This window comes from Virgibacillus sp. W0181, assembly GCF_051846915.1.
In the GTDB taxonomy this organism is placed as follows: Bacteria; Bacillota; Bacilli; order Bacillales; family Amphibacillaceae; genus JBPYCR01.
Genome location: NZ_JBPYCR010000014.1, coordinates 1 through 57,671, shown reverse-complemented (window position 1 = coordinate 57,671; position 57,671 = coordinate 1). Strand labels below are relative to the sequence as shown.

Here is a 57,671-nt window from a genome sequence, read left to right as displayed (position 1 = left end):
TGAGTTATATCGTGACGGAAAGCTGGCTGAAAGATAAATTGAACGAAGAAAAAGCAGACATCGCTGTACTTGATGTTCGCTTTAATATGGGCGATCCTGAGGCAGGAAGACAAGCGTATTTAAAAAGCCATATTCCAGAAGCTTTTTTCCTTGATATCGATACCGATTTATCCGGAAAAGTTGAAAAGCATGGTGGAAATCATCCGTTGCCGAATATGGATACCTTGGCTGAAAAGTTAGGTTCGATCGGCATAGATAAAAATACTACAATTGTTATTTATGATGGCGGTAGTGATATGTTTGCTGCTCGTGCTTGGTGGATCCTCCATTATATGGGACATGAAGATGTTTATGTTTTGGAAGGCGGATGGAAAAGTTGGCTTGCAGCAGGAAATGAAGTGACCGATGTTCTTCCAGAACGTACCCAAAAAGTTTTTCACCCAAACGTCCGTAAAGAGTCCGCTGTTCATATGGAAGATGTGCGCGAGAAAATGAGAGAAAAAAGTGCTATTTTACTTGATTCCCGCTCCGCAGATCGATATGCAGGAAGAACAGAACCGTTGTACACAAAAGCTGGCCACATTCCCGGTGCAAAAAATTACTTTTGGAAGAATGTTTTACATTCCGAGGGAAATTGGAAAAGTAAAGAGCAGCTGGAGGACTACTTCTCCGACTTGCCAAAAGACGAAGAAATCATTGTCTCGTGCGGCTCCGGCATTTCCGCGTGTCCGAATATTCTTGGTTTGAAAATGGCCGGGTATACCAATGTAAAATTATATCCGGGAAGTTTCAGTGATTGGATATCCTATGATGAAAACGATTTAGAAACGAAAGAAGAATAGAAGATGGCTTTAAAAAACAGATGTGCATGGGTAACCGATGATACCATTTATATACAATATCATGATGAGGAATGGGGAATCGTGTCTTCATTATCTTTTAACGATTGTTATTTGTTTGAAATGCTTTCCTTGGAAGGTGCTCAAGCTGGTTTGAGTTGGATTACGATATTAAAGCGCAGGGAAGCATACCGTAATGCATTCGATCAATTTGATCCAGAAGTAGTCAGTAATTACCCAGCGGAAAAAGTGGAGCAACTATTGGAAAACGAAGAAATTATCCGGAATAAGCAAAAAATTTTGTCCGTTATTACGAATGCAAAAGCATTTTTGGGCATTCAACAAGAGTATGGTAGCTTTTCAGAATACATTTGGGCATTTGTTGATGGAGAACCGATCATTAATCATTGGGAAACTTTCAGTCAAGTGCCTGCTTCCACAAAACTATCGGAACAAATAAGTAAAGACCTTAAAAAGAAAGGATTTAAATTTGTTGGGCCCATTATTTGCTATTCTTTTATGCAAGCAATTGGTATGGTAAATGATCATACGAAGGACTGCTTCCTCTATCAGGAAAAGGATAAAGATTAACAGGAGAAAAAGCTGGGACAAACCTAAATCGTTCCACGCTAAAGACGAACGATTATAGAAAAGTAAATAATAAAAGTTACTTTACCAAAGGTTGGATCTCTATACGTAAATGATGTAAACTGTGACGTAAATTTGAATAGTGATTTCCTACCGCTCCGAAAATATATTTCGCTTTCCGCCTGAAGTGGAAATCAACTGAAATTACGTCGCAGTTTATGGACAATTAGATATAAAATTTGTGAAAGCAGTTTAGAAAATCTACCAAAAGGAAAAATCCGAACTGATATAAATTCTTCTTATTGAAGAATTTTGAATCATCGTTCGGATTTCTCTTTTAATATAATGTACTTGTCCCAGCTTGCTTCCGTGCTAACAACTTTATAATCGAAATACGCGAATTTCTTGATTTAATTGTTCTGCTAGTTTTGCCAATTCATTTGCGCTATTTGATACTTCATCCATAGAACTGGATGTTTGCTGAGACGAAGCAGCAGATTGTTCCACTCCGGCAGCAGCTTCTTCGGAAACAGAAGCAATCTCTTCAATAAGCCCATTCATTTCATTACTATTTTCGGAAATATCCTTTAAATTAGTTGAAATGATTCCAATTTTAGTTGCCATTTCTGAGATGGAGTTATTAATTGTTTCGAAGCTATGTCCGGTTTTTTCAATTTGGTTTGTCCCTTCTTTTACTTCTTTATATCCTTTACTCAAAGAATCAACAACATGGTTCGTTTCCGTCTGAATATTGGTGACGATTCCAGTAATTTCAGAAACGGAGGAAGCGACTTGTTCTGCAAGCTTTTTTACTTCATGCGCTACAACAGCGAACCCTTGACCATGTTCACCAGCTCTAGCTGCCTCAATGGCCGCGTTTAACGATAGCAAGTTTGTCTGGTCGGCAATATCTTTAATAACAGAGACGAGATTGGAAATCTCAGCTGATTGTTTATCAAGTCCTTGAACTTTGTTTACTGCATCTGAAACAATCGAATCAATACGATTCATTTGATTCACCGATTCTTTCATTAAATCCGTTCCTTCTGTTGTTAATTGCAGAACATTATCTGATGTCATGGCGACTTCTTGTCCATTTTTTTCAGAAGCAATAACACTTTGTACAAAGTCACTCATTTTTTCCGACAGTTCAGACGCACTGTTCGCCTGTGTTTCCGAGCCTGAAGACAGTTCTTCCATTGTTGTCGCAATTTGTTCACTGCCTTCCTTAACCTCGTTTGCTGATTGATTTAATCCTTCACTTCTTGACGAAACAGATTCCGAAGCGTCTGTTACTTTCAGCAAAATGTTGCGGATATTGTTTTTCATATGGTTTACGGCTTGGGCAAGTTGTCCGATTTCGTCTTTCCCTTCGTAGTTCATGGATGGGACCGATAAATTTCCATCTGCTACTTCCGTAGTTACGTGAACGACTTTTTTTAAATTGGAGGATACGCCTCTACTAATAAGCAGCATCACGATAATTCCTAAAATAATGGCACTCGCATTAGCAATTACTAAAACAATAACACTATTGTCAATGCTTGAATTTGCACTTTCGACGGATGTGCCTTGCTCTTGATTTACCACATCAATTAATTCATTTACTACTGATACACTCGTTGTTTTCAATGCGCTAATTTTTATTTGGCTAAGCAGAAGCTCTGAATTGTCTTCTTCGTTAATCGAGTGCACAATTTTATTTAAAAAGATATTGTTTATTTCTTCATTGTTATCTGTGATTCGTGAGAAAAGTGTTTTATTTCTGCTGTCAGTAAAAATAGGTTTAAGCTTGATTAGTAAATCACTAAGTTCGGCGCTGCTTCCTTTAAAACGTTCGATATGCTGCTTATCTTCTGTAAGTAAAAAGTTGGCAACCTCTGCATCTTTTGTTTGAATAAGAAGCGCTACTTGTGCCATATCAATTGTTTGTGTGCTTTTTTCGTCGATAAAAGCAATATCCTCTTCAGCCACAGACAATTGAAAAAATACTACAACTCCGGCTGCTAAGAACAAAAAGGCTGTGATAAGAAAGGATAGTAAGTATTTCCGGCCAATCGTAATGTTTTTCCAATTAAACAATCGGAATTTTGACTTACGATTTCCTGCTTTTCCGGTATTCTGTTTGTAGTTTTTAGAATTGAACTTTTTTTTCTTTTTCTTCATATGTATTCCCCACCTTACTATTTTGTAGCGCAGTCGTTATGAAACTGCTGAAACTTTGCTGAAAAGAACAGATGAAATAGCCGTCTGGATATACTGGCTGCTAGCAGCAGACAGACAGACGAAGACTTTTAATTATAGTGCTTGTTCTAATAAGAAGGATATAAGCACGCCAGATCAACGTAATTTTTATCGGGCTTTTTAAACGATTTTTATATGCTGAAATTATACTCTACTCTTTTACTATATCGGCCATATGATAAAAGTATTAAGTCTTTTGGATGAATATTTTGCGGAAAGCAACAAATGATGCGAATGTTTGAATGCACAAAAAAAGCTATTTACGTTTGGTATAAATAGCTGTTTTTTCAGTAGGGGTAGTTCCGAAAATAATAAAAAGTAATAAATAAGAAGTGATATGTTATACGCTTTTCATAGTTTGAATACTGTAATTTCCATATTTAGTTGTTCTGCCAATTTTGAAAGCTCATTAGCACCATTAGATACTTCATCCATTGAACTAGATGTCTGTTGAATCGAAGCTGCTGCTTCCTCGACGCCAGCTGCTGCTTCTTCGGAAACAGAGGCCACGTCCTCGATTAAGTTATTCATGCCATTACTATTATCAGCAATTTCCTTAAGGTTTTTCGAGATAGCAACAATTTTCGTCACCATGTCTGAAACGGAGTTATTCACCATCTGAAAGGTTTTCCCAGTTGCTTCGATTTGGTTTGTTCCAGTTCGTACTGCCTTATAACCAGTGTTCAGTGACTCAACGACATCATCTGTTTCTGTTTGAATATTTGTGACAATCCTTGTAATTTCTGATACAGAATCAGTCACTTGCTCAGCCAACTTTTTCACTTCATTGGCTACAACTGCGAAACCTTTCCCATGCTCACCAGCTCTAGCGGCTTCGATTGCTGCGTTTAGGGAAAGTAAGTTAGTTTGATCAGCTATATCTTTAATAACGAGAACAAGTTTGGAAATTTCATCAGACTGCCGGTCAAGACCTTGCACTTTTTCAACCGATTCGGCAACAATCTGGTCAATGTAATTCATTTGATTGACAGACTGTGTCATTAATGTACTTCCCTCTGACGTGAGTTTAAGCACATTATCGGAAGATGCTACAATCTTTTGGCCACTTCTTTCCGAATCATTTACTTTTGCGGCAAAGGCACTCATGTTTTCTGAAAGTTCGGTTGCCCGGTTTGCCTGGGTTTCTGCACCGGTCGATAGTTCTTCCATAGTTGTGGAAATTTGAATGCCGCCTTGGTTTACTTCATGAGCAGATTGCGTTAAATCTTCACTGCGGTCGGAAACCGTTTGGGAAGCGGCTTTCACTTTAAGTAAAATACCTCGTATGTTTGCTTTCATTGTATTGACTGCTTCTGCCAGTTGGCCTATTTCGTCTTGGCCAGAATAATCCATTGGTTCGACAGCGACGTTTCCGTTTGCGACTTCACTTGTGATCGATACAACTTTCTTTAAATTAGCTGCGATACTGCGGCTTACAAGGACCATTAATAGTACGCCAAGACCGATTGCGACAAGATTAGCAATAATTAATATTACTATACTGTTGTATAGGCTGCTTTTAGCACTTGTGACAGCATTTTCTTGTTCCTTTTCAACAATGCTAATTAACTTGTCTGTCAATTGTACTGTTGATTCTCGTAATGAACTGGATACATTCCGGATCGCATTGGCTTTATATGCTCGATTGGTAAAAATAGCATCGATAATTTCATCGTGGAACATTGTATCAATTCTTTTATTATTTTCTTTAATTTCCTTAAATATTTCTTTCTGTTTAGTCGTACGCATATAGCTGTCAACGTTACTTTCCAATTCGGAAAATGTTTCACTGAGTTCATCATATGCTGTAATATATTTCCGCTCTCCAGTAATGATAAAATCGGCAACTTGCATGTCTTTTGATTGTACGATCTTCGCTAGATTTGTAATTTCCTCCGACCGCAAACTTTCTGATTCAATAGTTTTCAAATCTCGTTCAGCTACACTTAATTGAAAAAATACAATCACCCCTGCTGTAAAAAATAGCATCGCAGCAAGGATAAATACAGTTAAATATTTACGGGATATCTTTATGTTATTCCATGATAACTTTCCCATGAACTTTCCCAATGAATAGCCCCCTTTAATAAACTGAATCATTATATCTATATTTAAATTATTATCGCATGAATATTATGTAAATTCAATCTTATCAAACTTATATACCGTTACAAAAGAACTATTAAAATGAAAGTTAATGAAAATTCAACTTATTAAAGAAGGGAAATTTAACTAATAGAAGGAAAATAAACAATTATAGCGAATGAATAATGTTATATATAGTGGTTCTTTTTTCCTTTTTAATGGTTTGTGTGCTTTCTATTACTGTGATAGATTGAAATATAGATATACTATGTCAGAATAATTAAACACTTTATCAATTGATTTTTTTACATGTCTTATTATTGTTAAAAGGTTATGTGAGGTACATGTTGCCTATACTTCTTATATAAATTCATTTACATAGAATTAAATAATTGTTACGAATAAGCATTACGCTGACAGGGGGAAGAAGATGCAGTACATGGAACGAGGATCTGCTTCAATTCATTACGAATGGATGGAAACAGATTCAGGTTATGCAGCAGATACTATTGTTTTTGTACACGGATTGGGATTGGATATGCATTCCTGGGAATTTGTACTCCCCTATTTCCGGGAAAAATACGATATCATCCGTTATGACTTAAGAGGACACGGAAAGAGTGATTCGGGACAAGAAAATTTAACGGTTGAATTATTAAGTGATGACTTGCACTTTTTACTTTCTGAATTGGAAATTGATTCTTTTCATATTGTTGCACAAGGGTTTGGGGGATTTATCGCTGTCCAGCTTGCCGGCAAGAAGGTGAACGCCTTGAAAACAGTTACGTTAATGACAGTGCCCTTATACTATCCGAATGACCTTGGAGAGCAGATCGTTAATCAGCGGAAATCACTCGTTTCTAATGACGATACGATGATCAAGCTAGCAAGTGAAGTAGAAAAAAGTGCTTGCTTTATACCTTCTACAAAGAAGCTAAATACACTGTACAATGCCTATCATCAAGTTTCACCTAATGTATATTTTCAACTATTTCACCCACAGTTTGGAAAAGATACCATTCCATTACTAAGAGAAGTAAGCGTCCCTTTTTTGCTGTTATCCGGAGCAGAAGATAATGTTTATCCGTCAGAATTATCCAATATGAGTTTAAATTTCATACCAAATGGCAGGCATTATACGGTACCGCGTGCTTCCTTTCTCATTCAATTTGATCAACCGAAAATGATGACAGACTTAATTACACAGTTCATTACAAATAGTAAGGAAGATGCTTTTTCTGCTCAATCAACAACACAATACAAAAATCAACTGACAACACAAATGTATAAGGAATACTTTTTCCAAGAAAAGACAGAAAATGAACAGTCGGATCTAATTACTGTAAATATTATGAATGGATTCCACGTTGAAATAAATAATGAAAAGATTATTCAAGGCTGGGGGAAAAGAAAAGCAAAGCAATTGCTTGTTTACCTTGTGATAGCAAAAACGACTACTCGAGAGGAAATTTGTGATATCTTCTGGCCAGATACACATCTTGAAAGTGCAAAAAACAGACTCCGGGTTTCATTACATTATTTAAGGACTTTACTGCAACCAAGTCATGAGACAGACATTATTTTTGCAGATCGAGAGCATGTTAGTTTACGAACAAACGTGCAATGTGATTTTGTTGAACATAGGCATAAAATAATAGAAGCTCAGAATGTCGAAAACTCGACGATAAAAGCTGAATTATACATCAATTTATTGAAAGAAATGGTGAGAAATCCGTTGCCTGGATTATTTGAAGAATGGTTTCTTGACTTACGCCATCGCGTTGAAAAAGAGTGGGCAGATATGGCTTTGTTTCTCGCAGATTTTTTTGAAGAAAAGAAAGAGTATAAAAAAATGCTTCATTACTTGCGACTGGCCTTAAATCATTATATGGATGATCCTGTATTAACAAAAAGGTATGAAAAGTATGTAAGCACAGTCATATTTAGTGAAGAATAAGCTGCCATCCGGTGGCTTTTTATTTTTTGTTATACCTTTTGGTGAGTCACGTTTTTAAACAGCAGATTTGCTTAATGAATATTTTAACTATTTTTTACTTTGTGTAATGATCCTGTAACGATAAAGAACGTAAGCTATTACTAGCCTTTATAGTGTGTATTGTTGTAAACAAAGTATCGTTTTAAGGAATGAAAGAGGTGTGGTAGCGTGGCAAATAAAACGCAAACAATGCTTGATCAGGAATGGGTTGCACTTCTATTACAAGCAAAGCTAGAAGGAATCAGCATAGAGGAGGTGAAAGACTTTCTGCGTAACGAACAGTCAGATTTTGAAAAAAGTAGTTAATAATGCTGCTTCCACGACTTAATGAAAAGTCTTTGGGATTACATAAACATAAATGGATGAAAAGCATTGGAATGTAAATATCGGATTACTCTGATTTTTACAGCATCGTTCTTTTTGGTGATTTGCAAAATAATCATCTTCACTTGTTAAAAGATTTATAAAATCTATAGTCGTTTACTTAGATTATATCTAAATTAATTTAATGGAATTTTAACATACTGTTTAACATAACCAATTCAGGTTTAAAAGTCTTATTAATGATGTGTTGCTATTACAGATAACAATCTATAGAAGGGGATTGGGTCTGGAGTTTGACGGAGTTGTAGATCTGTGTGGAGGAGAAGGTTTGGGCAGAAAGCGACCGGGAAATGGGGAGTGTCTTCCAACTATCACTTCCTGTCTACGAGGCATGAAGGAGAAGATCTTTTGACAGTTCCCTCACATTATTCCTTCTCAGCAAAACGATACCCTGTACCGCGGACGGTTAAAATGTATTGCGGGTTTGTTAGATCTTCTTCAATTTTTTTCCTTAAGCTGCTAATATGAACCATAACAGTCCGTGTATCGCCTAAGCTGGATTCCTCCCAAACCCTTTCATACAGTTCTTCTACCGTGAATACACGCCCTGGATGTTTGGCCATATAAGCTAATAAACGAAACTCTTTGGATGAGAGCTTTACTTCGTTTTGATCGATTAGAACTTTATGTCGGTAAAAGTCAATTTCCAGGTTATTAAAGTGCATGGCTTCTTCCGGGGCTTGTTCTACCTCAGTATAGTAACGTTTTCTCCGTAAATGGGATCGAACACGTGCAACTAACTCTCTTGGGCTGAACGGTTTTGTCACATAGTCATCAGCGCCAATCGTCAAGCCAATTACTTTATCCATCTCTTCCGCTTTGTTGCTAATAAAAATAATGGGAGTAATTGACGTTTTACGAATTTCCCTGCACACTTCAATACCATCTAATTCAGGTAGTAAAACATCGAGCAGAACGAGGTCGGGTGCCTCTTTGTGAAATTGCTTAATACCTTCCGTACCTGATCGGGCCTCAATGATATGATACCCATCGTTTTTCAAGTAAAGTTTGATGAAATCCCGAATATCCGGATCGTCTTCCACAACAAGTATTTTATTGTTCATATTCCCCCGCCTTTTCTGTAATGGCATCCTGACAAGCTCTATTATATTAAAGTATACCTTATTTGACGGAATTATCATACACCTTCATCTCGCGTGTTGAAAGAGATTCGGTATATGAAAGAAGTCAGTTTTGGATATGGGGGTATTATGAAATAAAGTTAAGGAGCTTCATGATCTAATGTGCGATATCAATTAATTTTTCCCTTTTCCATCTCCAAATAATGATCATTATTACGAGTACTATAAGTAGTCCATAAACCAATGGTGCAAAATAAATCGGATGGCTAATATTCGTTACATTAGAAATTAAATAAGGAAGCAAAAACCAAAATAGTAAAATGGCAGCAGGAATTTGTACTCCGGCCAACGCTAAATAATTCGGTGAAATCCGTGATAGTATAGCCGTTAATATGGCTACGGTAATCCCCAATACATAAACCAATAATACAGTGAGAATTATGTATTGAATAAATGTTAAATCAAACCAAAATACACTTGGGTGAAATACCGAATTGATATTTAATCCGAAAAACATACCAACGTCGTTTTGTGAATATAAAACAAAGAAGGCCGTTAAAATGAAAGTAATCATAAAAAAAGATGCGATAAGCCCGGCATACAATTTTCGCACAAATACATGTCGTCCTGTTTTTGACGTATATTGTAAATAAATGAGATTGTTTTTTCGATCTCGCAAATATAATGGAGATAGTATAATCATCGTGCTTAATAAAATAATAATTGTAACGTTTGTAATTAAGGTATTATAGTTCATAAACACTAAACTAGGAAATGGACTGACACTTTCGGACACTTCTTTTAGTCGTCTATTCTGCTTCTCGTTTGTTGGACCTCCATAGGTACGATCATTATGATAGCCACTATTTTCATACCTTTCCATTAGCCATTCTCTTGCCTGTATTTCCCAAAAAACATCCACTTCCTCTTTGAACATCACTTGACTGTTGAGATTAACTAATTTCTCACTTCCACTACCCATATCCATGTTTTGGAATTCTTCATAACTGGTAATTCCTGCTTCAGCAAATGCATCCTTTGATTTGAGGTATTGAGTTGCTGTCTCGATATCTTCTTCATACTGTTCTTTAAATAATTTATATTCACTTTTGTCCATGTCTTCACCAAACTGTTCAACCATCTTGACACTTATATTATATGTATCTGTTGCAGGTCTACCGTTTGGGAAATGCGTAAATTCAAATTCTAACAACATACTGTAAAGAATAAACCCTACTATCCCTAACAAAACTAATAATTTGAAGGTGAATATTTTTTTTAGTTCATAGCCTATCAATCTCATTACTTTTCCCTCCTAGCTAAGCGTGGATTTTTTGAAGTATTTCAAGCTGACAAGGCATAAAATGAACGATAGAACAATCCAAATCAGTACCGTATATAATTCCATATATTTAAAAGAAAAGACACTCCATCCTATGAACCACAGATGTGGGTTCAGGATAAGGTTGAACGGGGTCATTCCTGCAATAAATAAAAGATTGCTATTTGTAGGAACAAAACCTTGTATGACCACACCCAATCCTAGTAAAATACCGAATGCTAAGAAAACGACATAACTATTTTTCACCCATACAGAAATAATGAATGTGATCAGCGTAAAGATTAGCTGACAAATATAAACTAAAACAATTGCAGCGATCACGTATTGACCAAACGACATCTTCCACCAGGAGATGTATGGAAAGTCGTATTCGATATTGAAATAACTACTTATCGGCACATTCCATAAGCCAGCATAGTTAAATGTTACAAAAAATCCAATCAAGGTTAGCCCTAATATAATGGTCGTTATCATCATACTTGCTGTAATAGATGACCAAAGTTTATCTTTCGCAAGTTTTCTCCCGCGTTTTGCGGAATAAGCAGTGAGATGCGTTTTGTTTTCAAACTCGTAAACAGTTAAAAATCCAGTAATAAGTACACTTAAAATCATGGCTTCAAAAATAATAAACCGAAATATATTTTTAAATAATAGAGAATGCATTCCATGTGCTTTCCCATGGAAAAAAAGAGTTTTATGTTCCCCATTAAGGATTAATTGATTAAACCGGTCTTCAAGTTGAGCAAATTGATTTCTAACGGTAGTTGCTGCTTCTCCGGTAATTCCATACTTTTGTATTTCCTGCTCTGCAACAGCAGAGACGTCTATATTTTCATAGTATTCATCAATTTCCTGTGCATTGGAATAGTAGTTTTCAAGTACCAATACCTCGATCATTGATTCCATTTCTTTTTCTGTAAATAATTCTTCTCTATTAATAGAACCGTCCTCAAAAAAAGAAGCTGCACTATCGTATGTTTTCGACGTTTTTTCACTAACCGTTTCATTCATTTCTACGATGTGCGAATCATAATACGTTTGGAAATCACTCATCATATTACCGTGTATTTTGTACCCTAATTGATCAACAGTTTCTGTCAAAACGGCTAATTCGCTTTTAAAGTAGCTATTAGTATATAAATAAAAGAAGTTAAATCCGATAAATAAGATAAGTAGAGCATAAACGACTGGTGAAGTAAATGCCTTTTTTAGTTCAAGATTTCGGATGCTTATTTGTTCTTTCATATTTTATTCCGCCACTTCATCTTGATAGGTATAAAGGAAGACATCTTCAAGGCTAGGATTCACCTTTTCCCATTGCGGATCCGGCTTCCCATCCGCTATAAATCTGATTTTGAGTTTTCCTGCTTCTTGTTTTTCCGATAGAGAAAGATATCTTTTTCTGAATGAAATGGCTCCCTCATGGTTCATTTCTGTTTCGTACACGAGTCCTTTTAGGATATTGCATATATTTGTAATACTGTCTTTATAAAGGATTGTTTTATCCTTTATCATAATGATCTCATTTGCTATCGATTCAACGTCTGGTACGATATGGGTCGATAGTATAACGATCCGATCTCTGGCAAGGTCTGTTAGGATGTTCCGGAATCTCACTCTTTCTTTCGGATCAAGACCTGCAGTTGGTTCATCTAAAATAAGTATTTTCGGGTCATTCAATAAAGCTTGAGCAATTCCAACCCGTTGAATCATCCCTCCGGAAAATTTCTTCATTTTTTTGTTTGCGACATTTTCCAGTGCTACAATTTTCAATAGGTCATTGATTTTCGTTTTAACTGTAGACTTTTCTAAACCTTTTAGTGCAGCCATGTAATGTAAGTATTGTTTCGGACTGGAGTTTTTGTAATACCCGAATTCCTGTGGCAAATAGCCTAAGATATCACGGTAACTCTCATCGAGCTTGATAATTTCTCTACCGTTATATAGAATTTCCCCTTTGCTCGGAAAAATTAATGTTGTCAGCATTTTAATTAAGGTAGTTTTCCCAGCCCCATTCGGAGCCAGAAGCCCATAAACACCATTCGTAAATTCCAGATTAATATCCTTTAAAGCTTCAAATTTGCCAAAGTTCTTATTTACATTCGCTACAGTTAACATGTTAAACAACCCCTTCCGAATTCCTATAAGTAATTAGTTTTTTTAGATTTTTGATATAAAGCCAAACGAATACAGCAACAAAACCGATATAAATGTACATTGGTATATTTATAAGAATTGTTTTATAAACTTCCTTACTATAAAAAACAAATAAAAAATTAATTGCCAGCCAGCCGAAAATAAAGCTATATTTTGTAAAGTTGGATTGCATTTTTGTTAAAGCAAATAAGAATGCTGTAGAAAATAGAAATAGTGATACTGTTGAAAGGCTAAAAGCCTGTAAAAAATTAATCTTCTGATAAGAGACAGAAAGAACCCCAATAATGATTCCATTTATCCCAAGACAGATTAAACTAAAGACAAGCATGCGAAAGGCTGCCAGTTGAAATACATTATACTTACACGTCATCTCCACTTCATAGGTATTGTTTTGTTTTAATTTATACAGCGAAAGAACGGAAAGCGTTAAATAAATAATAGGCGAGAAGATAAAAATCCAAGCATGAATTTTCCCGTCGAGTTGATGTAAAAATTCCGCCTTAAAACTAAAATAAACAAATACAGCTACCAGTAACACGGTAATATAGAACAATTCCATTGCATCTCGAAAAATAAATTTAAGTCCTATCTGCTTATACATTTGTTTTAGATAAGAGAAGAAGGATATTTTTACAGGCATTCCAGTAGAAACAATGTAATTTATTTGTTCATGAATCGTTTGCTCATCGGGAAAGTCAATATAAAACTTATCTTTCTTCATTTTCCTCATCCTTTAGTTTCTTTTTTATCTTTTTTATCTTTTTTATCATAGAATAATACTTTGTTTTTACGGTGGACTGTGGGATTTCTAGTAAGTTGGCGATTTCTAAAAACGTATATTCACCGAAAAACTTCAGTCTGAAAATTTGCTGTGTTACGGTATCGAGCCTATTTACGATATGAACGATTTCCTCTATATCTTGTTTGTATTCTAATAAAACAGTAAAGTCTTTTTTGCTAACAATACCATCTGTATCCTCTATATAAATCGAAGTACTTTGTTTGTAATATTTTGAGCGATAGAAGTCCACGATACGATTGGTTGTAAGTTTATAAAGCCAAGTTCTAAAAGACGCTTTCTTTTCATCAAATGAATGGAGTGACTGGAGCATACTTATAAACACCTCTTGGGTAATATCCAAAGCCAATTCCTTATTTAACATTTGCTTGTAAATATATCCATAAATTTCCTTATAGTACTTAGAAATTAATTTGTTCGCAGCTGGTTCACTTTGTCGTGTTATTATTTGTTTTATATACTTGGTATCTTTTTGCATCAATCAACGCCCACTTCATTTAAATAAATCTATTCATTCTTGTATTCGTAATAAATTAGAAAATAGTTTGTTTTATGATGAATAATTTTACAAGAAATACATTATAAGTGCATTTAGATACATGAGCAGCGGAGAAACAAGCCAACGAAGTGATTCGCCGCTAATAATTTGGTGACTTTTTGAATAACCTCTATAAATAATTTTAAAGGAGTGCTTAAAATTGAGCCACATTCTATTAAAATACAAAAATCCCCTTTCAGTTTTGTCTGAAAGAGGATTTAACACTTTAATATTTAATTGTCCAACCGACTCATCATGAAGAATCCAATATAGAATGTTAATTAGTTAGTGCGGGGCTTACCCGACTCTCTGAACTCTGTTTGGTTGAATAATTCTTTTCAATGCTGCTTTTTCTTCTTGGTTCAACGGTACTAGTGGCAGACGAACACTGCCAACATGGACTCCGTTCATATTTAAAGCTTCTTTCACTGGTGTTGGGCTTGGTGCCGCAAAGAGTGCATTCATTATTGGCAGTAACTCACGGTGAAGTTTTGCTGCGTGTTGCACATTACCGTTTTTAAAGTTTGTTGTCATTTCTTGCATTTCATTCCCGATAACATGAGCTGCAACTGATACGATACCAACCCCGCCAATCGATAGAACTGGTAATGTTAAACCGTCATCACCACTGTAAAGAAGAAAATCCTCTGGTGTACGGCTAATAATTTCCGCCATTGCATCCAAGTCACCGCTCGCTTCTTTTACGGAAAAGATATTTTCAATAGAAGATAAGCGCACAATTGTATCGACACTCATGTTGACCGCACTTCTTCCTGGTATATTATACAACATGACCGGAAGGGAAGTAGCTTCTGCAATTGTTTTGAAATGCTGGTATAAACCCTCTTGAGAAGGCTTGTTGTAATAAGGTGTAACAAGCATAATGCCATCGACACCGATATCTTCTGCTTGTTTTGTTAAGCTAATCGACGCTCTCGTATTATTTGATCCTGTACCTGCAATAACAGGAATTCGACCGTTTACCGTTTTTACTACAAAACGAAATAAATCCAGTTTTTCTTCATGTGTCAATGTCGGACATTCTCCAGTTGTACCTGCCACAACGACTGCATCTGAACCATTTGCTATCAAATGATTTACTAAGTTTCTTGTTGCGTTAAAATCAACATCTCCATCACGATCGAATGGTGTAACCATTGCTGTAATTACTTGACCAAAATTATTCATTCCATAACACCCTTTTTTTAGTATTTTTAGAGGTGATCTGGGCTGATGTAATCGTAAGCACAAAAAAGCAGCAGTGAACGGCTTCACTGCTGCTTTAGAAACAAATTATGATTAATGTTTCCGTGCATAAGGTAGCCCTCCATATAGTTTCCTATATGACAGTCCTGCATTTGTTCAATAGCAGACCCAGCTTCAAGAACATGAGTATTCTCGTCGCTTCGGCAAATTCCCCTTTCCACAAATATCGTCGGATCCCAGTGTCCTCAACTTGTGTACTGATGGTTTTTGCTCCTCTATCCTCAATTTCAAAATAAAATTTGAAATAGGAATTTATTTAATTGATTCCTAGTATAGCAGACGATGAAAATGATTACAAGGATAAAAATAAAATTTATTTTGATAATAAACATATTAGGGTGAAATATTATAGGGGAACAAGCCGATTAATTGTTGCATTTGTCGATTTGCTTTCAATATACGAACAAAGCAAGTAAACTGTGAATAAAGTACTTTTTCTGGAAAACTGAGCGGAAAAACCAGTCTGAAAAGTGATCCATAAATTAAAAACAGCTTGCTTTAGACTAATTAATATAGAAGAAAAAGGATGTGCTCGTATGGGAACAGAGATTAATCAAAGAAAAACGGAACATATTCGCCTTTGTCTAACGGAGAATGTAGAGGGTGTGAATAAAACGACTGGTCTGGAAGGGATAGCGTTCATTCATAATGCGCTGCCTGAGATAAATTTTGCGGACATTGACATACATACGGAATTTTTAAATAAAGAGCTAAAAGCGCCTTTTTTAGTAAGCTCCATGACAGGCGGTTCAGAATTGGCGACAGAAATTAATATAAATTTGGCCAAGGCTGCAGAGGAAAAAGGCTGGGCAATTGCACTAGGATCTACACGTGCCCTGTTGGAAAGTGATGCACATAAAGATTCTTTTTTAATCCGAAAGCATGCTCCTACCGTACCGTTAATTGCGAATTTGGGTGCAGTACAATTGAATTACGGTTATGGAGCTGAAGAATGTCAGCGGATTGTTGATTTAACAGAGGCTGATTCACTCGTGCTTCATTTAAATAGTTTGCAGGAGGTCGTTCAAGACGGCGGAGATTTGAATTTCGATCAGTTGCTTTTCAAAATAGAAAAGGTATGCCAATCTGTTACTTTTCCTGTAGGGGCAAAAGAAGTCGGATTTGGAATCGATGGAACTGTTGCTGAAAAACTATTTACCGCAGGAGTTTCGTATATTGATGTTGCTGGTGCAGGAGGCACGTCATGGAGCCAAGTCGAAAAACTGCGCACGCAGGATCCTTTACGGGAGGCGGCAGCGGAGGCCTTTAATGCTTGGGGAATACCGACGAAAGATTGTATTGTTTCCGTGCGAAATCACTTGCCTAGCATTCCGGTTGTTGCAAGTGGTGGAATGAAAACAGGATTGGATGCAGCAAAAGCAATAACAATCGGGGCTAATGTGATTGGATTTGCCCGTCAGTTATTACAGGCAGCAACAGAATCACCGGAATCAGTAATGGAAACAATGGAGCAAATTGAGTTCGAATTAAAGATGGCGATGTTCGGAATTGGAGCAAAGTCGCTGGAACAATTAAAAAACACAAATCGTCTAACGATTATGGGGAAATCGTTATTGGATGAAAACAGCTAAGAGCATTAGTCTCTTAGCTGTTTTAAGTTCGTTTCTAATGGAATTTTTTCTTCGCAAAACGGATGATCAGATAAGGTATCCAGACAATTAAAATAAAAAAGATTGTGCTCGCCGTTAAACCTGCAAACATTTCATTAGTAATCGGGTCTTTATCCCCAAATATAACAGATACAATGAAAGTAGCGATAAAAGCCTCCACGCAAAACCGGATCATGTAATGCCAACGTAAATGCTTTCTGAACATCCAAAAATAAATAATGGAAAGAATAAATAAAAGGATAAAACCAGGAAGGGGACTTTCGGCGTTAACGAATTCCTTTTCAGCCAATATAACCGTTATATACAAACCGACTGCGTACAGTAAATATAAAACTGCCGCAATGCGAGCCCATTTGGAAAAAGGAAGCTTTTCCGGTGAAGCTTCATGTTTGTTTGCTTGTGACGTCTGGTCATTTTCCCCATCGACTTCTTCTGATTGATAAGGGACTACTTTTTCTTCTATCCACGTATTGTAAAGATCCAGCACTTGATTTTCCCATGCTCCGTTATAGTCATAAAAGATTAATAGATCTTCATTTTCAAATAAAGCTACTTTATCTTCAGAATGAACTCCTCTTATGTCATGTGCTGTATAATAAAAGGCGATTTTCGCTTCTTTAAACTTTTTCAGCCATGGATCAACCGTATGATTTTCATAAAATGGGATGGAAAGCACTTGTTTTTTATCATTCATTGTTAATACGACATAGATAATAGGTGGTCTCGTGTTTTTTGGTACTTCTTCCGTCACACCAGCTCGAGCATATGCATGATTATCCTGAAATGTATAGTTCGCCACAACGATATAGTCTATTTGATCAATAGAAATAGTGCCTTCTATGACATCTTTTGTTGTTTTATTCCACTCTTTAAATGAAAATACGTTATTTTTTAAAGAATAGGTGGAGTTATGCCGGTTTAACCAAATGTATTTTTTTATTACCCGAATCATTCCTCTTGTCATCCACCAGCCGAGAGGTATAAGGGGAATTAATAATAATAACCAATAACTTTTAAATATAAAGAATAATACGAAAGGGCCTATAATGCAGGCGATACCTAGTAAAAGCACAAACGTATAGGCTAAAAACATGTATACCCACCAAAAAGGATCCATTTTCCTTTCTGTTTGCTCCAGCCCAAGATTCAGCATAATACGTTCCCTCCAATGACAGTACATTACGTCTATAGAAAAATAGAAAACATCTTGTTACAATATATAATAACAAAAATGAAATAATTTTTGGGGGATTTATATGATACTATATCGAGAAATCTTTCTTTCTGTTTGGCATTTAATCGTAATTGGGCTAACGCTTTTTGCATTTGTTGTCATGATAATTGGCGGATATTCCAAAAAACAAGTAATTAAAACAACGATTCAGTCTGCTTTAGTTTTTTATTTGATTGTATCTTTTTTTATTGGGTATATTACATATGATGATGAGATGATGCGGCGGGATATGTTTGAAAGATTGGACGAAACATACGAAGCGCAAGGGGAAACTCAATTGCTCGTAGCTAATCTTGGCCAACAAATAAATGACAATGCTCATGCCACAATTAAAGTGTATGCAGGTAATTATCATGAATCAAAAACGTTTCAAGGGGTTTTACGTATAATAGTTTTATATGAAGATAATACGGAAGAAGAAAAAGAGTTTGATGTTTCAATCGAACCGGGCGAAAAATTGGAAGTAGACAATTATTTTTCAATAGAGCAATTTAAAAATTATAAATATCGTTTTGAACCGGAGTAGTAGATACATAAAACTGTTTAACCATAGATGTTTTTTTCCATTATTCATGGGGTAATGTTTATCAGGAGGTGAGAAACCTGACAGCGGAATATGTATAAACTATAGAAGGCTGCCAGGACTAACATATGCCTTGGACGATGAATGATTATCCATCTTCATTAAAAAACTTGGATAAAATAACAAAAATGAAAGCAATTGACATTGCGAATGCCATGGTGGATGAAGGTTATGATGAAGACAGTGCCATTCCAATCGCAACCGAGCAAGCAAAAGAGTGGGTTGAAAACGCAAGTGGTGAAGAATTAAAAAGGTTTAAAAACAATGCACAATTGACGAAGCGTTCTGAAGAAGGAAAACAATACGAAAACAATCCAGAACGCTTGGATGAAGCAGAGGAAGTTGTTGGTCATGAAAATGGCTGGGCTGTACAATCTTCAGGCGCAAAAAATGCGAGCCATGTATTTCGATTGAAAGGAGATGCTGTAGAGCAGGCGAAAGAAATTGCAAAAAATAAAGGAACAAGATTAATTGTTTACAAAAAAGATGGCTCGATTCAAGAAGAAAGAACTTTTGAGTGATACACCGAGCTCACTACGGGATAAAAAAGTAACTGTACCTTTCAGAAAGGTGCAGTTATTTTTGTTCATAAGGTCAGAAAGTATATAATTTTGTGCATAGCTGTCTAACTTAAGCGCCCAGAAACTAGGCGACTTCCCGCAGCGCCTTACAATAAGTCATCATCGATTCGCACAGCTCATCGTGATTCCTTTATCTCAGTTGCTTCGGTCCAGTCGCTACGTTTCTAAGCAGGGCGCTTGCGCTTTTCTTAAAGGAAAGAAAACGATATATGAATCATTCCCTGAAATGGTCGAATGATTCTTTGAAATGAACAAATACTAAAGAACAGAGGAGGGTTTTAAGTGGACCAAGAGTTTCAAGAGAGCAAAGATAAAAAATTCATACCGATGACGTCTATTACGAGCAGAACAGGAAAAGAAGCTGCAAACGATGTATATTATTATACGGATCAAATCGTTAATATTACGTTTATTGGGTATCCAGATCAAAAGGATTGGATACTTGTTGATGCCGGGTTACCGTATGCCACCAAGGAGATTATTGAAGTAGCGGAAAAACGCTTTGGAAATGGGAATCAGCCTTCTTGCATTTTATTAACACACGGTCATTTTGATCATACGGGTGGACTTGTCGATTTAATTAAAAAGTGGGAAGTACCCGTGTACAGTCATCCATTGGAGCATCCTTTTTTAACAGGGAAAGAAAGTTACCCTGAGCCTGATGCAACAGTGGAAGGTGGCTTACTTGCAAAGGTTTCACCGATGTACCCTGTTGAACCTGTTAATATAGAAGGAGTTATTAAACCTTTGTCGGAAATGAATCAACTGCCCGAACTGAAGGGGTGGAGATGGATTCATACACCAGGTCATTCTCCAGGTCATGTTTCTTTTTTTAGGGAGGAAGACGCTTTATTATTATCCGGGGACGCATTTATTACAGTAAGGCAAGACTCCTTATATAACGTAATGATGCAGACGCCGGAAATTAATGGACCACCTCGATATTTAACAACCGATTGGCAGCAAGCATGGGATTCGGTTAAAAAATTAGCAGATCTTCAGCCTGAGACTGTCGTTACCGGACATGGACCAATGATGCAGGGAGAGCCATTGAAGCGTGGATTAACCAAGCTTGCTGCAGACTTTGAAAGCTTGGCCATTCCCGATTATGGGAAATTTGTAGATCGGTCATTTGAAGGGAAGTACCATTAGAGAGTGTGTAATCACCGCTTACTCGGACATCTCTTAGCTAAGTTCTATCAAAATGGTACTATTTTTACTTTGCGTTCATGCTGTTCACAGCCACACAACAATGTTTTTAGATAAAATTCGAGTAAGCACAAAATTTCTGCCCCTTTTTCTACTGTGCTACAATAATGGTATGAAAATGGGAGTGGATATAATGAAAGCGGAAATTTGGATGGATTTTGTCTGCCCGTTTTGTTACATTGGCAAACGCAAATTTGAATCAGCATTGGAACAGTTCCCGTTTAAAGGAAATGTTCAAGTCGAATTTAAAAGTTATCAGCTCGACCCTTCTGCAAGCAATCATTCCAGTAAAAGCATGCACGAAGCGCTTGTTGAAAAATACAAGTTCTCCTTGGAAAAGGCGGAAGAAATGACTGCAAACATTTCAAGTCAAGCTAAGGAAGTAGGTCTTGACTTTAACTTTTCAACGATGAAGCGTACAAATTCGTTTGATGCGCACCGATTGATGAAGTATGCCCAACAACATGGAAAAGAATCAGAAATGATAGAGCGTTTATTCCATGCCTACTTCACAGAGTCGAAGCAAATCGGCAATCATGCTACATTAATTCAACTTGCAAAAGAGGTTGGACTTCAAGGGCAGGGAGTAAAAGGAGCCCTAGAGTCAAATGATTTTATAACGGCTGTCCGAAATGATCAAAAGCGCGCCAAACAAATAGGAGTTAATGGTGTACCATTTTTTGTATTCAATGAGAAGTATGCTGTATCAGGAGCTCAGCCAACTACAGCATTTACGGAAGTGTTGGAAAAAATATGGGATGAAGAACGGAAAGTTAAGGCTCAATTCAACAATATCACACCAGAAAATGCGAAAACTACTTTTTGTACAGATGGAACATGCAGTTTTGAGAATGATAAGAAATGACTGGGAGGAATTTTTATTTTCTTTCAGTCTTTTTTTGTGCAAAGAATATTCCGAAAGTTATAGACTGTTTACTGATTGATTTTATGGTTTTCACTCAAAAAATGTTTGAAAAAATTATTCACTTTCACACAGCTGCGTGAAGACTTCCCAAAGAAACTTATGGCTACACACAGCCCACCCAATGGAGTTTTGCCCCGTACAGAAAGTTTCTATTGCAACTCATTAATGTACTTCCCGCAAAAAAATAGACTTTTGTATGTTGCATCTGTTTTTCGCCTATGCTATATTAATCAATGAAACACAATTGATAATGAATCTCATTATTAATTAGAAAAAAACCAACATAATAATTATTACAAATGGAGAAGGACATAGCATGAAAATTCGTTATTTACTTATAGCATTGGCAACTTTATCTTTTTTTTCCATTTTCATCGGCGTCTCTGATCTTACTCCATTCGATTTGTTTGACCTGTCTGAGGAAAAGGCAAAAGTATTATTTGTCAGTCGACTACCTAGATTGTTCAGTATCATTATTGCGGGTGCAAGCATGAGTATTTGTGGTCTGATTATGCAACAGCTAAGCAGAAATAAATTTGTTTCCCCGACAACTGCCGGAACGTTGGATGCAGCCAGGCTTGGGGTACTCGTGTCGCTTATGATGTTTACTTCAGCTAGTCCACTTGAAAAAATACTCGTATCATTTGGATTTGCGCTTGCCGGAACATATGTATTTATGAAAATACTGGAAAGGATTAAATTCAAGGATGCTATTTTCATTCCATTGGTCGGTTTAATGTTTGGGAGTATTATTAACTCCATGTCTACTTTTTTTGCTTATAAAAATGACTTGATTCAAAACATGACCTCCTGGATGCAAGGCGATTTTTCGATGATTATGAGCGGGAACTATGAGCTGATGTTTATAAGCATTCCCACCTTGGTGATTGCTTACATCTATGCGAACAAATTTACCATTGCCGGGATGGGAGAGGATTTTTCCAAAAACTTAGGCCTGAAATATCGACAGGTTGTGAATCTTGGGCTGATCATTGCAGCATTGGTCACTGCATCCGTTGTATTGTCGGTCGGGATGATTCCGTTCCTTGGCTTGATCATTCCGAATATTGTAACGATTTATCAAGGCGATCATTTAAGGAAAAGTTTACTGCATACTGCTGTACTTGGGGCGGCCTTTGTACTTTTTTGTGACGTAATTGGCAGGATAATCATCTATCCGTATGAAATACCGATTAGCCTGACTGTTGGTGTAATCGGCAGCGGAATTTTTATTTACTTATTGTTTAGGAGAAAGAAATATGGATGATAAAAAAAAGCTCGTTATCCTTGCCGTTGTCACTGTTTTGCTTGCGATGCTCTATGTTTTTTATGACTTATCCGGAAACATTGGCTACATATTACCTAGAAGAATCATTAAAGTAGTCGCCATTATATTAACTGGTGGTTCAATCGCCTTTTCAACAACGATTTTCATGTCAATTACAAACAATCGGATTTTAACACCAAGTGTTATGGGGCTTGATTCGCTTTATTTACTTATTCAAACAGTGACAATTTTTGTTGTTGGTTCCAAGTCGCTTATTATGATGAATAGTAATATCAATTACTTATTGTCCATTTCCATTATGGCTTTGTTTTCGCTCTTGTTCTTTAAATTACTCTTTAAAGGGGAAGGCAATAACGTTTATTTCCTATTGTTAATTGGGATGATTCTCGGCACTTTTTTCAGCAGTTTAACTTCATTTATGCAAGTACTTATTGATCCAAATGAATTTATGATTGCACAGGATAAGATGTTTGCCAGCATTAATAACGTAAATACAAATCTTGTATATTTATCGATCCTTCTCGTAGCTCTCGTTGTCATATACTTTTTGCGTTATTACAAATACTTGGATGTTCTTTCTTTAGGAAAAGATCAGGCGACAAACCTCGGTGTTCCTTACAATAAAGTTGTTAAACGATTATTTATTATTGTGGCGATTCTCATTTCAATTGCAACTGCACTAATTGGCCCGATTACATTCCTTGGTTTGCTCGTCGTTAATGTGGCATATGAATTTTTAAAAACATACCGTCATTCCTATCTAATTACCGGATCTGTACTAATCAGTATCATTGCGCTTCTTGGCGGTCAATTCATTGTAGAAAAAATATTTACATTTCAAACGACGATCAGCGTTATTATTAATTTTGTCGGTGGTATTTATTTCATCTATCTTTTATTAAAGGAGAATAAATCATGGTAGATATTAAGCAAGTATTTAAATTGTACAATAAAAAGAAAGTGATTGACGATGTGTCGTTAACGATTGAAAAAGGCAAAATTACTTCTTTAATTGGACCGAATGGGGCCGGTAAAAGTACGTTAATCTCCATGATCAGCCGCCTGATTGTAAAAGATGAAGGGGAAATAACGATTGACGGGGAAGATGTTGCGAGTTCAAAAGACAAGGAGCTGGCCAAAAAAATATCGATCCTGAAACAATCCAATACGGTTAATGTAAAACTGACCGTCCGCGAACTTGTTTCATTCGGCCGATTCCCGCATTCCCAAGGGAGATTAACAGCATTTGATTGGCAGAAAATCGAGGAAGCCATTGATTATATGGAGATGGCCCCGATCCAAAATAAGTATTTGGATGAGTTAAGTGGAGGTCAACGCCAGCGTGCTTATGTTGCGATGGTACTGGCGCAGGATACAGAGTATATCTTGCTGGATGAGCCGTTGAATAATTTAGATATGCGCCATTCGGTACAAATTATGAAAACATTGCGCCGATTGGTTGATGAACTTGGAAAAACGATTGTCATTGTTATTCACGATATTAACTTTGCCTCCTGTTATTCAGATGAAATTGTTGCTTTAAAAGACGGGAAAGTTGTCAAACACGGGCGCACGTGTGATGTGATTGATGAATGTGTATTAAAAGATATTTATGATATGGATATTAATATTCAAAATATAAATGATCAGCGGATTTGTGTCTATTTTTAAATAAACGCTTATAGAGGTTGTTCAAAAAGTTCGGTAAAAATCGCTTTGATCTTCTGCGTTGGCTTGCTTTTTCGTTCCTCATGTATTTAAAAGCATACATTCCGGTACTCAAAGCTGCGCCGCCTTGAATATCTTTGCGCTTTTTATCCTCCTTTTTGAACATGCACTTATAAAGAAGGAGAAATGAAATTGAAAAAATTACTTATGTTCATGTTAATTACGATACTTACATTAATTGCTGCCGCTTGTGGAACAGCTGAAGAGGATGGGAAAGAAAATACTGAGGCATCCGATACAAACGAATCTACGGCAGAAGAAACAGAATCCGAGGTTGTGACGATTACCCATGAACTTGGGGAAACAGACGTAGAAAAGAATCCTGAAAAAGTAGTTGTTTTTGATTTCGGTTCCTTAGACACGTTAGATAAGCTTGGAATTGAAGTTGCTGGTGTACCACAAAAAATTATTCCGGAATATTTAGATAAATATGCTGGAGAAGAATACGAAAATGTCGGTAGCTTAAAAGAGCCTGACTTTGAAAAGATAGCAGAGATTGACCCGGATTTGATTATTATTTCCGGACGTCAGTCAGACCTTTACGATCAATTAACTGAATTGGGGCCAACGGTATATCTTGGTATTGATACAACCCGCTATATGGACTCATTTAAAGAAAACGCAACGAAAATTGGAAAGATTTTCGAAAAAGAAGCTGAAGTGGAAGAAGAACTGACAGCCATTGATGAGTCGATTGCAGCATTACAGGAAACAGCAGAAGAAAATGGTGAAAATGCACTAATTATTTTGGCCAATGATGATAAAATCAGTGCATACGGACCCAATTCTCGATTTGGGATAATCCATGATGTGTTCGGGATACCCGCCGTGGATGAGGGCATTGAAGTATCTACACATGGTATGAATGTTTCGTTTGAATATGTAACCGAAAACGACCCGGACTTGTTATATGTTATTGACCGTGGGGCGGCTATTGGCGGAGAATCTTCCGCAAAACAAATTGTAGAAAATAAGATGACAAATGATACAAAAGCATACAAAAATGATAATATTGTTTATTTGAATCCGGAATTCTGGTATCTTTCAGGTGGAGGTCTTGTCTCTGTATCTGGAATGCTCGATGAAGTAGAAAATAGTTTGCAATAGAAAAAGGCATGAAGGACAATTGAGTTACACACGCTCGATTGTCTTTTTGCTTTGTAAGAAAAAATTCTCGATATGGTAAATGTTTTTGGGGCAAAAGCGTTTGCATTATTATTAAAGTAAACGGTATGATTACTATCATATATTCATAATCTTTTAGCGAGATATAAATCAGCTATTAATGGGAATAGAATAATTTGAATTACTTTAGAGATTACTTGGAATAGGACGTGTGAACATGGACGAAAAAGTTCAGACAAATAGCAAATCGGTAATTTCTTTAACGCTTGGAATTCTTTCGATTGTACTACCTATCATCGGATTAATAATTGGTTTCATTGGACTCGTAATCTCTAGAAAAAGTTTGAAGGAAATAGAGAAAACAAATGAAAGAGGTAGAGGACTGGCAATTTCTGGATTCATATGCAGCATTGTTGGGGTAGTGATTCATTTTCTTTGGATCTTACTGGCTATTTTATTTTTCTATCTATACGCTAGCGTAGATTTCGAATTACAGTTTATTTCTTTCCCTTTTTTAGGTAACTCAATATAACCTTCACCTTAAAGACGTCAATATAGGCTGGATTAGTTGAAGGTTAGTGCGGATAACTAGAGTGAATGACATACAGCTCTGGCGGTAAGCCAAGATTTCGAAAGAAGCAGGGTGAAGAGCGATGCACGAAAGTAATATTAAAAAAGTGACAGAAGTTAGTAAGCTCACAAAAGACAAAAGCTATGAAACGATTGTAAAAGAATTGGCCGATATTAAATATGCGCTTGATCAATCCTCCATCGTCGCCATTACGGATCAAAGAGGAACGATTGTTTATGCGAATGATAAGTTATGCGAGATTTCAAAGTATAAAAGAGAAGAATTGATTGGTCAAAATCATCGCTTGTTAAATTCCCACTATCATCCGAGAAATTTTTTCAAAGAGATGTGGAAGACGATTGGAACCGGCAAAACGTGGCGGGGAGAAATTCGCAATAGAGCAAAAGACGGCTCCCATTATTGGGTGGATACGACGATTGTTCCTTTTCTAAATGAAAAGGGGAAGCCATATCAGTATGTATCGATACGTAACAACGTCACGGAGCGTAAAAGAGCTGAACAAAAAATCTATCATTTAGCTTATCATGATACACTGACCGATTTACCCAATCGCCGTCTTTTTATGAAAAAGTTAAGAGAAGCAGTTGATCAAGCGAGTCAACAGGAGACAACATTTTCCATTATGTTCATAGACCTGGATAAGTTTAAATTTGTTAATGATAGATGGGGCCATGAAACAGGGGATTTGGTTCTTGCGAAAGCAGCAGACCGTATCAAAAATGCGATTCATTCTACAGATACCATTGGCAGACTCGGTGGGGATGAATTTGCCGTTTTAGCTATGAATGGCAAAAGTAAAAAAGAAGCAGCGGATCTTGCAAAAAATATTGTCCGTCAGATGGAAGAGCCGATAGAGATTGTCGACAGGCGCTACTCGCTTTCATGCAGTATTGGCATCGCCTTCTACCCTTATGATAGTAAGACAGGGGATGAACTGCTTTCCAAAGCAGATACCGCTCTTTATGATATTAAAGATGACGTACGAACGAAGTATGCCTTTTTTACAGAAAGTATGGAGAAAAAATCTCTTGAACGAATAATGTTGGAGAATGAATTAAAAAAAGCGATTGAATTAAAGCAGTTTCATTTGGACTACCAGCCGAAATGGGATCTTGCCAAAAATGAGATTATTGGGATGGAAGCACTTGTGCGTTGGCACCATCCGGATCTGGGCGTTATTCCTCCAGATCAATTTATTCCGCTAGCAGAGGAAACAGGGTTGATTGTTCCGCTAGGAGAACAAGTGTTGAAAAAGGCTTGTCAACAAAATAAAGCATGGCAGAATAAAGGGTATGCACCGTTAAATATGGGTGTCAACATTTCAGCGTATCAATTGGACGATCCTCAATTTTTAAAAATGATCAAGCGAATTTTACAAGAGACAGGACTGGATCCAGAGTGGCTGGAGTTGGAAATGACAGAGAGTGTATTTATTAATTCAAAACGTGCAGAAAATTTGCTGGAATCCATTAAAGAAACAGGCGTACAAATTTCAATTGACGACTTTGGTACTGGTTATGGTTCCTTCAACTATATTAAGCAGTTGCCGGTGGATACATTGAAAATTGATATGTCTTTTATCCGTGATATTCATAAGAATGAAGAAAGTAAAGCGATAGTAAAAGCGATTCTAACACTTGCTCGATCACTCAACATTCAAGTGATTGCTGAAGGGATCGAAAGCGAAGAGCAGTTAGACATATTGAATCAGGCAGGGTGTGTTCAAGGACAGGGATTTTTATTTGGTAAGCCTGTATCCGGAAATGATTTTGAGCATATGTTTACAAAGCAATAAGTAAATGTGGCACAAATATAGAACGAAAAGGCATATCTGTTATAAAATTGTTATATATTCGATTAAGCCTTGTCCAATGGGTGATTGTACGATTTTTGTTAAACACATGTACTTGCTATTTGCATTAGAAATATGTTTGAATAATTATAGACTGTTATGAAATGAGGGAACAATGTAATGAAAAAATGGATCGTAATTGTTGCTGCAATGATACTTGCAGTTGGATTAGCTGCATGCGGTGACAAATCAGATGATACAAAGAATGATGCGAACGATGAAACAAAGGAAGAAAGTAAAGCATCCGAGAACGAAGACAATGCCGGAAAAGAAGGCCAAGCTGGACAAGAAATTGAAATATCAGAAGAAGAAAAAATGGATGCGGATCAAGTTGTCTTAAATATAAATGGAAATGATGTAAAAGGTGATCAATACAATAACATCTACCCACAAGTAAAGGCACAAGCTAATCAAACAGAGGAAGAAGTCGCACAGGATGAACTAAAGAAACGCACGATTGATTCATTGATAGAACGTGAGTTAATTATGCAAGGAGCGGAAAAAGAAGGGGTGGTTATTGAGGACGAAGAAGTATCCACCGAGCTCGAAACCATTAAATCAGCAAATGGAGAAGGTTTAACAACATTGATGGAGCAATTTCATTTAACTGAGGATGGTTTTAAAGATCAACTGAAGTTTGAATTAACGTTAGAAAAGTATTCAAAGGCGATATCTGATACAGAAGTTACAGATGAAGAAATCAATGAATACTATGATCGGTTAAAAGAACAAAACGAAGACTTACCAGAGCTTAAAGAATTAAAAGATAGTATTAAAGCCCAAATTCAACAACAACAATCCATGCAAGAAGTTCAAAAAGTGATTGAGGAAATGAAGGAAAAAGCTGACATTGAGCGGAAAGTATAAATAGAAGCAATTGATTTAAAATGCTATATTATTCCATGTCACATCGTTCTAACGAGGAACATCCCTTATTGTGCCGTTAAATTACTTAAATGATGGTTGAATGGGGAAAAATAGTAAAGTTAATAAGATAGTTGAAGTTGAACAATAATACTCTCCCCTAAAAGGTGTGCTGCATACACCTTTTAGGGGATCATTTTAATGAAAATAATCTAGATGTACTTAGCAGCTGCTTCATCAACAATAACATGGACGTTTGGATGGTATTGCAAGACAGATGCTGGAATGTCAATAGTGATTTTATCGTAAAGAGCTTTTTTTATAATGGTTCTTTTTTCTTTTCCGGAAACGAGCAATAATATTTCTTTACTATCCATAATTGTACCAATACCCATTGTAATTGCTTTCATCGGGACTTCGGAAATTGATTGGAAGTGTTTTGAATTTGTTTGACGTGTTACTTCATTTAGTTGAACGACATGTGTTCGAGTGTGAAACGAAGTTCCAGGCTCATTAAATCCGATATGTCCATTTACACCTAGACCAAGAATTTGCAAATCAATAGCTCCGAACTTCTTAATCATTTGTTCATAGCGCAAGCATTCTAAGTCGGGATCTTTGGTCAATCCATTTGGTAAAAAGGTATTTTTCGTGGAAATGTCTACGTGCGTAAATAAATGGTGTTTCATATAGTAATGGAAACTGTTTGGGTGACTTTTAGGCAAACCAACATATTCATCTAAATTAAAGGTTTTTGTATGATTAAAAGAAATATTGTTTTGTTTATAAGCTTCAACCATTTTTGCATATAATTTGATGGGAGTCGAGCCAGTAGCAAGTCCTAATACGGGTATGGTTAAATTGCTTACTCTCTTGAGAAGAAAGGAAATAGCCTTTTCAGCGAGTTCCTCTTTGTCCTTTACGATTATGATTTGCATGCTATTCACCCCTATAAACGATACTTCCGCGGCAAATGGTGTATTTCACACGGAAATCACGGTCTAGAAGCACAATATCAGCATCTTTACCTTCGTGAATGCTGCCTTTTTCATCAAAAATACTAAGTGTTTTGGCTGGGTTTACTGATGTCATTTTCACAATATCTTGTAACGTTACTCCATTAAGAGCTAATAAATTCTTGGCTGCTTCGTTCATTTTGAGCAGACTACCTGCTAATGTACCATCGGGCAGTGTTGCTTTATTGTTCAAAACGTTTACGGTTTGTCCGCCAAGTTCATATGTTCCGTTTTGCATCCCTTTAGCTTTCATCGCATCGGTTATTATTATAAGCCGGTCACTGCCTATATTGTTATAAATAATCTGCAACATCTCTTTCGACACATGAATGTTATCTGCAATAATTTCCGCATAAAGTTCTTGTAACAAAAATGCAGCTCCGATGGTACCGACTTCGCGATGATGCAGGCTTGGCATGGCATTACATAAATGGGTCACATGTCGAACGCCGTGCCGCACAGCCTTTTTAAGATCGCGATACGTTATCGACGAATGACCGACAGATATGTTCACACCATCCTTTGATAAGAGTGAGATGAAACTGCCATCCTTATCGTGCTCAGGTGCAAGCGTAATTTGCTTAACGCTATTGTTGGAAAGCTGTTGCCATCTCTTAAAAAGCTCAATATCGGGTTTAAGAATGTGTTGCTCGGGCTGTGCTCCTTTTTTACTTTGTTCAATAAAAGGTCCTTCTAAGTGAATACCTATCATTTCAGCAAAGTTTTCTTTCGCACGATAATTTGCGGCATTAATTAACGCTTTTTCGATTTGCGATTTGGATTGCGTTATCGTCGTTGCAAGAAAACTTGTTGTGCCTTCCTTTGGCAAGGCGCGGGCAATCGTATCTAATGCAAATTCAGTTGCATCCATAACGTCTGCTCCATAAGCACCGTGAATATGGGTGTCGATAAAACCGGGCAGGGCATAAAGGTTAGATCCGTCAATGATTTTGGCTGTTGATGGTCTGCACTCCGGATTAATCGCCTGAATTATTCCATCGGATAGCAGGAGGGAGCTGTTAGAGGTTAGTTCATTTTCAGTGCAGATGGTTACATTTTCAATTAGTATCGATTGTGAACGCGTCAAGGTTTCCTGTCCCCCTCTTTTCGATAGTGCACATAAATGAATGAGACCCTACAAATTTGCAGGGTCAGATTGATTATTTATCAACAATCATAGAAAGTTTTTTAAAAAATACTTCCATTTCTTCATCCGTGCCTATAGTAATACGCAAATAATTGTCGATCGGTTTTTTGCCAAAGTAGCGCACAAGCACATCCGCTGCTTTTAGGCTAGAGTATATTGTTTCAGCAGTAATTGTTTCATGACGTGCAAATATAAAATTTGTTTGCGATGGAAGAACATAAAATCCAAGCTGTTTCAATTTTTCGCTAACCCATTCCCGTGTCGTGATAATCTTTTTCGTTGTTTGCTGAAAATAAGAAGTATCTTCTATTGCCGCTTTGGCACCGGCCATAGCTAGACGGTCGACGGGGTAGGAGTTAAATGAATCCTTCATTCGGATGAGTGCTTCAATAAGGTGCTCATTCCCTAGTGCAAAACCAATTCTTAACCCGGCAAGTGATCTTGACTTGGACATCGTCTGAATGACTAGTAAGTTTTCATATTTTGATACAAGCGACACGGCGGATTCTTCGGCAAAGTCAACATAAGCTTCATCAAAAATGACAACTGTGTTTGGATTTTTTTTAACGATGCGTTCAACTTCGTCCAATGGCAAAAAAATACTTGTCGGAGCGTTAGGATTCGGAAAGATTACGCCGCCTTCAGAATAAAAGAAATCAGCTGCTTTAATGCTAAAATCCTCATTCAACTCAATTTCTTCTGCATCAATGTTAAAAAGTTTGGCATAGACTGGATAAAAACTGTAGGTGATTGCCGGATAGCGGATGGCCTTCCCAGGCTCAAAAAACGCCATAAAGGAAAAAGCCAATACTTCATCCGAGCCATTTCCAATAAATACGTTCTGTTTGTCCAAACCATATTCATGTGCGATCGACTCGCGTAGTTCATCCATGGTAGGGGACGGATAGAGGCGTAAATCCCGATTCGACTCCTTATTAATTGCCTCCAAAACGGAAGGGGAGGGAGGATACGGATTTTCATTCGTATTCAGCTTTAATATATTTCTGTTAAGCTGTTCCCCTGGAACGTATGGTACAGCACGCTTTGCCATTGTGCTCCAAAATTTACTCATTCGTTTCTTCCTTTTTTTGAATGTGCCTTTGATATAATTCTTCTTTAATGTCGGATATAGAGACATCCGTCATATTCATTAAAACGAGTGTGTGGTAGATTAGGTCGGAAATTTCCCACTTTATTTCATCTTTATCATTATTTTTTGCTCCGATAATGACTTCGCTCGTTTCTTCACCAACTTTTTTAAGTACTTTATCAATGCCTTCCCGGAAAAGATAAGTCGTATAGGAACCGTCCACCGGATTTTCTTTGCGCTCCTGAATAATACGGATAATGTCATGAACAACTTCACGGAAGTCATCTTTTGCTGTAAACATTGTATTAAAGAAACAGGAAAATTCGCCTGTGTGACATGCAGGTCCTGCTGGTTCAACAGAAACTAGTAATGCATCACTGTCGCAATCAGAGGATAAACTTTTTACCGTTTGTTTGTTTCCGGAAGTAGCTCCTTTGTTCCATAGCTCTTCTCGAGACCGGCTGTAAAACCACGTTTCTTTTGTATCCATTGTTTTTTGTAAGGCCTCTTCATTCATATACGCAAGCATAAGGACTTTACCAGTTGTGTCGTCTTGAACGATGGCGGGAATAAGGCCGTTCTCATCAAAAGCTAACTCTGAAATGTTTACTGACGCCATTAAATTTCACCTACCGGGATATCGAAGTTTAATAAATATTCTTTTAAGTCGGATATAATAATTTCCTCATAGTGAAATACAGAGGCTGCCAATGCTGCATCTGCATTTCCATCGGTTAATACTTCGCGAAAATGATCAAGCTCACCGGCACCACCGCTTGCGATGATCGGAATGTTTACTGCATCTGCCATCGCCTTGTTCAATGCAATGTCAAAACCTGACTTTTCACCATCTGCGTCAATGGAATTTACGAGAATTTCTGATACGCCGAACTTTTCACCTTGCATTGCCCATTCGATTGCATCTAAACCAGAGTCGTTACGTCCGCCTTTCGTAAAAGCGTTCCATTTGTTTTCACCGACTTTTTTAGCGTCAATTGCTAGGGCAATACGCTCACTTCCGTATTTTTCAACTGCCTTTTGCAGCAACTCCGGATCTTCAATAGCAGCACTTGTAATGGATATTTTATGGGCGCCAGCTTGCAAGACTTCATCGATATCTTCCAGTGAACGTATTCCGCCGCCAACTGTGAGTGGAATGGATATTTCATTTGCCACTTGTTTAACAAGATCAAGGAAAGTTGCTCGCTCTTCCCGGGTAATATCTAGCATAAATAATTCATCAGCAAAATCGAGATCATATTGTTTTGCAAGTGTTACCGGATCATCAACATCCTGCATGTTTTGGAATTTTTGTCCTTTAACTACTCGTCCTTTGTCTATGTCTAAGCAAGGTATAATTCGTTTTATTGTCATTCGTTATCCCTCCATAATCGATTCGAAATTTAATTTTCCGTCATACAGTGCTTTACCGATAATCGTCCCATACATATTTAAAGCTTGTAAATTATTAATATCATTTTTAGTAGTAACACCACCGGAAGCAATAACATTCATCGAAGTGGCTTCGTTTACCATCTGTTGTTCGTCTAAATTAGGACCTTGCAGCATCCCATCTTTTAAGATATCGGTATAAACAATAGTGTGAACACCTATGGTTTCCAGTTCTTTTATTAAATCAAGTGCCTTCACTGTACTTGTGTCTGTCCAGCCATCAGTCGCAACATAACCACCTCGTGCATCGATGGAAACAGCAATCTTTTCTTTATATTTTTCGACAGCTGCCTGGAGAAATGCCTTATTTTGAATTGCTGCTGTGCCAATAATGACACGATCGACCCCACTCGTTAAGTAATAGTCAATAATTTCCATTGAACGAATCCCGCCACCTACTTGAACGGGAATAGTTGTTGCATTGGCGATATCTTTTATAATCGATTTATTAATGGAGTCTCCAGTCTTAGCTCCATCTAGATCCACGATATGAATATAATTAGCGCCTTTTTCTTCCCACGTTTTCGCAGTATCAACAGGGGAGTCATTGTACACCTTTTCTTGGTTATAATCGCCCTGAATAAGACGAACACATTTTCCATTTCGAATATCGATTGCCGGAAAAATAATCATCATTGTCAACTCCGTAAAAAATATTTTGTAAAAAATTGTTGCTAGATTGCTTAATAGAAATTTCTTCTTAAACGATCAGCCCCGCTCGTCATGAGGAAGGGAACGCTCGTGAAAGCCGAGAAACGCGCGACAGGTACCGAGGAACGCGCGTCAAGGATGGAGCATCGTGCGTCAGACACCGAGCACCGCGCATCAAGCACCAAGTAACGCGCGTCAATGATGGAGCAACGCTCGTCAAACAATCAATACCACTCGTCAGAAAACGACACTCATCCAATTGCAGCATAGAATCTTACTATTCGAGCACTCCTTTTGTTGAAGGAACTCCTTTAACGCGCGGATTTATGCTGCTCGCTGTATCAAGCGCTCGGCCAAATGCTTTGAAAATCGATTCAATCATATGGTGCGTGTTCCTGCCATAAGCTAAATTTATATGTAGGGTAATTTTAGCGTGACTGGCGAATGCTTGAAAAAATTCCTCCACCAGCTCCGTGTCAAACGAACCTGCTTTATTCTTCAACCCTTCTACATGATAAACGAGATAAGGTCTGCCGCTAATATCAACCGAAACAGTCGATAGAGCCTCATCCATAGGAACGGTCACTGTGGCGTAGCGGTTGATCCCTTCTTTGGAGCCGATGCTCTCGCTAAAAGCCTGACCGAGCGCAATACCCACATCTTCAACTGTGTGATGTTGGTCCACTACCAGATCGCCGTCGCATTGAACGGTAAGGTCAAACAAGCCGTGCCCAGCTAACAAAACGAGCATATGGTCAAAGAATCCGACTCCCGTTTTAATGTTAGCCTTTCCTTCACCATCAATTAATAAATCAAGTTTTATCGCTGTTTCTGCAGTTTCTCTAGCTATTTGATGTTCGCGCAAATTACATCATCCCTTCTTTTTAGATTAAATTATCTCCCTATTTTTTCCTGACCTTAATCGAATTGGCGTGGGCGGTTAAGCCTTCCATTTCAGCAAGTGTCACAATGCTCTCTGATGCATCTAGCAAAGCTTCTTTAGAGTAGTTGATGATGCTTGATTTTTTCGTGAAATCATAAACGCCTAAAGGTGAAGCAAATTTTGCCGTTCCACTAGTTGGAAGTGTATGGTTCGGGCCTGCCAAATAATCGCCCAATGGCTCCGGGGAATAATGCCCTAGAAAAATAGCACCGGCATGACGCACATAAGATAGGTAATCAGTTGCTTGTTGAATCATTAATTGTAAATGCTCCGGAGCAAGTTCATTTACGAGTTGAAATGCCTCTTCCAATGAATCTGCAATAATAATACGACCGTTTTGGTTGATCGAAGCTTGTATAATTTCTTTTCGTTCGAGCATGTTCATTTGTTTTTCCACTTCATCTTTTACTTTTTCAGCTAGTGCAGGACTAGTCGTAATGCAAATCGCGGTTGCTTGTTCATCATGCTCAGCCTGGGAGAGCAGGTCAGCAGCAATATAGTGGGCATTCGCAGATTCATCTGCAACCACACAAATTTCACTTGGTCCGGCAATCATATCAATTGCAACATCACCGAACACCCATTTTTTTGCCCGAGCAACATAGGCGTTTCCAGGGCCGACAATTTTGTCTACTTTAGCAACCGACTCCGTGCCGTAAGCGAGAGCGGCAATTGCTTGAGCACCCCCGATTTTATATACCCGATCAATTCCAGCTAACGAGGCGGCCACAAGCACGTGCGGATTTATTTTTCCGTTTGCCTGTGGAGGTGTAGTCATTGCAATCGAAGGTACACCCGCTATTTTGGCAGGAATGGAGTTCATTAACACGGTTGATGGGTAAGCAGCTTTTCCGCCGGGTACGTAAATGCCGACTTTATCCATTGGTGTGATCTGTTGTCCGAGCATAATGCCGTTATCTTTATGTACAAACCACGAATTTTCTTTTTGGGCTTCGTGAAAAAAAGTAATATTTTCCTTTGCCTCAGTTAAAGCAGCTATAAATGATTTGTCAACTTGGTTTTCTGCTTCTAGAAATTCTTCTTTAGTTACGAGCAATTGATCCAGGTCGACATGATCGAGAGTTTTTGCATAGTGAAATAATGCTTTGTCGCCTGTCTTGCGTACGTGATTAATAATTTCCAATACAGTATCGTCAATCGATTGGGTTAATGCATCGTTTTCCGTCGTGACCTGATTTTGATATTGGTTATAGGTGATGATTTTCATTACAATCACTCCAAGATCGCTTTTAATTGATTAATAATCTGTTGAATGCTTTGTGTTTTCGTTGCAAAGCTAGCTTTATTTACAACAACACGGGTGCTGATCTCTTCAATGTCTTCAATAACTGCGAGGCCATTTTCTTTTAACGTAGTTCCGGTTTCCACAATATCGACGATGACATCGGCCATGCCGATCAGCGGAGCTAATTCTACCGAACCATTTAATTTAATCGCTTCGATCGCTATCCCTTTTCGTTTAAAAAAGTTTCTCGCAACTGTTGGATATTTTGAAGCTACTGTCAAAGTAGACGCTTGTTTTAGAGCGTCATTTTCTAGACTAGCAACTGCAAATTTACATTTGCCAATCTTTAGATCGAGCAGTTCGTAGATATCCGCTTGCGCTTCAAGTAAATTGTCCTTTCCGACAATGCCAATATCAGCTGCACCTTTTTCCACATACGTTGTCACATCAACAGCTTTAACGAAAATTAATTTTATTGTTTTACTCTCGTTGTAAAAAACAAGCTTCCTGCTTTTTGCATGGAAGTTGGGAAAAGTAATTGATGCTTTTTCCAATAATTCAATAGTATCTTTTGCAGTTCGACCTTTTGCTAGTGCAAGTGTAATCACTTGAAGTCCCCCCCGACAAGCTCCATCAGTTCTTGTGAATCACTAAATAAGAATGTCTGATCATCCTTTAAGACTCTTTTCTTGTTATCTTCCATTATAATTGTAAATGTAGAATGGTTCGTTTGCATGTTTTCTTCCGTTAATGGAGACGTAAGTACGCTATAATTCTGTTCGCGCAAAAGACCGGCTGTGCGGAGCGCTTCTTTTTGATGCATGTTTACATATAAAAGGTTAAAATCAATGGGGAGCCTTGGAGATTTGATCTGCTCCGATGTTCCAATTAATAATGCATTAATATCACAAGCGAATCCAATTGCGGGAATGTTCGCAGCAAATTGATCGGCTAACCGGTCATAACGTCCACCCATTAGTGCGGGTTTCCCGACATTTTCGATAAATCCTTGAAAAATAATACCGGAATAATAATCCATATGATTAATTAATCCGAGATCAACGACAAGATGATCAGCGACGCCATAATCCTCAAGCACTTGAAAAATATCGGACAAATTTTGTAGCTTTTCCTTCATTTTTTGATTAGACCAGATAGATTGTGCGCGTTCGATCACTTCTCGGGGCTCACCATACAGCAATGGAATTTCTTGAACCGCGCGACTTAATGGTTCTTCTACTGATAGCCGCGATAAAAAAGGTCCTATTTCTGGAATGTTTTTTGCCTGTATCAATTGTTTCAATTCATACAAATCTTGTGATTCCAAATTCAACTCTTTCACTAATTGTTTAAAAAACCCCGAATGCCCTATTTCAACTTTAAAATGTGGAATGTTTAAATCGTTAAATGTGTGAATTGCTAGGGCTATTAATTCCGCATCCGCTTCAGGTGAATCATTGCCGAAGTATTCGACACCCGCTTGCGTGCTTTCTTTACTTCCGGATTGGGCAAACTGCTGGCGAAAAACATCCAAAATGTAAAAATATCGGTGGTCTTCATCTAACTGTTTGTTATTTGAAGCAATCTGCTGGGTGATCGGTATCGTAATGTCCGGTCGAAGTACGAGTACTTTACCTGTGTTATCAATTGTTTTTATCATTTCATCATGGTTTACCGTACCGTTCATATTTGCATATAGATCATACGGCTCAAAAGTGGGTGTATTAATTTGTCTATATCCGTAAGTCGAAAAACGGTTCGCTAATTTGCTTAATAATTGCTTTCTTATTTGAAAAGACTCTAAATTTATATTAGTATCATTAGTTATATTGTTATAATTTTGCATGTAAACGTCCTTTCCGCTTCATCGCTTCATCGCTTTACTTAGGTAAAGCGAAATGTGATTATATTCTATTTTAATGACAATTTTTAAATAAGTCAATAGATGGAGGCTAATAAAATGTTCGATTATCATATGCACAGTGATTTTTCTGCCGACTGTTCCACGCCAATGGAAGAAACAATAGAACAAGCAATTAAACAAGGCTTGCATGAGATTTGTTTTACAGAACATCTTGATTATGAATATCCGGATGCATCAATTACATTTGAGTTCGATTTAAAAGCCTACGACAAAAAAATTAAGGAAATGCAGTTGAAGTACAAAGATGCTATTCTTATAAAGAAAGGCATTGAGGTCGGTGTTCAACCACATATACTTGATCGGTATGAAGCAATAATGAAAGAACATTCTTTCGATTTCGTGATTTGTTCTATGCATACAGCCGATAAAAAAGAGTTGCATTATGGGTCTTTTTTTGAAAATCGCAGTGCCGAGGATGCTTACCGATTATATTATGAAGAATTGTTATATTGCGTAAAGAATTATAAACAGTATAGCATTTTAGGACATTTGGATTTAGTTAAAAGATATAAAAAACTAGATTCAGATAATAATTTTCACGAGCTCATTCGTGAAATTTTCAAAGTGGTTATTGATGACGGTAAAGGAATAGAGGTTAATACATCCGGGTTTCGCTATGGTCTGGAAGGGGCCATGCCGAGCGCTGATATTTTAAAATTATATAAAGAATGCGGAGGAGAAATAATAACGCTCGGCTCCGATTCACATGTACCATCCACATTGGGCTTTCATTTTCCAGAAACAATAGAGTTATTAAAAAATATTGGCTTTAAGTACATTGCAACTTTTGCAAATCAGGAACCGCAATTTCATTCAATAGATTCGCTGAAATGCTAAAACTTGTCAGAAATGCTTGGCTCCATAGAAGGGAACCGAAATAATTAATCATCTTTATTTAATGAAAATTGAATGCCTCACGTGAGTATTCGCTTGAAAAAATGTTGTGATTATCTGTCGTTAAGATAAGGAATAAATGTAGACTACATGCTATAATGATTAAATGCGCTGTTTTTTTTACAAGCTTGGTTAATCGCATTACGGGGCTGCATTTATAGGGAAATCGAATTATCATATAACAATTTAGAAATGATGAACTGCCCTGGCGAAAGCGAGACTTCCGGTCATCTAATTTCGCCACAATTGTCCGTTGCGGGGAGGTAATGAGTGTTTTTTCAGGTACGCAACTAACACGTTAGACATTCATATAGTAATAAATATGCGGAATAATTTTAAAGGAATGATTCAGGTGGGAAGAACGGATCATATATATGAAGGACTTGTTCAAATTACTTCAAGTGAAAATGTCATCATTGATAAGCCATTAAAAAATCATACGTACACAAGACTTGGAGGAAAAGCAGATTATTTCGTCACGCCTGTCACATATGAGCAAGTACAGTTAATTGTACAGCTAGCTAACAAGGAAAATATTTCATTCACATTGCTTGGAAATGGCTCCAATCTGATTATTAAGGATGGAGGCATTCGCGGAATTGTCATGTATCTTGGAGAACTTGATAAAATCGAAGTAACTGGCACACAGTTAGTAGCGCAAAGCGGTGCATTAATTGCTGACGTGTCCAAAAAAGCTCTTCATAAACGTTTGACTGGCTTGGAATTTGCTTGTGGCATACCCGGGTCGGTAGGCGGCGCATTATACATGAACGCAGGGGCATATGGCGGCGAAATTAAAGATGTTTTAGTTAGTACGGTAGTTGTTGATCGGGAAGGACAATTGCGCACATTGAAAGCGGAAGAGTTAGATTTGGAATATCGCACAAGTAACATACCCGATAACGGCTATATTGTGTTGGAAGCAACTTTTGCTTTACAAACCGAACGATATGAAGTAATTAAGGTAGTTATGGATGATTTAACGTATAAAAGAGAATCAAAACAGCCACTCGAATATCCTACATGCGGAAGTGTTTTTAAGCGGCCGCCGGGTTATTTCGCCGGAAAGTTGATTCAGGATAGCGGCCTTCAAGGGAAAGGGATTGGAGGCGCTGAAGTATCACTGAAGCATGCTGGGTTTATTATTAATAAGAGTGGGGCAACTGCTGAAGAATACATTGCTTTAATTCGCTACGTACAGCGAACAGTAAAAGAGAAATATGGTGTGGATTTGGAATGTGAAGTGCGAATTATTGGAGACGATCCACTAGAATAATAAACAATTGAAGAGCATTTAAAAAAGATGACAGCGAGAAAATATAAGCTGCCATCTTTTTTATAGTTCGCAAAGTGTTTTTTTCGATACTAGCTTCTGAATCTTTTTAAAAAGCTTCGTAGACGTTCGTTTTGTGAGTGCTCGATCACTTCGCTTGGTGAACCTTGTTCTGCGATCACACCACCGTCCAAAAATACAACGCGGTCAGCTACATCCAAGGCAAAGTCCATTTCGTGTGTAACAAGCACCATAGCCGTTTCACCTTCTTCGGCAATACCACGGATTACTTCTAACACTTCACCGACAAGCTCTGGGTCAAGAGCGGAGGTAACTTCATCAAACAACATGATTTTCGGCTTCATAACGAGTGCACGTGCCATTGCTACCCGTTGTTTTTGCCCACCGGAAAGTTGGCTTGGATATTTTTCGACATGATCCGATAATCCAACCTTTTCCAGCATCTCTAATGAGTAATTTTTCGCGTCGGTTTTACTTACCTTTTTTACATGGATCGGAGCAGTCATACAATTTTCCAGAATAGTCATATGCGGAAATAAATTAAAATGTTGAAATACCATTCCGATATCACCACGTACGGCCCGTAAATGTTTTTCGTTGGCAGGTACAAGCTCTCCGCCTTTTTCCATGTGCCATAGATTATGCCCATCTACAATGATATTTCCGGAAGTCGGTTCTTCCAATGTCATCAACATTCGAATGATGGTCGTTTTACCGGATCCACTTGGTCCTATAACCGCAACTTTTTCTGCCGGCTTTATATCAAGGTCAATTCCTTTTAAAACATTAAAATCTCCAAATGATTTATGGACGTCTCTAAATTTTACAATTGGTTCTGTCATTTAAAAATCCCCCTTTACGTTTCAAGTGGCTTACTGCCGTTAGTCGCTTTCTTGTCGAAGCGTTTATTCATCTTTACTTCAAGCTTATTGACAAGCAATGCAGAAGGATAGCTTAACACTAAGAATAGCAAGGCGACAATTGTTAACGCTTCTATATACCTAAAGTGTTGTGCACCATAGCTGTTCGCCAAGCTTAATATTCCAAGTACCCCAACAGTTGATGCAAGAGGAACTTCTTTAAATAAAATAATTAAATAGTTACCAAGCATTGGGATCGTTGGAGGGACAGCCTGAGGCAAAATAATTTTTCGCCACTTTTGCCATGTTGTGAAGTTGAGCGCTATTGACGCTTCCCACTGACCTTTATCAACAGATTCGATTCCGGAACGATAGACTTCACCGATATATGTACTTGTATGAATTCCCAAGCCAAGTACAGCGCAAGTAAATGGATCTAACGTTACTCCGACAACAGGCACCATTGGCCAACCATAATAAAGGAAGAACAGTTGAACAAGTGGGGGAGTAGATCGTATAAATTCCATTGTCCACGTAACAATCCAGTTAATCCATTTAATCGGAATACGTCTGAGAAAAACCCAGAGGAATCCAAATACTAAAGCAAATATATAACAAACAACTGTAAGTGAAAGGGTGATCCATATCCCTTGAGAGACTAAAGGTAAGGCGTCTAAAAACACATCCCATTTCCAGTTCATGGACTAGCAACCCCTTTCTTGGAAATCTTCTCGGCCTTTCGAGAAAGCCAAATCAACGGTAAAGCAATGATGAAGTAGAAAATTAGTACTAATATATAAACGGTTGGTGCCATAGACAGATCAGAACTTCTTAGTAGGTCGCCATGATATAAAATGTCATGCATTCCTATTAGTGACACGAGTGAAGTCGCTTTCAACATTTGGATTAAGTAGTTTCCAAATTCAGGAAGCATCATACGGACTGCCTGTGGGAAAATAACAAATCGCATACGTTGATAACTTGTCATGTTTAAAGCAATAGATGCTTCTGTTTGCCCTTTGTCCACAGATAGAATGGATCCACGAACGACTTCTGTCATGTATGCCCCATAGTTTAATGCAATTGCAAGAACACCTGCAATCAGGTTGCTTCCAAGGTCAAATCCGAACAACATTGGTATTGCATAATAGAACCAGAATAATTGGACAATTAGCGAGGTACCACGGAAAACTTCCACATAAAAGACAGTGAAGTAACGTAAGATTGGGTTTTTCGACAGTCTGCATAACCCGCCGATAAAAGCGAATAAATAGCCTAAGATGGCTGATAAAATAAGTACGGTTACCGTTATTTTTATTCCTTTCATCAAGACAGGAAATACCTCAACTATTACACTAATGTTGATCACCCCTTTTAGTTTATCGAATTTATATATCTACAAACTTATGAAACTTAAAAGAAATTATTAGTAAAACTTGCAATTAATTATTTTTATGTGCTAAAAAGAACAGGGTCTGCCTCCCTTAGGAGGGAGGACGACCCTGCTGAGCCTTCCGTATACTATTTTGCTCCTAGATTAAAATTCGCCATTACAAACTTTTTCAGTAGTAACTTCTTCCTCAACAGAGTTTGCTACTTCACTGAAATAGTTCTCTTCTAATAGTTCAGCATAGCGATCTGTACCTTTTAGTTCAGCCAGTTTTTCATTGTAAGCTTCACGTAAGGCATCATCGTCCATGCGGAAAGCAGCAGCCCCGTAACTTGGGTTACCTTCTACATCAGGCTGTTCAAAGTCCTCAACAAATTCTAATTTATCAGAACCAAGTGACTCAAGCGCCATTTTGATTGTCATTTCCGTCCCAGTTGTGGCATCAGCACGACCAGATTCAACAGCGGACAATGTAGCAGGAATGTCCGGAGCTTCCTGGATTTGTTTCTTATCTACACCAACATCTTGGACAAATCCAATTTCAGTTGCCCCTTGCATGATAGATACCGTTACGTCCGAGTTATCGGCGATATCCTGGTAGCTGTGTAGGTCAAGCGGATTACCTTTTTCTACAATTAGGCCTTCTCCATATTTAACTTCAGGCTCACCAAAGGCTACGTTTTCACAGCGATCTGCAGTAATAGCCATGGAAGCAGTAATAATATCGAATTTGTTAGCTGTTAAGCCCGGGATAAGCTCACCAAAGTCGGATAAGTGACCCTCTACATTATCTATCCCAAGTTCATTTAGTACTTCTGTTGCAACAGCAACAGCAACACCTTTTAATTCGCCATCTTCTTCATACGCATATGGCTTTTCATTAGCGAAACCAACGATAACCCCTGAATCCTGTAGTTCTTTAACACGATCAGATACACCGTCTTCAGATTCAGTTTCTTCACCCTCTTCAGCTCCATCTGCTTCATCAGCAGCTTCTGGTTCTTCAGCGTTATTAGCGCCATCATTCGAACTTGCATCATTGGATGAACCACATGCTGCAAGCAATGCAAATGATAAACCAAATAGTAAAGCAATTAGCAACTTTCTCATGTAATAATGACCTCCCTTTGTTTTTAAAAGCACAACTAACGAAAGGTGAAGTTTTATGTATTAGCAACGGTTCCTATTTATCTATGAATCCATGCTATGAAGGAAAAAACTTACTTTCCGTAGTTGTACTATTCATAATATATGTAATTAACCCTAGATTCAAACTTCATAAATGGTTGTTTCAGGATAAAAACGCTTACATTTAACTAATAATTTAAAATATATAGGTAATTGGTAAGAAAAACTCCCGTATAATACAATTACCTTTAAATAACTAATGAATTGATGTTAAAAAAATATATTCTGTCTATTTTTAATGAACAAAATTGTAAATGCTTCCATTTGGTATTCGAAATTTGATTGAAAACCATAACTGTAGTAGACAAAACCTACATAAATAGGTACGATAGATTTATAAAAAGTAAGGAGTTTTGTAAATGGCCACATTAGTTGTAAGTATAATTTTAACGTTAGTTATTTTATATCTATCTTTACTGACGATTTCAAAAGGTTATGCATATAAACATACCGTGGATCCGATAGAAGATCATATGGAAGAAGAGCCTCCGACTAAAGAATAGGATAACTCTGGTATAAGCACGCATCACTGCTTGTATCGGAGTTATTGCTGTTTAAATGTCATATAATTCCTTTTGTAATTTATTTTGGAAGAATATTGAATGCGGTTACACATAAAGTGATAATCGAATATGGGATTGTATGCTACTTTGCTCCGTAATGATTTGCATGTTTCTGTACACATGCCTGCCTCAATAGATTAGACACCCCTTACTTATCCGCTTGTATTAATTTAATCATTAACATACTAAATGTTGAATCGAAAAACCTTTCATAATGAGAAAACTGAAAATAGTTGGATAATAATCAAGATGATTGTTTAATTATGATAAATGGAAAATTGACTTGCCGATGCGACAAAAAATGTGTTCTTGAAAACGAGCGCAATCGCATGTGCTTGTATGCTGGTATCAAAAAATACTTACTGCCATGAACTACCGTCTTTTTTTATGTTTTCATACTATAAATGTAGTATGATAGAAGGAAGGAAAAGGAGGGGTGGCAAATGTATGTATTGCTCGTTTCATTGATCGGGTATTTATTTGGTTGTATTCATGGGTCGCAAATTATAGGCAAGCATAAAAAAATAAATATAAAAAGAAATGGAATGAAAAATTCCGGTGCTTCTAATACAACAATGCTTCTTGGTTGGAGATATGGATTTATTGTTGCATTTATTGATGTTTTTAAAGTCGTTATTTCCATTTTTGCCATCGTTACTATATTAAGTGAAAATGGGATTATTAACGAAGCACAAACATTACTTATATATTTGAACGCATTGTTTGTTGTTATCGGACACAATTATCCATTGACAATGAATTTTAATGGAGGCAAAGGAACGGCTTCGTTTGTTGGATTCATGCTGTACGTCGATTGGAAATTTGCATTGCTCGGGCTAGGCATGCTGCTGTTGTTCGCCTGGACGACTGATTATTTTGTCGTTGGAACTCTCGTTATGTATGTTTCATTTTTAGCTTATACGCTTTATGTTTATCATATTGGTCCTGCTATTATCGCATTCATGCTTATTATTCTTTATGTTGTGAAACATGCCGAGAACTACAGACGGATTGTTCGAAATCAGGAAATAAGGTTGTCGAGCCTTATTCATAAGGAAACAAAAGTATAATTTTTCACGCATTAGCGTGCTGTAATACCGACACTTCTATGCGTGAAAATGGAACGTGAATAGGGGAGGAAAGAACTCCCTACAGAATGAAGTTCCACTTTATTTTTAGTCAATTGGTTATCCGAGTGTGGCATAGCTAATCGAAATGTGAAAACCGGGAGGCCCTTATGCTGGTTGGTATCATGTGGTTTATTATTATCGTATTATTTATACTCAGTTTCGTAGGGATTATTTTTCCTTTAATTCCAGCTGCACTTGTTTTGTGGATCGGTTTTTTACTGTATCATTTTTTTATTAATGGAGAACAATTGACACTCATCTTTTGGATCGCTATGGGTGTGTGGACGATTCTCCTTATTGGTTCGGATATCATAGCGAACAGCTATTTTGTGAAAAGGTTCGGGGGAAGCAAGTGGGGAGAAAGAGGAGCGGTGATCGCCGTTATCATCGGATCATTTATCGTCCCACCGTTTGGAATATTGATTGTTCCTTTTATAACGGTATTCATCATTGAAATGATTCAGCGTCATGACTTAAAAGAAGCGATGCTTGCTGCGGTCGGCTCATTAATCGCATTTTTGAGTGGGGCATTTGCTAAAATAATAATTCAGTTGATCATGATTATATGGTTTATAATAGTAGTATTATTCTAAGTATGGGAAGTGTTGTATGATGATAAAACCACCAAGAGTATTAACGATTGCAGGCTCTGCTGCTGGTGGAAGTGCAGGTATACAAGCGGATTTAAAAACATTTCAGGAACTGGATATATACGGCATGAGTGTCATTACCGCGATTGTTGCCCGGCATCCAGAGACGGATAAAAATGTTCATCCGCAATCAATGGAAGCGATCGAAGCCCAATTTGCAACGGCAATGAAACAGGTTGGTTTTGATGTAATAAAAACCGGCATGTTGTTTTCTATTGAAGTAATTGAAAAAGTGGCAGAACTGATTGAGCAGACGTCAATGACACAAGTTGTCGTTGATCCGGTAATGGTCGGCAAACTTGATTCAAAGCTTTTAAAAGATGATGCAATTGCTGCATTGCAAGCAAAATTGATTCCACTGGCGACAATTATTACCCCTAATATGCCTGAAGCTTCCATTTTGCTAGGGGGTCGAGAACTTAATCATGTAGAAGATTTAAAGCAAGCTGCAATTGACTTGCACGATCTTGGACCGAAGTATGTATTGGTCAAAGGCGGAAAATTGGACGGGCCGGCAGTTGATGTATTATTTGATGGCAAGCAGTTAACTACTTTTGAAGCACCACGGATTGATACTGTGAATACAAGTGGTGCTGGTTGCACGTATTCAGCGGCAATCGCCGCAAACGTCGCAAAGGGGAAATCAATTCAGGAAGCGGTGTTACTTTCAAAAAGTTTTGTGACAACCGCAATCGAGCACGGGTTTACGTACACAGAAATGGTTGGTCCGACGTATCATGCTGCAGAACGGTTAAGAGGAGAAGCGCATCCGATTAAAGTCCGTACATCATAATCGAAAATAAAGTGTGCGGTAATATATCATAATTTTGTACAGGGGGAACTTATTATGAGACGAGCGTTATTGAACGTTGATTACACGTATGATTTTGTTGCAACAGACGGAAAGTTAACATGTGGCGTACCTGGGCAGAAATTGGAAGATTATATTGCGTCCTTAACAGAGGATTTTATTAAATCGGGAGATTACACTGTATTTGCGATTGATGCACATGAAGAGGGAGATACATTTCATCCTGAAACAAAGTTATTTCCGCCGCATAATATTAATGGCACGTCGGGTAAGCAATTGTATGGGAAATTACAAAACGTTTTTGAAGAAAATAAAGATAAATCAAACGTGTATTATTTTGATAAAACCCGGTATAGTGCTTTTGCCGGAACCGATTTAGAAATAAAACTACGGGAACGAAACATCCAGGAACTCCACCTTGTCGGAGTATGTACGGATATATGTATTTTGCATACAGCAATTGATGCTTATAACAAAGGGTTTGCGATTGTCGTACATAAAGAAGGCGTGGCTAGTTTTAACCAGGCTGGACACGAATGGGCACTCGGCCATTTCACAAATACATTAGGAGCTACTGTCAAATAAACGAACATTAATTGTATATTACACCTAAATGTTCGTGAATGACTAAAAAAATCGCATGAATGTATTGACAAAACAAATGAATTTGCTATGATTAAAAAAACGATAAAATTAATCAAATACGCAGATAAAGACAAGTTTATTGAATAGGAATCAGTAGAGAGCTGGTGGGTGGTGAAAATCAGCGTTTCCAACGATAAATGGCACTTTGGAGTAGGCGGATTGAAGTTTAGTAAATCTGTACGGCACATGCCCGTTATGCATGATAACCAGTGAAATGAAGGCTGTTCTTTTGAAAAAAGCAAAGGACAGCGAAAAAAGGGTGGTACCGCGTGAGAGTTAACCTTTTCGCCCCTTGCATGCCCAGGGGGTGGAAGGTTTTTTGTTTTTCATATAAGGAATGGTGAAAATAATTAACATGCTGTCCATGATCGGGTAGCGTATAAAATAATATCGTATTTGGAAGGAGATTTATTATGCTGCAAGATATAAGTTTGCTTAGAATACCGGGACCATCTCCAATACCGCCTAGTGTACAAAGAGCTATGAGTAAGCCGATGGTAGGTCACCGAGATCCGGAAACAAAAGAACTGATTGAACGAATTAAACCAAGATTAAAAAAGGTGTTTGGTACACAACAAGATGTCATGATGATCACGGGAAGTGGTACTTCAGGTCTAGAAGCGGCTGTTGTTAATGCGGCATCACAAGGAAGTGAAGTGCTTGTTATCGTGTCTGGTTCATTTGGAGATCGTTTTGCCAAGATCTGTGAAGCATATGATATGTTAGTCCATCGCCTGGATGTTACTTGGGGTGACTCTGTCGATCCTGCCGAAGTAAGAGCAATTTTAAATGAAAATCCAAACATTGAAGTTGTATTTGCGACTTATTGTGAAACTTCTACGGGTATATTAAATCCAATTGCAAACATTTCCAAAGTCGTTCACGAACATTCCGAAGCATTGGTTGTTGTTGATGGCGTTTCTTGTGTTGGTGGAGTCGAGACGAAAATGGATGAATGGAATATCGATATTCTCGTTACCGGTTCTCAAAAAGCAATGATGCTTCCTCCGGGTTTAACTTTTATTGCCGCAAGTAATCGTGCTTGGAAAGTGATTGAAGAAAACAAACAGGCGAGATTTTATTTAGACTTACGCGCATACCGTAAAAGCCTGGCAGATGACTCCACACCGTTTACACCTGGGGTATCATTATTGTTTGGCTTGGACCAAACACTCACTTTATTTGAACAAGAGGGAATGGAAGAAGTATATCGAAGACACGAGATGATGAAGCAAATGACACGAGCTGCGATCAAAGCTCTGGGGATTCCTTTACTCACTTCCGATGAGTTTGCCTCACCAACTGTAACCGCAATTAAACCGGAAACATTTGATGGAGAAACATTACGGAAATTAGTGAAAAAGGAATTTGGTTTAGCACTTGCAGGAGGACAACATCAGCTGAAAGGTAAAATTTTCCGAATCGGCCATATGGGTTATTGCTCACCAGCTGACATACTGCAAATCATTGGAATACTTGAAATTGGATTACAAAAAATGGGAGAAAAAGTTAATCCCGGACAAGGGGTAGCAGCTGCTCAAGAAGTATATATTCAGATGACCAAACAGGAGGCTTAAAGCGATGACATTCAAAGTATTGATTAGTGACCCGCTAAGCGAAGAAGGTATCTTTCCGTTAAGAGAAGCGGAGAATATTGAAGTTGTAATAGATACGGAACTTTCTCATGAGCAATTGATGGAGAAAATTCAAGATTTTGACGCTTTGTTAGTAAGAAGTCAAACTCAAGTAACGAGAGAAGTCATTGAAAAAGGAAGCAAGCTACAAGTGATCGGTCGCGCCGGTGTCGGTGTGGATAATATCGACTTGGAAGCAGCGACAGAGAACGGTGTTATTGTCGTCAATGCACCAGATGGAAATACAAATTCAGCGGCGGAACATACGATGGCTATGATTATGTCTTTGGCACGTAAAATACCGCAAGCATTTTATACAATTAAGAACAATAAGTGGGATCGTAAATCACATATTGGTGTGGAATTGAGAGGTAAAACGTTAGGTATTGTAGGGCTTGGACGTATTGGGGCGGAAGTTGCTTTTCGAGCAAAAGGACAGCGTATGAATGTCGTTGCTTATGATCCATTTTTAACAGAGGAAAAAGCGGAAAACATGGGAATTGGCTATGGCAGCTTAGAAGATGTCCTGCAAGCAGCTGATTTCATTACTGTTCACACTCCGTTAATGAAAGAAACGCGTCATATTATTAATAAAGATGCTTTTGATTTAATGAAAAAAGGTGTTCGTATTATTAACTGTGCGCGCGGAGGTATTATTGACGAAGATGCATTATATGATGCGGTTGTCAGTGGTAAAGTAGCAGGTGCGGCTTTGGACGTATTCGAACAAGAGCCTGCACTCGATCATAAAGTACTCGAATTAAAAGAAGTAATCGCAACACCACACTTAGGGGCTAGTACTGTTGAAGCACAAGAAAATGTAGCAATTGATGTCAGTCATGATGTCGTTACGATTGTTTCAGGCGGATTGGCGAAAAATCCTGTCAACATTCCATCTGTACCAAAAGAAGTCATGCGTAAAATCGAACCATACTTCTATTTATCTGAAAGGTTAGGAGTATTTTTAGCTCATCTGGAAGAGGAAGTTGTCGAAGAAATTAATATTTATTATGCAGGCGACTTAACAGAACTGGATGTTGCTCCTTTAACCCAAAACACGGTTAAAGGATTGCTCACTCGCCATTTAGGTGACCATGTGAACAATGTCAATGCAGCGTATTTGGCAGAGCGAAAAGGAATTACAATTAACGAACAGAAAACATCAACAACAAAAGGATTTACGAATTTATTAACGGTGAAAATGAAAACTAAAAATACAGTACGAAAAGTATCTGGAACATTGTTGAACGGACTTGGCTCCCGGATTGTTAAAGTAGATGATTACAGTATGGACGTAGTACCTGAAGGCCATTTGTTACTCGTTCATCACAAAGACCAACCAGGCGCCATTGGACGAGTCGGCAATTTGCTTGCTGAAAACAATGTGAATATCGCTACGATGCAAGTAGGACGTAAGGATGTTGGCGGCAATGCAATTATGATGCTTACGATTGATCATTCTTTAAATGAAGATGAACTGGAACAAATCAGAGCAATGGAAGGCTTTGAGCGCGTAACAGCAGTCGATCTGTAAAAAGTGAAATGGACCACTTTATCCGAATGGGTGAAGTGGTCTGTTTTTTGAAGCAATATTTTTCGGGGACTTTTCTTTAAAAGCGGGGATTCTCCACAATTCTTGACTTTATTTTCACGTACCTATATATTTAGACATATATAGAAGGAAACGTTGAAAAGGATTAGTATGACTTGTAGTCTTTCAAAGAGAGGAAATGGAAGGTGTAAATTTCCATAGACACAAGTAGGAACCTGCCTTGAAGTTCGTCCGTGGATAGCATACATGCTTGAAGATGGACGCGGTAAACAGCCGTTATCCAATGAAGTGTGCAGTATTGTATCGGATATTTATATACATACTGTAAACAAGGGTGGTACCACCAAACCTCGGTCCCTTTTCGGATGGAGGATATTTTTGTGTTCAAATTGACTAATTTGAACTACCCACCACTTAGCTGACGCTCGAAGTGGGGGATTCCTGCGAACACCAGAGTAACCGCCAGTTATCTTAGCAGGCTCTACCCGTCGTCCCAACGGTGAGAACAAAGATTTTGTACGTTGGCCTCATGCCGTCTAGCGTAATGCGAAGGTTTAGTCTTTTTGGCTAGACGGGGCGAGTGATGCTTGGATATTTTACGTGACAAAGCAATTCTTGTCACAACCTCATATATCCAGTTTTCAAAGAGCAACTTATACAGGTATATTATACCACACGAACAAATGTTTTGCTACACAAAAGGCGATTCATCTCCCACTTATTTTTTGGGCATTGCCCTTCACAAAATTGAAGTGGGAGTCTTCTCGCCAAAAACGATAAAGAGGTGTTTATATGAGTAAGAAAGATTTTGTTGAAAAAATAACAGCGATGGAAGATGATTTTGCCCAATGGTATACAGATGTTGTCAAGCAGGCGCAACTAGTTGATTATGGATCTGTTCGTGGAACGATGATTATCAAGCCATATGGATTTGCTTTATGGGAAAATATGCGTGATGAACTGGATCGCCAAATTAAAGAAACCGGGCATACGAATGTTTATTTTCCATTGTTTATACCTGAAAGCTTATTGCAAAAGGAAAAGGATCATGTTGAAGGATTTGCCCCGGAAGTTGCCTGGGTAACACACGGTGGAGACGAAGAGCTTGGTGAACGCATTTGTGTTCGTCCAACGTCGGAAGTGCTTTTCTGTGAGTATTATTCCAATAACATTCATTCTTATCGCGATCTGCCAATGCTGTATAACCAGTGGAGCAATGTCGTTCGCTGGGAAAAAACGACAAGACCTTTCCTGCGTTCACTAGAATTTTTATGGCAGGAAGGACATACCGCACATGCTGCACATGAAGATGCCGCCGAAGAAACAGAACGTATGCTAAATGTGTATAATGATGTTTGTGAAAATCACTTGGCGATACCGATGATTAAAGGGTACAAAACAGAAAAAGAAAAATTTGCCGGCGCTAAATATACAATGACGATTGAAAGTTTAATGCATGATGGTAAGGCCCTCCAAGCTGGTACATCCCACCTGTTCGGAACTGGATTTGCCGAAGCATTTGATATTCAATATTTGGATGAGGATGGCAATCAACAGTACGTGCACCAAACATCATGGGGAATAACTACTCGATTGATTGGGGCACTAATTATGGTGCATGGGGATAACCGTGGATTAGTAATTCCGCCTCGTATAGCTCCGACACAGGTTATGATTGTTCCGATTGCGCAGCATAAAGAAGGCGTATTGGATAAAGCATATGATTTACGTGATCAATTAGCTAAAATTGCTCGTGTTGATATCGATGCAAGTGATAAAATGCCGGGTTGGAAGTTCAATGAATGTGAAATGAAAGGCTACCCAGTCCGAGTCGAAATCGGACCGAAAGATATCGAAAAAGGACAAGTTGTCCTCGTTCGTCGAGATACAGGAGAAAAGGAATTTGTCCCAATGGATCAAGTGGAAGAACGTTTGCCTGCATTGCTAGAAGAAATTCAGCAAAATTTATTTGATAAAGCGTTGAAGCATCGTGAAGAAAAAACGTCGGTTGCAACGAATATGGAAGAGTTCCAGCAAATTCTTGATGAAAAACCAGGATTTATTAAAGCGATGTGGTGCGGTGATGTAGCATGTGAAGAAAAAATTAAGGAAGACACAATGGCAACTTCACGCTGTATTCCGTTTGAACAGGAAAAAGTTTCGGAAGCGTGTGTGTGTTGCGGTAAAGAAGCGAAAGAGATGGTGTATTGGGCGAGGGCTTATTAAGTAAGTGAAAAAGATCATAAGCGACAGTTTTTAAAGATGCTTCCGTAACTCGAGTATTCTAAGGTTGAAGCTAATGTAATAAACAGATCTACTAATAGTATAAATTGAAGAAATTTAAAAAAACTGATGGTTTAAAAGTATCGAGAGGTAGCTTTTAGCTGTCAGTTTTTTTGCGTAGGGAAATTTGATGGAAGATGCTCACTGATTTATCTGAGAACGAATTTTTTAAAAAGGAACATGATCATGGAATAATAGTGTTAGATCTTAAGGGGTGAGTTTCAATCAATTGTTAAGACATACTCAACAGATGAAGTGCGAGCATAGGTTGATAAATTAGGAAAGGATGCTGATGCAAAACGGTGAGATAACATGAATTTTACTTACTGTTTTATAGGCAAATTAACTTGATGATGCGGCTTCATTCAGATGCAATCTCACTCTCATTTTTTATTTTACCATGCCACCAAAAGATAGTTTGATTCGATTATAGTAGTAAGGAGAAGCGATTAAATATTTAGTCGCCCTTTACTACTACTATCGTACAGAAAACTGTTTTGGTGGTATGTTTGTTGAAAAGACATATAATGATAAGCCAATTTTTCTAATGACTTTTATCGAAATAAGAATGACTATTGGAAGCGATTGATCAGCCCTTGAAGTTGTTGCAGAATAATTTTAGTTTTTTCGGTGACGATATTAAAAGTATTCCATTATATTATGGATGTATATGAAGTCAATGCTAGGGTAATTAAATAGTGCATAACAACAAATCTCTAAGTGTGTTGTGCCGCAGTCAATCAAAAAATATGGAGGGAAATAGCATGGTTAAAGATTCGGAAGCACATAAAGAAAAGCGAAATGGCGGCGCTAAGCTACCGAAAGAACAAAGAAGAAATAAAGGCAGATCGAATTCTCGCGGTGGAAGAAATTAACGCAAAGCTTGGTAAACACCCGAATTTAGACTTATTCATTCCGTTTGTTTTATCAGTAATGACTAAAATGGGAAATAGCACAGTGCTATTTCCCTAAATAAGATAACCGCATAATTAAATTTAAAGTATAACCCCGCCTAGGAAATACACGATTATTTCATAAGCGGGACACAAAGCGTTACATCAATACATGCATTCTCATATAGTTTAATTTGTTCCAAAGTATAATAAGAAACAGCCCCGGTATTTTGTCCCTCTAGTACAACTAACCTTATTTAGGGATAGTAAACGTTACAGTTGTTCCCTTGTTAGGTTCACTTTGAACGGTTAAACCTCGGCCATAAAATTGTTGTAAACGACGTTCAACATTTCTTAGTCCTACTCCTGAACCAGTAAACGGATGATCCTCAGTGAATAGGCGCTTAAGATTTTCTTTAGTTATACCTTTTCCAGTATCGCTAATAGTAAAGTCAACATGATTAGGTTGTTCTTTAATACGAAGTGTGATTTTACCCCCTTTAGTAAATGGTAAAATACCATGAATCACTGCGTTTTCGACGATAGGCTGAATGGATAAAGGTGGAATTACTATATCAATATTCTTATCCATATCCCATTCAATTGTTAATCTGTCCCCGAACCTAGTTTTCTCAATGTACAGATAGGAGCGAATTAAAGATAGCTCATGCTCAAGAGGGACGACAGGTTCAGCATTATGAAAATCAAAGCTAAGACGTAAATAAAGGCTGAACTCTTCTAGTAGCTTATTCATCTTGGTTACGTCAAACTGACTAAGTGCAGCGATAGAATTTAACGTATTGAATATAAAATGTGGTTGTATTTGTGATTGTAGCCATGCCCCTTCCATACGAATTAGTTCTTCTATTGATACTTTTAAGTCAGTTAAAGCACGCACCCTTGCCTTGAATTCCCATATATCGATTGGTTTTGTAACATAATCATTTGCTCCCGATTTAAAACCTGAGAGCACATCATCCGTTCTAGTCCTAGCTGTTAATAATAGAACAGGAAGCTCGGAAGCACTATAGCGTTCTCTTATAAAATATGTCAATTCATAACCTGAAACATACGGCATCATGACATCAGTAATCACAAGATCAAAATGATTACGTTCCAATATTTTCATTGCTTGAGTGCCACTTATTGCGCGAGTGACACTATAGTCATCTTTTTCAAGAATTGTAGTCAGTATATTGAGATTGACAGGATCATCATCTACTAGTAATAGTTTTAATTTAACTTTTCTAGGGTTATCCTCTTCATTATCTAGCGTTGCTGCTGACATACTACTGCTAATATCCTCTAGTACAAAAGGCGTTGAGGCAGAAGCTTTTTGTTTGTTATGCTTTTCATTACAAATTGGTAGAGTAAAAGTAAAAATAGAACCTTCTCCTGGTGAAGATTGTACAGACATAGACCCGTTATGTAATTCGACTAATTGCTTACTAATACTTAAGCCTAAACCAAATCCACCACTTGCCCTTTCGGCATTTATTGCCCCTTGTTCATAGGCTTTAAATATATTAGATAATTCATCTTCTTGAATTCCAATTCCAGTGTCTTCAATTTGAATAGAAGCCAAATCTTTTTTCATCGTAGCGCGAATTGTGATTGTCCCTTCGTCAGTAAACTTTATTGCATTATGAATAAGATTAAAGAATATTTGAAAAAGCCGATTTTCATCAGCTAAAACTGCAGGAAATTGGTCTGAAATGTCAATCTTTAACTGAATTACTTTACCATCTAGCATTAATTTAGCCATATCTAAAACGCTGGTAATTACGGATTGTATATTTGTCTCCTTTAAATTAAGATGAATCGTCTTCTCTTGTAATCTAGTAATATCTAGCAGGTCATTTAACATATAGGACATTCGTGTGCTTATATTAACTAGTATAGATAGTGCTTCTTGATGCTCCTTCTCAAGGAGGTTTTTTTTATCTTCCAAAAGAGTCTGAGCAATGTTTGATATTCCGTTTAAAGGGTTTCTTAACTCATGTGATGTATTTACTAAAAATTCATCTTTACGTTGATTTTCAAATCGAAATTTCTCCATAAGTTGTTCTGATTCAGATGTCAGGCGAAAGAATCGTTTAAACCAAAAAGCTGAAAAGCATAGGAGTGCAATAATTAGATCAAATGGATAGTGCATCGTGACATTAGAATGATTACTTATAAAGATAGTCCAAATCAAATTGTTACCGATAATAATGCAGCCAAGTATGAGGTAAATGCCTTCATCTATATTAATTTTAGCTTTCCGAAAATTTAACAAAGAAATAAAAACCGAGCTTAAAAGGACTCCTGAAAGTAGGACGCTGGAAGTTAAATATATATAGATTGGTGGTGTTAAGAGTACAAATGCTGCATATAAAAAACAATAAATTAAAAAATATCGTAATGCTTTTTTGTAAGTATTGCTTGGGAAAATTTGTTTGACTACTAATGGAATGAATGCTCCCACACCGATATAGGATAGGTAGACCAATTTAATTTCCCATTCATAACTAAATGAAATCCAGTGAAATAATAACTTATCGTCGGAACCTAGAACCGTTATAATTGCAAATATAAGTAATAACGAAAAGTAAAAAATTGTTTTACTCATAGAAAAACGCATGAAATATAAAATAAAGGCATATAGACTATGTATCACAAGGACGAAAACAAGTAACAGTTGTAATCCAATTGATAAAAGGCTTTGAAAGTTTATTGCTTTGTCTGTCCCAAATTGAATTGGTTTAACTATGCCTCCGTCAAGTCGATTACTAGAAGCATGAATAATAATCTCGACTTCAGTTTGTTTCGGTTCAAAAGAAACGGTATAAGGAACGGTACTTCCAATGTGTTTTTTTTCTGTTATAGCAGCTAAACCTGATTCACCAACTTGTTTACCATTAATGAAAATAGTGGAAGCATTATGTAATTTGTTTATCTTTAACGCAAATTCCTGCAAGTTTTCATCGTTTAGTAATATCTGTAGCCGATAAGTTCCATGCGAAAAGGAATCTCGGTTATCAAAAGCGATATTCCATTCCATAGGAGTATCGAGATAAAAAGGTGTTTCTTTTATCTGGTCGTTGAAACTTAAAAAATGGTCAGGATAAAATTCCCATTCTCCATTTAATGATAAAGTTTGCTTATCATTAAATTTCCATTCACGCAAGTCAAGTACTCCCTGAGTGGCTCTTGGAGCGTTAGGGTATTCTAAGGTTGTTAGAAAATTCATCCATGTAACACGTATAGTTATAATAACAACGAGGGAAAGGATGATTATGAGCACCCACTTGTTCATTATCAGCTTTTTTATCATCAATTTTTCTCCTTTTCTTTATACCTTGCCTCAGTAATTCGAGAGTGTAAAATAGTTTGTGTAAATAGAAATGACGATTAAACGATCTTCATTTAAAAAAGGAAGCCCCTTTCTGTAGAATAGAGTTAGCGACAACATTCACAGAAAAGAGGTCTTCCCTATGAACC

General features: G+C 37.5%; 51 protein-coding genes, 1 riboswitch and 2 other annotated features (1 of these 54 running past the window's edge). Of the genes, 26 read left to right on the top strand and 25 right to left on the bottom strand.

Annotated elements, in window-relative coordinates; genetic code table 11:
• Both ACLIBG_RS08125 and ACLIBG_RS08120 read left to right on the top strand, forming a co-directional pair.
• Window positions 1-842, top strand: partial view of a sulfurtransferase gene (locus ACLIBG_RS08125; protein WP_439312262.1) — the 3' portion only. Its footprint begins 1 nt before the window's first position; 842 of the gene's 843 nt are visible here — the last part of the coding sequence; only part of the start codon is in view: it crosses the left edge, with 2 bases visible at window positions 1-2; the stop codon is at window positions 840-842.
• Window positions 843-845: 3 nt separating this feature from the next.
• Entirely contained in the window at window positions 846-1,430 is a 585-nt protein-coding gene (locus ACLIBG_RS08120; protein ID WP_439312261.1) for a DNA-3-methyladenine glycosylase I, read from the top strand.
• Window positions 1,431-1,808: 378 nt separating this feature from the next.
• Here ACLIBG_RS08120 and ACLIBG_RS08115 read toward each other — a convergent pair whose 3' ends face one another.
• Both ACLIBG_RS08115 and ACLIBG_RS08110 read right to left on the bottom strand, forming a co-directional pair.
• Window positions 1,809-3,593 (bottom strand): methyl-accepting chemotaxis protein, encoded by a 1,785-nt coding sequence (locus tag ACLIBG_RS08115; protein ID WP_439312260.1) that lies wholly within the window; start codon window positions 3,591-3,593, stop codon window positions 1,809-1,811.
• A 429-nt stretch (window positions 3,594-4,022) separates the two neighbouring features.
• On the bottom strand, window positions 4,023-5,741 hold the full coding sequence (locus ACLIBG_RS08110) for a methyl-accepting chemotaxis protein (RefSeq protein WP_439312259.1): 1,719 nt from the start codon (window positions 5,739-5,741) through the stop codon (window positions 4,023-4,025).
• Window positions 5,742-6,186: 445 nt separating this feature from the next.
• On the opposite strand from ACLIBG_RS08110, the gene ACLIBG_RS08105 reads away from it, so the two are divergent.
• On the top strand, window positions 6,187-7,713 hold the full coding sequence (locus tag ACLIBG_RS08105; protein ID WP_439312258.1) for an alpha/beta fold hydrolase: 1,527 nt from the start codon (window positions 6,187-6,189) through the stop codon (window positions 7,711-7,713).
• Between the two features lie 207 nt (window positions 7,714-7,920).
• The gene (locus ACLIBG_RS08100; protein WP_439312257.1) at window positions 7,921-8,058 is read left to right on the top strand and encodes an anti-repressor SinI family protein; all 138 of its coding nucleotides are present in this window, start codon (window positions 7,921-7,923) and stop codon (window positions 8,056-8,058) included.
• Window positions 8,059-8,501: 443 nt separating this feature from the next.
• Here ACLIBG_RS08100 and ACLIBG_RS08095 read toward each other — a convergent pair whose 3' ends face one another.
• From ACLIBG_RS08095 to dapA, 7 genes are all read right to left on the bottom strand, one after another.
• Window positions 8,502-9,200 carry a response regulator gene (locus tag ACLIBG_RS08095; RefSeq protein WP_439312256.1) on the bottom strand — a complete coding sequence of 233 codons (699 nt, stop codon included), beginning with the start codon at window positions 9,198-9,200 and terminating at the stop codon, window positions 8,502-8,504.
• A gap of 175 nt (window positions 9,201-9,375) precedes the next feature.
• Complete coding sequence (locus ACLIBG_RS08090; protein WP_439312255.1) at window positions 9,376-10,521, bottom strand: hypothetical protein; 1,146 nt, start codon at window positions 10,519-10,521, stop codon at window positions 9,376-9,378.
• Window positions 10,522-10,533: 12 nt separating this feature from the next.
• Window positions 10,534-11,805 carry a hypothetical protein gene (locus tag ACLIBG_RS08085; protein ID WP_439312254.1) on the bottom strand — a complete coding sequence of 424 codons (1,272 nt, stop codon included), beginning with the start codon at window positions 11,803-11,805 and terminating at the stop codon, window positions 10,534-10,536.
• Between the two features lie 3 nt (window positions 11,806-11,808).
• Window positions 11,809-12,678: an ABC transporter ATP-binding protein gene (locus ACLIBG_RS08080; RefSeq protein ID WP_439312253.1), complete on the bottom strand. Its 870-nt coding sequence runs from the start codon at window positions 12,676-12,678 to the stop codon at window positions 11,809-11,811.
• Between the two features lies 1 nt (window position 12,679).
• Window positions 12,680-13,438 carry a hypothetical protein gene (locus ACLIBG_RS08075; protein WP_439312252.1) on the bottom strand — a complete coding sequence of 253 codons (759 nt, stop codon included), beginning with the start codon at window positions 13,436-13,438 and terminating at the stop codon, window positions 12,680-12,682.
• Window positions 13,425-13,994 carry an RNA polymerase sigma factor gene (locus ACLIBG_RS08070; protein ID WP_439312282.1) on the bottom strand — a complete coding sequence of 190 codons (570 nt, stop codon included), beginning with the start codon at window positions 13,992-13,994 and terminating at the stop codon, window positions 13,425-13,427. The genes ACLIBG_RS08075 and ACLIBG_RS08070 overlap by 14 nt, the downstream gene beginning before the upstream one ends.
• A 357-nt stretch (window positions 13,995-14,351) precedes the next feature.
• The gene (dapA, locus tag ACLIBG_RS08065; RefSeq protein ID WP_439312251.1) at window positions 14,352-15,242 is read right to left on the bottom strand and encodes a 4-hydroxy-tetrahydrodipicolinate synthase; all 891 of its coding nucleotides are present in this window, start codon (window positions 15,240-15,242) and stop codon (window positions 14,352-14,354) included.
• A 124-nt stretch (window positions 15,243-15,366) separates the two neighbouring features.
• A riboswitch (Lysine riboswitch) is annotated at window positions 15,367-15,546 on the bottom strand.
• Between the two features lie 310 nt (window positions 15,547-15,856).
• Here dapA and fni point away from each other — a divergent pair.
• The gene (gene fni, locus ACLIBG_RS08060; protein WP_439312250.1) at window positions 15,857-16,912 is read left to right on the top strand and encodes a type 2 isopentenyl-diphosphate Delta-isomerase; all 1,056 of its coding nucleotides are present in this window, start codon (window positions 15,857-15,859) and stop codon (window positions 16,910-16,912) included.
• 34 nt (window positions 16,913-16,946) lie between these two features.
• Here fni and ACLIBG_RS08055 read toward each other — a convergent pair whose 3' ends face one another.
• Window positions 16,947-18,104, bottom strand: coding sequence for a hypothetical protein (locus ACLIBG_RS08055; protein WP_439312249.1), 1,158 nt, complete (start codon window positions 18,102-18,104; stop codon window positions 16,947-16,949).
• Window positions 18,105-18,207: 103 nt separating this feature from the next.
• Between ACLIBG_RS08055 and ACLIBG_RS08050 the strand changes: the two genes are divergently transcribed.
• The 11 genes from ACLIBG_RS08050 (at window position 18,208) to ACLIBG_RS08000 (ending at window position 28,935) form a co-directional block, all read left to right on the top strand.
• Window positions 18,208-18,711, top strand: a complete 504-nt coding sequence (locus ACLIBG_RS08050) for a hypothetical protein (protein WP_439312248.1) — start codon at window positions 18,208-18,210, stop codon at window positions 18,709-18,711.
• 125 nt (window positions 18,712-18,836) lie between these two features.
• On the top strand, window positions 18,837-19,289 hold the full coding sequence (locus ACLIBG_RS08045) for a DUF2188 domain-containing protein (RefSeq protein ID WP_439312247.1): 453 nt from the start codon (window positions 18,837-18,839) through the stop codon (window positions 19,287-19,289).
• Window positions 19,290-19,631: 342 nt separating this feature from the next.
• Window positions 19,632-20,501, top strand: a complete 870-nt coding sequence (locus ACLIBG_RS08040; RefSeq protein WP_439312246.1) for an MBL fold metallo-hydrolase — start codon at window positions 19,632-19,634, stop codon at window positions 20,499-20,501.
• Window positions 20,502-20,691: 190 nt separating this feature from the next.
• Entirely contained in the window at window positions 20,692-21,423 is a 732-nt protein-coding gene (locus tag ACLIBG_RS08035; protein ID WP_439312245.1) for a DsbA family oxidoreductase, read from the top strand.
• A 376-nt stretch (window positions 21,424-21,799) separates the two neighbouring features.
• A complete protein-coding gene (locus tag ACLIBG_RS08030) occupies window positions 21,800-22,750 on the top strand; it encodes an ABC transporter permease (protein WP_439312244.1) in 951 nt (316 codons plus the stop codon).
• Window positions 22,743-23,693, top strand: a complete 951-nt coding sequence (locus ACLIBG_RS08025) for an iron chelate uptake ABC transporter family permease subunit (protein WP_439312243.1) — start codon at window positions 22,743-22,745, stop codon at window positions 23,691-23,693. The genes ACLIBG_RS08030 and ACLIBG_RS08025 overlap by 8 nt, the downstream gene beginning before the upstream one ends.
• Window positions 23,687-24,442 (top strand): iron ABC transporter ATP-binding protein, encoded by a 756-nt coding sequence (locus ACLIBG_RS08020; protein ID WP_439312242.1) that lies wholly within the window; start codon window positions 23,687-23,689, stop codon window positions 24,440-24,442. The genes ACLIBG_RS08025 and ACLIBG_RS08020 overlap by 7 nt, the downstream gene beginning before the upstream one ends.
• A gap of 189 nt (window positions 24,443-24,631) precedes the next feature.
• Window positions 24,632-25,606, top strand: a complete 975-nt coding sequence (locus tag ACLIBG_RS08015) for a siderophore ABC transporter substrate-binding protein (protein WP_439312241.1) — start codon at window positions 24,632-24,634, stop codon at window positions 25,604-25,606.
• Between the two features lie 235 nt (window positions 25,607-25,841).
• On the top strand, window positions 25,842-26,156 hold the full coding sequence (locus ACLIBG_RS08010) for a DUF4190 domain-containing protein (RefSeq protein WP_439312240.1): 315 nt from the start codon (window positions 25,842-25,844) through the stop codon (window positions 26,154-26,156).
• A gap of 121 nt (window positions 26,157-26,277) precedes the next feature.
• Window positions 26,278-28,011: a putative bifunctional diguanylate cyclase/phosphodiesterase gene (locus tag ACLIBG_RS08005; RefSeq protein WP_439312239.1), complete on the top strand. Its 1,734-nt coding sequence runs from the start codon at window positions 26,278-26,280 to the stop codon at window positions 28,009-28,011.
• Window positions 28,012-28,188: 177 nt separating this feature from the next.
• A complete protein-coding gene (locus ACLIBG_RS08000) occupies window positions 28,189-28,935 on the top strand; it encodes a SurA N-terminal domain-containing protein (RefSeq protein ID WP_439312238.1) in 747 nt (248 codons plus the stop codon).
• A 209-nt stretch (window positions 28,936-29,144) separates the two neighbouring features.
• Here ACLIBG_RS08000 and nagB read toward each other — a convergent pair whose 3' ends face one another.
• The 10 genes from nagB to hisZ all read right to left on the bottom strand — a co-directional run bounded on the left by nagB (window position 29,145) and on the right by hisZ (window position 38,323).
• Entirely contained in the window at window positions 29,145-29,870 is a 726-nt protein-coding gene (nagB, locus tag ACLIBG_RS07995; protein ID WP_439312237.1) for a glucosamine-6-phosphate deaminase, read from the bottom strand.
• A gap of 1 nt (window position 29,871) precedes the next feature.
• Window positions 29,872-31,035, bottom strand: a complete 1,164-nt coding sequence (gene nagA, locus ACLIBG_RS07990) for an N-acetylglucosamine-6-phosphate deacetylase (protein WP_439312236.1) — start codon at window positions 31,033-31,035, stop codon at window positions 29,872-29,874.
• Window positions 31,036-31,108: 73 nt separating this feature from the next.
• A complete protein-coding gene (gene hisC, locus ACLIBG_RS07985; protein ID WP_439312235.1) occupies window positions 31,109-32,167 on the bottom strand; it encodes a histidinol-phosphate transaminase in 1,059 nt (352 codons plus the stop codon).
• Entirely contained in the window at window positions 32,160-32,804 is a 645-nt protein-coding gene (gene hisIE, locus ACLIBG_RS07980) for a bifunctional phosphoribosyl-AMP cyclohydrolase/phosphoribosyl-ATP diphosphatase HisIE (RefSeq protein ID WP_439312234.1), read from the bottom strand. The genes hisC and hisIE overlap by 8 nt, the downstream gene beginning before the upstream one ends.
• Window positions 32,804-33,559 (bottom strand): imidazole glycerol phosphate synthase subunit HisF, encoded by a 756-nt coding sequence (gene hisF, locus ACLIBG_RS07975; RefSeq protein WP_439312233.1) that lies wholly within the window; start codon window positions 33,557-33,559, stop codon window positions 32,804-32,806. The genes hisIE and hisF overlap by 1 nt, the downstream gene beginning before the upstream one ends.
• Window positions 33,560-33,562: 3 nt before the next feature.
• Entirely contained in the window at window positions 33,563-34,270 is a 708-nt protein-coding gene (hisA, locus tag ACLIBG_RS07970) for a 1-(5-phosphoribosyl)-5-[(5-phosphoribosylamino)methylideneamino]imidazole-4-carboxamide isomerase (RefSeq protein WP_439312232.1), read from the bottom strand.
• Between the two features lie 295 nt (window positions 34,271-34,565).
• On the bottom strand, window positions 34,566-35,153 hold the full coding sequence (gene hisB / locus ACLIBG_RS07965) for an imidazoleglycerol-phosphate dehydratase HisB (protein WP_439312231.1): 588 nt from the start codon (window positions 35,151-35,153) through the stop codon (window positions 34,566-34,568).
• A 37-nt stretch (window positions 35,154-35,190) separates the two neighbouring features.
• Window positions 35,191-36,459, bottom strand: coding sequence for a histidinol dehydrogenase (gene hisD, locus ACLIBG_RS07960; RefSeq protein ID WP_439312230.1), 1,269 nt, complete (start codon window positions 36,457-36,459; stop codon window positions 35,191-35,193).
• Between the two features lie 5 nt (window positions 36,460-36,464).
• The gene (gene hisG / locus ACLIBG_RS07955; protein WP_439312229.1) at window positions 36,465-37,085 is read right to left on the bottom strand and encodes an ATP phosphoribosyltransferase; all 621 of its coding nucleotides are present in this window, start codon (window positions 37,083-37,085) and stop codon (window positions 36,465-36,467) included.
• Window positions 37,082-38,323 carry an ATP phosphoribosyltransferase regulatory subunit gene (gene hisZ / locus ACLIBG_RS07950; protein ID WP_439312228.1) on the bottom strand — a complete coding sequence of 414 codons (1,242 nt, stop codon included), beginning with the start codon at window positions 38,321-38,323 and terminating at the stop codon, window positions 37,082-37,084. The genes hisG and hisZ overlap by 4 nt, the downstream gene beginning before the upstream one ends.
• A gap of 114 nt (window positions 38,324-38,437) precedes the next feature.
• On the opposite strand from hisZ, the gene ACLIBG_RS07945 reads away from it, so the two are divergent.
• Both ACLIBG_RS07945 and murB read left to right on the top strand, forming a co-directional pair.
• Complete coding sequence (locus ACLIBG_RS07945) at window positions 38,438-39,238, top strand: histidinol-phosphatase HisJ family protein (protein WP_439312227.1); 801 nt, start codon at window positions 38,438-38,440, stop codon at window positions 39,236-39,238.
• A gap of 409 nt (window positions 39,239-39,647) precedes the next feature.
• Window positions 39,648-40,571, top strand: coding sequence for a UDP-N-acetylmuramate dehydrogenase (murB, locus tag ACLIBG_RS07940; RefSeq protein WP_439312226.1), 924 nt, complete (start codon window positions 39,648-39,650; stop codon window positions 40,569-40,571).
• Between the two features lie 89 nt (window positions 40,572-40,660).
• On the opposite strand, the gene ehuA is transcribed toward murB, so the two are convergent.
• The 4 genes from ehuA to ehuB all read right to left on the bottom strand — a co-directional run bounded on the left by ehuA (window position 40,661) and on the right by ehuB (window position 43,949).
• Window positions 40,661-41,431, bottom strand: coding sequence for an ectoine/hydroxyectoine ABC transporter ATP-binding protein EhuA (gene ehuA / locus ACLIBG_RS07935; RefSeq protein WP_439312225.1), 771 nt, complete (start codon window positions 41,429-41,431; stop codon window positions 40,661-40,663).
• Between the two features lie 14 nt (window positions 41,432-41,445).
• Window positions 41,446-42,150: an ectoine/hydroxyectoine ABC transporter permease subunit EhuD gene (ehuD, locus tag ACLIBG_RS07930; RefSeq protein WP_439312224.1), complete on the bottom strand. Its 705-nt coding sequence runs from the start codon at window positions 42,148-42,150 to the stop codon at window positions 41,446-41,448.
• Window positions 42,147-42,776: an amino acid ABC transporter permease gene (locus ACLIBG_RS07925; protein ID WP_439312281.1), complete on the bottom strand. Its 630-nt coding sequence runs from the start codon at window positions 42,774-42,776 to the stop codon at window positions 42,147-42,149. The genes ehuD and ACLIBG_RS07925 overlap by 4 nt, the downstream gene beginning before the upstream one ends.
• Window positions 42,777-42,986: 210 nt before the next feature.
• Entirely contained in the window at window positions 42,987-43,949 is a 963-nt protein-coding gene (gene ehuB, locus ACLIBG_RS07920; RefSeq protein WP_439312223.1) for an ectoine/hydroxyectoine ABC transporter substrate-binding protein EhuB, read from the bottom strand.
• A gap of 437 nt (window positions 43,950-44,386) precedes the next feature.
• On the opposite strand from ehuB, the gene ytzI reads away from it, so the two are divergent.
• From ytzI to proS, 8 genes are all read left to right on the top strand, one after another.
• Window positions 44,387-44,530 (top strand): YtzI protein, encoded by a 144-nt coding sequence (gene ytzI / locus ACLIBG_RS07915; RefSeq protein ID WP_439312222.1) that lies wholly within the window; start codon window positions 44,387-44,389, stop codon window positions 44,528-44,530.
• 503 nt (window positions 44,531-45,033) lie between these two features.
• Window positions 45,034-45,660: a glycerol-3-phosphate acyltransferase gene (locus ACLIBG_RS07910; protein ID WP_439312221.1), complete on the top strand. Its 627-nt coding sequence runs from the start codon at window positions 45,034-45,036 to the stop codon at window positions 45,658-45,660.
• Between the two features lie 167 nt (window positions 45,661-45,827).
• On the top strand, window positions 45,828-46,313 hold the full coding sequence (locus ACLIBG_RS07905; RefSeq protein WP_439312220.1) for a DUF456 domain-containing protein: 486 nt from the start codon (window positions 45,828-45,830) through the stop codon (window positions 46,311-46,313).
• A 19-nt stretch (window positions 46,314-46,332) separates the two neighbouring features.
• Window positions 46,333-47,163 carry a bifunctional hydroxymethylpyrimidine kinase/phosphomethylpyrimidine kinase gene (thiD, locus tag ACLIBG_RS07900; RefSeq protein ID WP_439312280.1) on the top strand — a complete coding sequence of 277 codons (831 nt, stop codon included), beginning with the start codon at window positions 46,333-46,335 and terminating at the stop codon, window positions 47,161-47,163.
• 54 nt (window positions 47,164-47,217) lie between these two features.
• A complete protein-coding gene (locus tag ACLIBG_RS07895) occupies window positions 47,218-47,766 on the top strand; it encodes a cysteine hydrolase family protein (protein ID WP_439312219.1) in 549 nt (182 codons plus the stop codon).
• A 112-nt stretch (window positions 47,767-47,878) separates the two neighbouring features.
• Window positions 47,879-48,122: a binding site (T-box leader), on the top strand.
• 117 nt (window positions 48,123-48,239) lie between these two features.
• Complete coding sequence (locus ACLIBG_RS07890; RefSeq protein WP_439312218.1) at window positions 48,240-49,403, top strand: pyridoxal-phosphate-dependent aminotransferase family protein; 1,164 nt, start codon at window positions 48,240-48,242, stop codon at window positions 49,401-49,403.
• Window positions 49,404-49,407: 4 nt separating this feature from the next.
• Window positions 49,408-50,994, top strand: coding sequence for a phosphoglycerate dehydrogenase (gene serA / locus ACLIBG_RS07885; RefSeq protein ID WP_439312217.1), 1,587 nt, complete (start codon window positions 49,408-49,410; stop codon window positions 50,992-50,994).
• Window positions 50,995-51,138: 144 nt separating this feature from the next.
• Window positions 51,139-51,374: a binding site (T-box leader), on the top strand.
• A 430-nt stretch (window positions 51,375-51,804) separates the two neighbouring features.
• Window positions 51,805-53,238, top strand: a complete 1,434-nt coding sequence (proS, locus tag ACLIBG_RS07880) for a proline--tRNA ligase (RefSeq protein WP_439312216.1) — start codon at window positions 51,805-51,807, stop codon at window positions 53,236-53,238.
• A 1,203-nt stretch (window positions 53,239-54,441) separates the two neighbouring features.
• Here proS and ACLIBG_RS07875 read toward each other — a convergent pair.
• Window positions 54,442-57,504: an ATP-binding protein gene (locus tag ACLIBG_RS07875; protein WP_439312215.1), complete on the bottom strand. Its 3,063-nt coding sequence runs from the start codon at window positions 57,502-57,504 to the stop codon at window positions 54,442-54,444.
• Window positions 57,505-57,671 lie beyond the last annotated feature (167 nt).

Coding starts and splice junctions, on each gene's coding strand:
- ACLIBG_RS08095 (WP_439312256.1), bottom strand. CDS start 9,200: ATGAACAATAAAATACTTGTTGTGGAAGACGATCCGGATATTCGGGAT.
- serA (WP_439312217.1), top strand. CDS start 49,408: ATGACATTCAAAGTATTGATTAGTGACCCGCTAAGCGAAGAAGGTATC.
- ACLIBG_RS08055 (WP_439312249.1), bottom strand. CDS start 18,104: ATGCTGAATCTTGGGCTGGAGCAAACAGAAAGGAAAATGGATCCTTTT.
- fni (WP_439312250.1), top strand. CDS start 15,857: ATGGGAACAGAGATTAATCAAAGAAAAACGGAACATATTCGCCTTTGT.
- ehuA (WP_439312225.1), bottom strand. CDS start 41,431: ATGACAGAACCAATTGTAAAATTTAGAGACGTCCATAAATCATTTGGA.
- hisIE (WP_439312234.1), bottom strand. CDS start 32,804: ATGGCGTCAGTAAACATTTCAGAGTTAGCTTTTGATGAGAACGGCCTT.
- ACLIBG_RS08000 (WP_439312238.1), top strand. CDS start 28,189: ATGAAAAAATGGATCGTAATTGTTGCTGCAATGATACTTGCAGTTGGA.
- proS (WP_439312216.1), top strand. CDS start 51,805: ATGAGTAAGAAAGATTTTGTTGAAAAAATAACAGCGATGGAAGATGAT.
- ACLIBG_RS08120 (WP_439312261.1), top strand. CDS start 846: ATGGCTTTAAAAAACAGATGTGCATGGGTAACCGATGATACCATTTAT.
- dapA (WP_439312251.1), bottom strand. CDS start 15,242: ATGAATAATTTTGGTCAAGTAATTACAGCAATGGTTACACCATTCGAT.
- ACLIBG_RS08075 (WP_439312252.1), bottom strand. CDS start 13,438: ATGAAGAAAGATAAGTTTTATATTGACTTTCCCGATGAGCAAACGATT.
- hisA (WP_439312232.1), bottom strand. CDS start 34,270: ATGATTATTTTTCCGGCAATCGATATTCGAAATGGAAAATGTGTTCGT.
- ACLIBG_RS08045 (WP_439312247.1), top strand. CDS start 18,837: ATGCCTTGGACGATGAATGATTATCCATCTTCATTAAAAAACTTGGAT.
- ACLIBG_RS07910 (WP_439312221.1), top strand. CDS start 45,034: ATGTATGTATTGCTCGTTTCATTGATCGGGTATTTATTTGGTTGTATT.
- ACLIBG_RS07925 (WP_439312281.1), bottom strand. CDS start 42,776: ATGAAAGGAATAAAAATAACGGTAACCGTACTTATTTTATCAGCCATC.
- hisZ (WP_439312228.1), bottom strand. CDS start 38,323: ATGCAAAATTATAACAATATAACTAATGATACTAATATAAATTTAGAG.
- hisD (WP_439312230.1), bottom strand. CDS start 36,459: ATGAAAATCATCACCTATAACCAATATCAAAATCAGGTCACGACGGAA.
- ACLIBG_RS08035 (WP_439312245.1), top strand. CDS start 20,692: ATGAAAGCGGAAATTTGGATGGATTTTGTCTGCCCGTTTTGTTACATT.
- ACLIBG_RS08115 (WP_439312260.1), bottom strand. CDS start 3,593: ATGAAGAAAAAGAAAAAAAAGTTCAATTCTAAAAACTACAAACAGAAT.
- ACLIBG_RS08025 (WP_439312243.1), top strand. CDS start 22,743: ATGGATGATAAAAAAAAGCTCGTTATCCTTGCCGTTGTCACTGTTTTG.
- ACLIBG_RS07905 (WP_439312220.1), top strand. CDS start 45,828: ATGCTGGTTGGTATCATGTGGTTTATTATTATCGTATTATTTATACTC.
- ACLIBG_RS07875 (WP_439312215.1), bottom strand. CDS start 57,504: ATGATAAAAAAGCTGATAATGAACAAGTGGGTGCTCATAATCATCCTT.
- ACLIBG_RS08080 (WP_439312253.1), bottom strand. CDS start 12,678: ATGTTAACTGTAGCGAATGTAAATAAGAACTTTGGCAAATTTGAAGCT.
- ACLIBG_RS07895 (WP_439312219.1), top strand. CDS start 47,218: ATGAGACGAGCGTTATTGAACGTTGATTACACGTATGATTTTGTTGCA.
- ACLIBG_RS08005 (WP_439312239.1), top strand. CDS start 26,278: ATGCACGAAAGTAATATTAAAAAAGTGACAGAAGTTAGTAAGCTCACA.
- ehuD (WP_439312224.1), bottom strand. CDS start 42,150: ATGAACTGGAAATGGGATGTGTTTTTAGACGCCTTACCTTTAGTCTCT.
- ehuB (WP_439312223.1), bottom strand. CDS start 43,949: ATGAGAAAGTTGCTAATTGCTTTACTATTTGGTTTATCATTTGCATTG.
- ACLIBG_RS08105 (WP_439312258.1), top strand. CDS start 6,187: ATGCAGTACATGGAACGAGGATCTGCTTCAATTCATTACGAATGGATG.
- ACLIBG_RS08090 (WP_439312255.1), bottom strand. CDS start 10,521: ATGAGATTGATAGGCTATGAACTAAAAAAAATATTCACCTTCAAATTA.
- ACLIBG_RS08030 (WP_439312244.1), top strand. CDS start 21,800: ATGAAAATTCGTTATTTACTTATAGCATTGGCAACTTTATCTTTTTTT.
- ACLIBG_RS07945 (WP_439312227.1), top strand. CDS start 38,438: ATGTTCGATTATCATATGCACAGTGATTTTTCTGCCGACTGTTCCACG.
- nagB (WP_439312237.1), bottom strand. CDS start 29,870: ATGCAAATCATAATCGTAAAGGACAAAGAGGAACTCGCTGAAAAGGCT.
- ACLIBG_RS08050 (WP_439312248.1), top strand. CDS start 18,208: ATGATACTATATCGAGAAATCTTTCTTTCTGTTTGGCATTTAATCGTA.
- ytzI (WP_439312222.1), top strand. CDS start 44,387: ATGGCCACATTAGTTGTAAGTATAATTTTAACGTTAGTTATTTTATAT.
- ACLIBG_RS07890 (WP_439312218.1), top strand. CDS start 48,240: ATGCTGCAAGATATAAGTTTGCTTAGAATACCGGGACCATCTCCAATA.
- thiD (WP_439312280.1), top strand. CDS start 46,333: ATGATAAAACCACCAAGAGTATTAACGATTGCAGGCTCTGCTGCTGGT.
- ACLIBG_RS08070 (WP_439312282.1), bottom strand. CDS start 13,994: ATGCAAAAAGATACCAAGTATATAAAACAAATAATAACACGACAAAGT.
- hisC (WP_439312235.1), bottom strand. CDS start 32,167: ATGAGTAAATTTTGGAGCACAATGGCAAAGCGTGCTGTACCATACGTT.
- ACLIBG_RS08020 (WP_439312242.1), top strand. CDS start 23,687: ATGGTAGATATTAAGCAAGTATTTAAATTGTACAATAAAAAGAAAGTG.
- hisF (WP_439312233.1), bottom strand. CDS start 33,559: ATGACAATAAAACGAATTATACCTTGCTTAGACATAGACAAAGGACGA.
- ACLIBG_RS08010 (WP_439312240.1), top strand. CDS start 25,842: ATGGACGAAAAAGTTCAGACAAATAGCAAATCGGTAATTTCTTTAACG.
- ACLIBG_RS08085 (WP_439312254.1), bottom strand. CDS start 11,805: ATGAAAGAACAAATAAGCATCCGAAATCTTGAACTAAAAAAGGCATTT.